Annotated in this window: 55 protein-coding genes, 1 tRNA gene and 1 CRISPR repeat array (1 of these 57 running past the window's edge); of the genes, 27 read left to right on the top strand and 29 right to left on the bottom strand. The window is 70.9% G+C overall.

Features of this window, described 5'->3' with window-relative positions; translation table 11 throughout:
• Positions 1-247 precede the first annotated feature (247 nt).
• The gene (locus FXF68_RS08090; protein WP_148758344.1) at positions 248-1,483 is read left to right on the top strand and encodes an APC family permease; all 1,236 of its coding nucleotides are present in this window, start codon (positions 248-250) and stop codon (positions 1,481-1,483) included.
• A gap of 66 nt (positions 1,484-1,549) precedes the next feature.
• Here FXF68_RS08090 and FXF68_RS08085 read toward each other — a convergent pair whose 3' ends face one another.
• Positions 1,550-3,295, bottom strand: a complete 1,746-nt coding sequence (locus FXF68_RS08085; RefSeq protein WP_222869867.1) for an alpha/beta hydrolase — start codon at positions 3,293-3,295, stop codon at positions 1,550-1,552.
• Between the two features lie 230 nt (positions 3,296-3,525).
• A complete protein-coding gene (locus FXF68_RS08080) occupies positions 3,526-4,467 on the bottom strand; it encodes a hypothetical protein (RefSeq protein WP_187437805.1) in 942 nt (313 codons plus the stop codon).
• A gap of 229 nt (positions 4,468-4,696) precedes the next feature.
• On the opposite strand from FXF68_RS08080, the gene FXF68_RS08075 reads away from it, so the two are divergent.
• Positions 4,697-5,455: a hypothetical protein gene (locus FXF68_RS08075; RefSeq protein ID WP_148758341.1), complete on the top strand. Its 759-nt coding sequence runs from the start codon at positions 4,697-4,699 to the stop codon at positions 5,453-5,455.
• A 104-nt stretch (positions 5,456-5,559) separates the two neighbouring features.
• On the opposite strand, the gene FXF68_RS42185 is transcribed toward FXF68_RS08075, so the two are convergent.
• On the bottom strand, positions 5,560-5,697 hold the full coding sequence (locus FXF68_RS42185; RefSeq protein ID WP_187437804.1) for a hypothetical protein: 138 nt from the start codon (positions 5,695-5,697) through the stop codon (positions 5,560-5,562).
• A 141-nt stretch (positions 5,698-5,838) separates the two neighbouring features.
• On the opposite strand from FXF68_RS42185, the gene FXF68_RS08070 reads away from it, so the two are divergent.
• The gene (locus FXF68_RS08070) at positions 5,839-7,584 is read left to right on the top strand and encodes a DEDDh family exonuclease (protein WP_148758340.1); all 1,746 of its coding nucleotides are present in this window, start codon (positions 5,839-5,841) and stop codon (positions 7,582-7,584) included.
• Positions 7,585-8,038: 454 nt separating this feature from the next.
• On the opposite strand, the gene FXF68_RS08065 is transcribed toward FXF68_RS08070, so the two are convergent.
• A tRNA-Leu gene (locus tag FXF68_RS08065) sits at positions 8,039-8,121 on the bottom strand.
• A 127-nt stretch (positions 8,122-8,248) separates the two neighbouring features.
• On the opposite strand from FXF68_RS08065, the gene FXF68_RS08060 reads away from it, so the two are divergent.
• From FXF68_RS08060 to pknB, 7 genes are read left to right on the top strand one after another with little or no spacing between them, the layout of a single operon-like run.
• Positions 8,249-9,004: an FHA domain-containing protein gene (locus FXF68_RS08060; protein WP_067905231.1), complete on the top strand. Its 756-nt coding sequence runs from the start codon at positions 8,249-8,251 to the stop codon at positions 9,002-9,004.
• Positions 9,005-9,015: 11 nt separating this feature from the next.
• Positions 9,016-9,516, top strand: a complete 501-nt coding sequence (locus FXF68_RS08055; RefSeq protein WP_148758339.1) for an FHA domain-containing protein FhaB/FipA — start codon at positions 9,016-9,018, stop codon at positions 9,514-9,516.
• Entirely contained in the window at positions 9,513-11,090 is a 1,578-nt protein-coding gene (locus FXF68_RS08050; protein ID WP_148758338.1) for a Stp1/IreP family PP2C-type Ser/Thr phosphatase, read from the top strand. Before FXF68_RS08055 ends, FXF68_RS08050 begins: the two co-directional genes overlap by 4 nt.
• On the top strand, positions 11,091-12,680 hold the full coding sequence (locus tag FXF68_RS08045) for an FtsW/RodA/SpoVE family cell cycle protein (protein WP_148758337.1): 1,590 nt from the start codon (positions 11,091-11,093) through the stop codon (positions 12,678-12,680).
• A 10-nt stretch (positions 12,681-12,690) separates the two neighbouring features.
• On the top strand, positions 12,691-14,190 hold the full coding sequence (locus FXF68_RS08040) for a peptidoglycan D,D-transpeptidase FtsI family protein (RefSeq protein ID WP_148758336.1): 1,500 nt from the start codon (positions 12,691-12,693) through the stop codon (positions 14,188-14,190).
• Entirely contained in the window at positions 14,187-15,614 is a 1,428-nt protein-coding gene (locus tag FXF68_RS08035) for a serine/threonine-protein kinase (protein ID WP_148758335.1), read from the top strand. The genes FXF68_RS08040 and FXF68_RS08035 overlap by 4 nt, the downstream gene beginning before the upstream one ends.
• Positions 15,615-15,636: 22 nt before the next feature.
• Positions 15,637-17,454: a Stk1 family PASTA domain-containing Ser/Thr kinase gene (gene pknB / locus FXF68_RS08030; protein WP_148758334.1), complete on the top strand. Its 1,818-nt coding sequence runs from the start codon at positions 15,637-15,639 to the stop codon at positions 17,452-17,454.
• Between the two features lie 230 nt (positions 17,455-17,684).
• Here the strand turns inward: pknB and FXF68_RS08025 are convergent, their stop codons facing one another.
• The 4 genes from FXF68_RS08025 to FXF68_RS08010 are packed head-to-tail and all read right to left on the bottom strand — an operon-like array spanning position 17,685 to position 19,860.
• Positions 17,685-18,266 carry an anthranilate synthase component II gene (locus FXF68_RS08025; RefSeq protein ID WP_148758333.1) on the bottom strand — a complete coding sequence of 194 codons (582 nt, stop codon included), beginning with the start codon at positions 18,264-18,266 and terminating at the stop codon, positions 17,685-17,687.
• Entirely contained in the window at positions 18,266-18,451 is a 186-nt protein-coding gene (locus FXF68_RS08020; protein WP_148758332.1) for a hypothetical protein, read from the bottom strand. Before FXF68_RS08020 ends, FXF68_RS08025 begins: the two co-directional genes overlap by 1 nt.
• Positions 18,452-18,459: 8 nt before the next feature.
• Positions 18,460-19,089, bottom strand: a complete 630-nt coding sequence (locus tag FXF68_RS08015; RefSeq protein ID WP_246178490.1) for a class E sortase — start codon at positions 19,087-19,089, stop codon at positions 18,460-18,462.
• A 12-nt stretch (positions 19,090-19,101) separates the two neighbouring features.
• Complete coding sequence (locus FXF68_RS08010; RefSeq protein WP_148758331.1) at positions 19,102-19,860, bottom strand: DUF881 domain-containing protein; 759 nt, start codon at positions 19,858-19,860, stop codon at positions 19,102-19,104.
• A gap of 79 nt (positions 19,861-19,939) precedes the next feature.
• Here FXF68_RS08010 and FXF68_RS08005 point away from each other — a divergent pair, with 79 nt between their 5' ends.
• Positions 19,940-20,197 (top strand): cell division protein CrgA, encoded by a 258-nt coding sequence (locus FXF68_RS08005; RefSeq protein ID WP_148758330.1) that lies wholly within the window; start codon positions 19,940-19,942, stop codon positions 20,195-20,197.
• Positions 20,198-20,365: 168 nt separating this feature from the next.
• Here FXF68_RS08005 and FXF68_RS08000 read toward each other — a convergent pair whose 3' ends face one another.
• Positions 20,366-21,262, bottom strand: coding sequence for a rhomboid family intramembrane serine protease (locus FXF68_RS08000; RefSeq protein ID WP_148758329.1), 897 nt, complete (start codon positions 21,260-21,262; stop codon positions 20,366-20,368).
• 79 nt (positions 21,263-21,341) lie between these two features.
• Positions 21,342-21,866 (bottom strand): peptidylprolyl isomerase, encoded by a 525-nt coding sequence (locus FXF68_RS07995; RefSeq protein WP_148758328.1) that lies wholly within the window; start codon positions 21,864-21,866, stop codon positions 21,342-21,344.
• A 230-nt stretch (positions 21,867-22,096) separates the two neighbouring features.
• On the opposite strand from FXF68_RS07995, the gene FXF68_RS07990 reads away from it, so the two are divergent.
• Both FXF68_RS07990 and FXF68_RS07985 read left to right on the top strand, forming a co-directional pair.
• Complete coding sequence (locus FXF68_RS07990; RefSeq protein ID WP_148758327.1) at positions 22,097-22,570, top strand: hypothetical protein; 474 nt, start codon at positions 22,097-22,099, stop codon at positions 22,568-22,570.
• A 118-nt stretch (positions 22,571-22,688) separates the two neighbouring features.
• On the top strand, positions 22,689-23,531 hold the full coding sequence (locus FXF68_RS07985; RefSeq protein WP_148758326.1) for an acyltransferase: 843 nt from the start codon (positions 22,689-22,691) through the stop codon (positions 23,529-23,531).
• Between the two features lie 7 nt (positions 23,532-23,538).
• Here FXF68_RS07985 and FXF68_RS07980 read toward each other — a convergent pair whose 3' ends face one another.
• On the bottom strand, positions 23,539-24,618 hold the full coding sequence (locus FXF68_RS07980; RefSeq protein ID WP_187437803.1) for an amidohydrolase family protein: 1,080 nt from the start codon (positions 24,616-24,618) through the stop codon (positions 23,539-23,541).
• A 97-nt stretch (positions 24,619-24,715) separates the two neighbouring features.
• Here FXF68_RS07980 and FXF68_RS07975 point away from each other — a divergent pair, with 97 nt between their 5' ends.
• A complete protein-coding gene (locus tag FXF68_RS07975; protein WP_148758324.1) occupies positions 24,716-25,183 on the top strand; it encodes a MarR family winged helix-turn-helix transcriptional regulator in 468 nt (155 codons plus the stop codon).
• Between the two features lie 28 nt (positions 25,184-25,211).
• On the opposite strand, the gene FXF68_RS07970 is transcribed toward FXF68_RS07975, so the two are convergent.
• The 4 genes from FXF68_RS07970 to FXF68_RS07955 form a co-directional block, all read right to left on the bottom strand.
• The gene (locus FXF68_RS07970) at positions 25,212-25,628 is read right to left on the bottom strand and encodes a hypothetical protein (protein WP_148758323.1); all 417 of its coding nucleotides are present in this window, start codon (positions 25,626-25,628) and stop codon (positions 25,212-25,214) included.
• 164 nt (positions 25,629-25,792) lie between these two features.
• The gene (locus FXF68_RS07965; RefSeq protein WP_148759306.1) at positions 25,793-27,325 is read right to left on the bottom strand and encodes a DEAD/DEAH box helicase; all 1,533 of its coding nucleotides are present in this window, start codon (positions 27,323-27,325) and stop codon (positions 25,793-25,795) included.
• Between the two features lie 220 nt (positions 27,326-27,545).
• A complete protein-coding gene (locus tag FXF68_RS07960; protein ID WP_222869866.1) occupies positions 27,546-28,067 on the bottom strand; it encodes a protein-tyrosine phosphatase family protein in 522 nt (173 codons plus the stop codon).
• A 6-nt stretch (positions 28,068-28,073) separates the two neighbouring features.
• Positions 28,074-28,331, bottom strand: coding sequence for a hypothetical protein (locus FXF68_RS07955; RefSeq protein ID WP_148758322.1), 258 nt, complete (start codon positions 28,329-28,331; stop codon positions 28,074-28,076).
• A 183-nt stretch (positions 28,332-28,514) separates the two neighbouring features.
• Between FXF68_RS07955 and FXF68_RS07950 the strand changes: the two genes are divergently transcribed.
• On the top strand, positions 28,515-29,375 hold the full coding sequence (locus FXF68_RS07950) for a S1 family peptidase (protein WP_148758321.1): 861 nt from the start codon (positions 28,515-28,517) through the stop codon (positions 29,373-29,375).
• A 194-nt stretch (positions 29,376-29,569) separates the two neighbouring features.
• Here FXF68_RS07950 and FXF68_RS07945 read toward each other — a convergent pair whose 3' ends face one another.
• The 4 genes from FXF68_RS07945 to FXF68_RS07930 form a co-directional block, all read right to left on the bottom strand.
• Positions 29,570-29,860 (bottom strand): hypothetical protein, encoded by a 291-nt coding sequence (locus FXF68_RS07945; protein ID WP_148758320.1) that lies wholly within the window; start codon positions 29,858-29,860, stop codon positions 29,570-29,572.
• The gene (locus FXF68_RS07940) at positions 29,857-30,255 is read right to left on the bottom strand and encodes a glycine-rich domain-containing protein (protein ID WP_222869865.1); all 399 of its coding nucleotides are present in this window, start codon (positions 30,253-30,255) and stop codon (positions 29,857-29,859) included. The genes FXF68_RS07945 and FXF68_RS07940 overlap by 4 nt, the downstream gene beginning before the upstream one ends.
• A gap of 173 nt (positions 30,256-30,428) precedes the next feature.
• Positions 30,429-31,277 carry a helix-turn-helix domain-containing protein gene (locus tag FXF68_RS07935; RefSeq protein ID WP_148758318.1) on the bottom strand — a complete coding sequence of 283 codons (849 nt, stop codon included), beginning with the start codon at positions 31,275-31,277 and terminating at the stop codon, positions 30,429-30,431.
• A 10-nt stretch (positions 31,278-31,287) separates the two neighbouring features.
• Positions 31,288-31,833, bottom strand: a complete 546-nt coding sequence (locus FXF68_RS07930) for a DUF6879 family protein (protein WP_246178486.1) — start codon at positions 31,831-31,833, stop codon at positions 31,288-31,290.
• 454 nt (positions 31,834-32,287) lie between these two features.
• On the opposite strand from FXF68_RS07930, the gene FXF68_RS07925 reads away from it, so the two are divergent.
• Positions 32,288-32,944 carry a DUF4232 domain-containing protein gene (locus FXF68_RS07925; protein WP_148758317.1) on the top strand — a complete coding sequence of 219 codons (657 nt, stop codon included), beginning with the start codon at positions 32,288-32,290 and terminating at the stop codon, positions 32,942-32,944.
• 57 nt (positions 32,945-33,001) lie between these two features.
• Here the strand turns inward: FXF68_RS07925 and FXF68_RS07920 are convergent, their stop codons facing one another.
• Positions 33,002-33,586 carry a Uma2 family endonuclease gene (locus tag FXF68_RS07920; RefSeq protein ID WP_148758316.1) on the bottom strand — a complete coding sequence of 195 codons (585 nt, stop codon included), beginning with the start codon at positions 33,584-33,586 and terminating at the stop codon, positions 33,002-33,004.
• 164 nt (positions 33,587-33,750) lie between these two features.
• Here FXF68_RS07920 and FXF68_RS07915 point away from each other — a divergent pair, with 164 nt between their 5' ends.
• From FXF68_RS07915 to cydC, 4 genes are read left to right on the top strand one after another with little or no spacing between them, the layout of a single operon-like run.
• Entirely contained in the window at positions 33,751-35,169 is a 1,419-nt protein-coding gene (locus tag FXF68_RS07915; protein ID WP_148758315.1) for a cytochrome ubiquinol oxidase subunit I, read from the top strand.
• Positions 35,170-35,181: 12 nt separating this feature from the next.
• Positions 35,182-36,207: a cytochrome d ubiquinol oxidase subunit II gene (gene cydB, locus FXF68_RS07910; protein ID WP_148758314.1), complete on the top strand. Its 1,026-nt coding sequence runs from the start codon at positions 35,182-35,184 to the stop codon at positions 36,205-36,207.
• Entirely contained in the window at positions 36,204-37,859 is a 1,656-nt protein-coding gene (gene cydD / locus FXF68_RS43005; RefSeq protein ID WP_148758313.1) for a thiol reductant ABC exporter subunit CydD, read from the top strand. The genes cydB and cydD overlap by 4 nt, the downstream gene beginning before the upstream one ends.
• A complete protein-coding gene (gene cydC, locus FXF68_RS43000; RefSeq protein WP_148758312.1) occupies positions 37,856-39,649 on the top strand; it encodes a thiol reductant ABC exporter subunit CydC in 1,794 nt (597 codons plus the stop codon). Before cydD ends, cydC begins: the two co-directional genes overlap by 4 nt.
• On the opposite strand, the gene FXF68_RS07895 is transcribed toward cydC, so the two are convergent.
• Positions 39,568-40,002, bottom strand: coding sequence for a hypothetical protein (locus FXF68_RS07895; RefSeq protein WP_148758311.1), 435 nt, complete (start codon positions 40,000-40,002; stop codon positions 39,568-39,570). The two genes, cydC and FXF68_RS07895, sit on opposite strands and share 82 nt — an antisense overlap.
• Positions 40,003-40,180: 178 nt before the next feature.
• A complete protein-coding gene (locus tag FXF68_RS07890; RefSeq protein ID WP_187437802.1) occupies positions 40,181-40,660 on the bottom strand; it encodes a YdcF family protein in 480 nt (159 codons plus the stop codon).
• 267 nt (positions 40,661-40,927) lie between these two features.
• On the opposite strand from FXF68_RS07890, the gene FXF68_RS07885 reads away from it, so the two are divergent.
• The 4 genes from FXF68_RS07885 (at position 40,928) to FXF68_RS07870 (ending at position 43,205) form a co-directional block, all read left to right on the top strand.
• Positions 40,928-41,449: a GntR family transcriptional regulator gene (locus FXF68_RS07885; protein ID WP_246178484.1), complete on the top strand. Its 522-nt coding sequence runs from the start codon at positions 40,928-40,930 to the stop codon at positions 41,447-41,449.
• Positions 41,450-41,454: 5 nt separating this feature from the next.
• A complete protein-coding gene (locus FXF68_RS07880) occupies positions 41,455-42,165 on the top strand; it encodes a GntR family transcriptional regulator (protein WP_148758308.1) in 711 nt (236 codons plus the stop codon).
• A gap of 147 nt (positions 42,166-42,312) precedes the next feature.
• Entirely contained in the window at positions 42,313-42,765 is a 453-nt protein-coding gene (locus FXF68_RS07875; protein ID WP_148758307.1) for an ATP-binding protein, read from the top strand.
• 131 nt (positions 42,766-42,896) lie between these two features.
• Positions 42,897-43,205 carry a hypothetical protein gene (locus FXF68_RS07870; RefSeq protein ID WP_148758306.1) on the top strand — a complete coding sequence of 103 codons (309 nt, stop codon included), beginning with the start codon at positions 42,897-42,899 and terminating at the stop codon, positions 43,203-43,205.
• On the opposite strand, the gene FXF68_RS07865 is transcribed toward FXF68_RS07870, so the two are convergent.
• The 3 genes from FXF68_RS07865 to FXF68_RS07855 all read right to left on the bottom strand — a co-directional run bounded on the left by FXF68_RS07865 (position 43,202) and on the right by FXF68_RS07855 (position 45,810).
• The gene (locus FXF68_RS07865) at positions 43,202-44,548 is read right to left on the bottom strand and encodes a sensor histidine kinase (RefSeq protein ID WP_148758305.1); all 1,347 of its coding nucleotides are present in this window, start codon (positions 44,546-44,548) and stop codon (positions 43,202-43,204) included. The two genes, FXF68_RS07870 and FXF68_RS07865, sit on opposite strands and share 4 nt — an antisense overlap.
• On the bottom strand, positions 44,545-45,231 hold the full coding sequence (locus FXF68_RS07860) for a response regulator transcription factor (protein WP_148758304.1): 687 nt from the start codon (positions 45,229-45,231) through the stop codon (positions 44,545-44,547). The genes FXF68_RS07865 and FXF68_RS07860 overlap by 4 nt, the downstream gene beginning before the upstream one ends.
• Before the next feature lie 63 nt (positions 45,232-45,294).
• Positions 45,295-45,810 carry a DUF5666 domain-containing protein gene (locus tag FXF68_RS07855; protein WP_148758303.1) on the bottom strand — a complete coding sequence of 172 codons (516 nt, stop codon included), beginning with the start codon at positions 45,808-45,810 and terminating at the stop codon, positions 45,295-45,297.
• Between the two features lie 344 nt (positions 45,811-46,154).
• On the opposite strand from FXF68_RS07855, the gene FXF68_RS07850 reads away from it, so the two are divergent.
• On the top strand, positions 46,155-46,643 hold the full coding sequence (locus tag FXF68_RS07850; RefSeq protein WP_148758302.1) for a hypothetical protein: 489 nt from the start codon (positions 46,155-46,157) through the stop codon (positions 46,641-46,643).
• Between the two features lie 88 nt (positions 46,644-46,731).
• Positions 46,732-47,168: a CRISPR direct-repeat array (repeat unit 30 nt; unit sequence GTTGCGAACCCTTGTAGGGGCGATGAGGAC).
• 174 nt (positions 47,169-47,342) lie between these two features.
• Here the strand turns inward: FXF68_RS07850 and recQ are convergent.
• Both recQ and FXF68_RS07840 read right to left on the bottom strand, forming a co-directional pair.
• A complete protein-coding gene (gene recQ, locus FXF68_RS07845; protein WP_148758301.1) occupies positions 47,343-49,175 on the bottom strand; it encodes a DNA helicase RecQ in 1,833 nt (610 codons plus the stop codon).
• A 43-nt stretch (positions 49,176-49,218) separates the two neighbouring features.
• Positions 49,219-49,878, bottom strand: coding sequence for an HAD family hydrolase (locus FXF68_RS07840; protein ID WP_148758300.1), 660 nt, complete (start codon positions 49,876-49,878; stop codon positions 49,219-49,221).
• Between the two features lie 209 nt (positions 49,879-50,087).
• Between FXF68_RS07840 and FXF68_RS07835 the strand changes: the two genes are divergently transcribed.
• Together FXF68_RS07835 and FXF68_RS07830 are read left to right on the top strand one after the other, a co-directional pair.
• Complete coding sequence (locus FXF68_RS07835) at positions 50,088-50,564, top strand: hypothetical protein (RefSeq protein ID WP_187437801.1); 477 nt, start codon at positions 50,088-50,090, stop codon at positions 50,562-50,564.
• A 148-nt stretch (positions 50,565-50,712) separates the two neighbouring features.
• Positions 50,713-51,111, top strand: coding sequence for a phage holin family protein (locus FXF68_RS07830; protein WP_148758299.1), 399 nt, complete (start codon positions 50,713-50,715; stop codon positions 51,109-51,111).
• A 6-nt stretch (positions 51,112-51,117) separates the two neighbouring features.
• On the opposite strand, the gene FXF68_RS07825 is transcribed toward FXF68_RS07830, so the two are convergent.
• Positions 51,118-53,493, bottom strand: a complete 2,376-nt coding sequence (locus FXF68_RS07825; RefSeq protein ID WP_148758298.1) for a hypothetical protein — start codon at positions 53,491-53,493, stop codon at positions 51,118-51,120.
• 946 nt (positions 53,494-54,439) lie between these two features.
• On the bottom strand, positions 54,440-54,757 hold the final stretch of the coding sequence (locus FXF68_RS07820; protein WP_246178483.1) for a cation diffusion facilitator family transporter. 600 nt of this gene lie beyond the right edge of the window; the window shows 318 of its 918 coding nt (coding positions 601-918); its start codon lies beyond the right edge, outside the window; it ends in the stop codon at positions 54,440-54,442.

The raw sequence follows: 54,757 nt of genomic DNA, 5'->3' as shown, positions 1-54,757 counted from the left end.
TGGGAGCGGCGGCCTTCTCGGGGGTCATGGCGGGTGCGCACGACGCCTGGTGGTGAGGCGCCGTGCGTGGCGACAACGTACGCCGCCCCCCAATCGCTCACCAGTTTTCGGCGCCAACAGAATTTCACCCACCCCCTGAATAAAGGCGCCCCCGTTCCGCCGAACTGCGCGAGTTCGGCTACGGGGTGTTCATCTAGGTGGGAAATGCTGTTCTCTTGGTTCCGGGTGGGGTGGAGGGCGGTGGGGGATGACCGTGCTGGCGCGGCGGCTCGGGGTGTCCGACGCGGTGGTGGTCGGGCTCGGGGCGATGATCGGGGCGGGGGTGTTCGCCGCGTTCGCGCCGGCGGCGCGGGCGGCCGGATCCGGACTGCTCCTCGGGCTCGGGACGGCCGCGATCGTCGCCTACTGCAACGCGACGTCGTCGGCGCGGCTCGCCGCCCGGTATCCCGAGTCCGGCGGCACATATGTCTATGGCCGTGAACGGCTGGGTCCGTTCTGGGGCTACCTCGCCGGGTGGGCGTTCGTGGTCGGCAAGACGGCGTCGTGCGCCGCGATGGCGCTGACCGTCGGGTCGTACGTGTGGCCCGGCCATCCACATGTGGTCGCGGTCGTCGCGGTGGTGCTGCTGACCGGTGTGAACTACGCGGGGGTTGAGAAGTCGGCCTGGCTCACGCGGGTGATCGTCGCGGTGGTGCTGGCCGCGCTCGCCGCCGTGGTGGTCGGCTGCCTCACCTCGTCCGCCGCCGACGCCGGACGCCTGGACGTCGGCTCGGGCACGTCGCTCGGCGGCGTCCTCGAAGCGGCGGGCCTGCTGTTCTTCGCGTTCGCGGGCTACGCGCGCATCGCGACGCTCGGCGAGGAGGTGCGCGACCCGTCCCGGACGATCCCGCGCGCCATCCCGCTCGCCCTCGGCATCGCGCTGGCCGTGTACGCCGCCGTGGCGGTCGCGGTGCTGTCCGTGCTGGGCGCCGGACGGCTGGCCGCCGCGACGGCGCCGCTGGCGGACGCCGTCGGCGCGGCCGGGCTGCCGTCGCTGGGGTCCGCCGTCCGGGGCGCCGCCGCGGTCGCCGCGCTCGGCTCACTGCTCGCGCTGATCCTCGGCGTCTCCCGCACCACGCTCGCCATGGCCCGCGACCGGCGGCTGCCGGGCGCGCTCGCGGCCGTCCACCCGCGGCGCCGGGTGCCGCACCGCGCGGAACTCGCGGTCGGACTGGTCGTGGCCGTCCTCGCGGCGACGGTCGACCTGCGCGGCGCGATCGGTTTCTCGTCGTTCGGCGTGCTGGCCTACTACGCGATCGCCAACGCCTCCGCCTGGACGCTCGGCCCGGACGAGGGCCGTCCGCCCCGCGTGATCCCGGCGGTGGGCGCGACGGGCTGCCTGGTCCTGGCGTTCGCCCTCCCCCTCACCTCCGTGCTGACCGGCGCGGCCGTCCTCGCCGTGGGCGCCGTCCTCTACTTCGGCCGCCGACGCGAACCTTCGTGAGGACGCGCAAAGCGAAACGCCGGGCGGACCCTCCAACGGGCCCGCCCGGCGTCACGTTCGGTCGGCTCAGCGCGTCCCGAGCAGGATGGACTTCGGCACCCGGACCGCCACCGGGGGCAGCTTCGGACCGCGCGCGGCGGTGCCCGCCTGGGCGGCCATCGCGCTCGCGTCCGCCGGTCCCCGGGTCGCGACGGCCGGACCGCCGTCGCCCTTGAACGGCTGGACGTCGCCGACGCACACCTTGCCCGCGGGCGGCAGCTTCCCGCTGACGAGGTAGCCCTCGACCGCGTTGGTCACGCACGCCGACGTGCCGTAGGCGGTGTGCCCCCAGCTGTCGCTGGTCAGCAACCGGCTGTTGGGCAGCAGCTTGCTGGACGAGACGGCGTCGTCGTAGTTCGTGGCCGGGTCGTAGTAGTCGCCGACGAACAGGACGGGGGCGTTCGTCTTCCGGTTGAACGGCCCGGTGTAGGCGTCCTCGTCGCGGACCTTCCAGGCGTCACCGGCGCACTGGACGCTGCCCCAGCCCCACGCGCGCCCGAAGTAGGGCGCCCGCTTGTCGGACGCGGCGACGGCCGCCGGCCAGCCCCCCGCCTTCTTCGGGTGCAGGCCGTCGGTGCAGACGACGCTGCTGAAGGCGTCGATCCCGTTGTCGTAGGGGAAGTCCTTGGCCGTGACCTGCTCGGCGGCCTTCTTCTGCCGCGCGACCTCGGCCCGGCGCTCCGCGATGCGCGCGGCGAGCGCCTTGCGCGCCGCCGTCGCCTGCGCGGCCGTCGAGGTGGACGACGTCGCCTTCCACAGGTCGGTGGACATGGCGTCGATGAACAGGTAGCCGCTCGGGTCGTACAGGTCGCCGAGCGTCGCGCCGACGAAGTCGGCGTAGGTGATCTTCTCACCCTCGATGTCGGCGGGCTTCGCCCTCAACCGCTGCGCCAGGATGTCGAAGTTCTTGACCGGATCCCCGAACTGCGCGAACTGGCACTTCTCCTTGCCCGCCTTCGCGCAGCGGACGAGGATCTCCTTCAGCGCCTTGTACGCGCCGTCGGCGGAGCGGAGCCGGTCGTCCAGGATCTGGCCCGCGGTCTTCGGGGTTCCGGCCCAGGAGACGGGGTTGAGGACGCCGTCCACGACCACGGCGCGCAGCCGGTCCGGGAACATGTTCGCGTAGTACTGCCCGAGCGCCGTGCCATAGCTGAAGCCCAGGTACGTCAGCTTCTTGTCGCCGACGGCCCGGCGCAGGACGTCCATGTCGCGCGCCGCCTCGGCGGTGGACATCGAACCCGCCAGCTTCTTCCCGGTCGTCGAGCAGCCCTTGGCGAGGGCCGTCGTCGACTTGATGTAAGCGGCCTCCTGCTTCGCGCCCACCGGGAACGCCACGTTCAGACCGTCCAGCGCGAGCGTCTGGTCCTTCGTGGACTTGAAGCACGCCACGTTGGAGCTGAACCCGATGCCGCGCGGGTCGAACCCGACGACGTCGAACCGGTCGAGCACGTCCGCGCCGAGGAACTGGCCCGCCTGGTAGGCGAGGGCGGTGCCCTGCCCGCCGGGCCCTCCCGGGTTGACGAACAGGCTGCCGACCCTCTTCTTCGCGTTCCGCGCCTTGACTCTCAGGACGGCGATCTCGGTGGTCGCGCCCTTCGGGTCGTCATAGTCCAGAGGCAGCCGGACGGTCGCGCATTCCGCGATCTCGTAGCACTTGTACCAGGCGAGCTTCGGGGTGGGCACACTGTCGACGCGCTTCTTCTCGACCGGGCTGGTCGTGTCGCCTGCCCGGACGCCGGGGTCGGCGAGGGCGGTGACCGCTAACGCGGGCACCAGCGCAACACCCGCAACGCCGGCCGCGAGGATCCTGTGTCTGAGGCGCATACGGTTCCCTTCGTGGGGATCGATGCCTTTTCCGCGCAAGGCACGGATTGGTCCCCCGATTCTCGTTCGCCCCACTGCTCCCCGTGATCCACCACCGGACCAGACCTCCTCTGCGCAAGATCACCCACAGGACCGATTGACGCCTCCCCCCGCCATGGCGTAGCGCGTTGCGCCTGAGATCAGGCGCAGGAGGGTTCGAGTTTTTCCTCCATCACATATCCGGAGATGTTTCGAGTGGGGACGGTGCCGTAGTAGCGGTAGCGGCGCGGATCGTGTTTCGCTGGCATCTCCCGGAAGAAGACGTCACCGCGGACCACTCGTCCGATCACGTCACCTGTTTCGTTGAGGACGTCGCCGACCTCCTTGACCTCGTATTGGTTCGGTCTGCAGTCGGCGGTCGGGGCGGGACGGTCGGGAGACGCCGGAGACCTCGGCCGCCGGCGCGGTGAGAAATTCGACGGCTCCTCTCCAGATCCATGAAGAGCGGGAATGGACGTCCGCGGCGGCGAAGGCGTGGGCGAAGGCCCACGGGAGGAAGTCGCGGAGGACGGGCTGGGGGCGCCGAGAGTGGTGGACGATTCGCGGTGGCCCGGCGCGGCGGTTCCCGGCGACGATCGAGCGCTGTGCAGGAACACCGCCGTGACGACCAATGCGGTGACCAGGGCCGCGATGATCGAGGCTAAGCCCACAAGGACGGCTCCCCGTCGCGTCTGAGCCTCCGGCGTCTTCGCAGGTTGCGACGTCCGAGGCGGGCGCGTGACGTCGGGCTCTTCACCTGGCCGGTTCGCGTCGGCGGCCTGATCCTGGTCGCGCACCTCGGGTTTCCCAGAGCTTGCGAGCGCCGGATCGTCGGATTCGGAAACGGTGTCGGGTGTGTCCTGATCGTTGTCCGCCGGTCCGCCCTGGTCCGTTGGGGTCCTCTCGTAGGCGGCGAGGAACTCGTCCCGCTCGCCCGGCCGCCAGAGCCCCTGCTCGTCGGCCGCGGCGACCATTGCCTCCAGGTTCGCCGCTGATATCGGCCGCCCCTGCAAATATCGCCCCAACGCGGACTTCGACACATGGAGCGCGTTCGCCTGCGTCACCAGGGTCCTTTTCCCGGTCCGCTCGACCAGTTGCCGCATCAACCTTTCGCGTCGCTCGCCATCGGCCGAGTCCGATGAGTGTGTCCCCGTCATTTCTCGTCATCCCCTCTGCATCGGGTTCGGTGGGAAACAGCAGGTCAGAGAGGTGGCCTCTGGGATGGGAATTCCCACTCCCGGTAAGGCGCGTACCGCCTCCGCGCTTCTGCCAATCTTTGCTCACCGGGCGCCGGTGAGGGCGCCGGAACACCGAACAGAGGATTTCTTCACAATGATCATTGCCCCTGTGCGCCTCGGCCGTTTCGCGGTCAAGGCCGGAACCGGACTCATGCTCGCGCTCGCACTCGCGATGGGCGGGGCCGCCGCGGCGTCGGCGTCCCCGGCGGCGCCGACGCCCGCCGCCGCGGCGGCCAAGCCCAAGGTCCACTACACCAACAGCACCCTGGTCAAGAGGGACTGCAAGGTCTTCTTCAACCACCCCAGCAAGCACCGCAAGGACGCGAGCTGGCCCGCCGGTCCCTCAACGTCCTCCAAGGAGGTCGGAGTCCGCTACACGGCGGCCGGCTACGCCATGGTCCGCGACCCGCAGCGGCAGAAGGCGGGCGCCGCGCCGTGGTGGGGCTGGATCAACACCAAGTGCCTCGTCGACCCGGTCGCGCGCAAGTTCCCACGGGTACAGTCGCCGCGTGACCTGACCGACCGTCCCGACCCGAACGGCTACGCCCCCGCGCTGCCCGACCGACACGCCACTCGCGGCAACAACAGCGTCACCGTCGTGGACATCACGCCCCCCGCCAAGCCGCTGCGCGGGCACGTGACGGTCACGACCCCGGGCACCCTGCGCAACGGAGCCAACAAGTACGCGATCGGCGGCGTCGACGCAGGCTGGACCTTCCGCATCACCCGCAAGCACTGCCGCCGCCAGGACGGCCGACCCTACGGCCCCAAGCAGTGGGTCTACGGCTACTCCTCCAACGCAGGCCGCTTCGGATGGGTGCAGGCGTACCACATGCCGGCCTGCACCCACTGACCCAGCCGGACGTATCGCCAGCAGAGGCCGCCGCCCCCCAGCGGCGGCCTCGCCCTGATCAGGAGCCGTCGCCATGGAAACGGCAACGCTCCAGCCGCGACCGCTCACGGCGTCGTCAGGCTCCCGGCGACGGCGAAGGACAACGGCACCCGCAGGTACTCGCACAACGCCCCGGCACAGCGACCGGCCACCGCACCCTGACCGCCGTCCACGACCGAGCCGCCCCAATCGGACCCGCCCACGCCGTCCCTCCCCGCCACCCTGGAAAACCGCAGGATCGATGGCCAGAAGGGGCAACTCTGCGATCTGGCTGCGGGCCGAATCACATGGTTAGCATTCGGTGCTCAGACACACGCCAGTGACCGTTTGGACACACGCCTTCCATGCTGGGTTACCCCTCCGACTGGGCCTTGGTCGATGTGGAGACCTCCGGTTTCCGGCCTTCCGAGCACCGCATACTGTCCATCGCCCTGATGACGATCAACGCCGACGGACGGGTGACAGGCCAGTTCTCCTCCCTGCTGAACCCCGGCTGTGACCCCGGCCCCGTTCACGTCCACGGGCTGACCAGGGAACGTCTCGTCGGCTCACCCAGCTTCGAGCAGGTCGGCCCTCAGGTCGCCGCCCTGCTCCAAGGCCGCGTGATGGTCGCCCACAACGCGCGCTTCGACTACGACTTCCTGGCGCACGAGTTCGCCCGTGCCGGACTGCACCTGCCGGTCGACCAGCGGTTGTGCACCCTCGCCCTCAACCGCCGCCTGTCCCCGCCCACACCCAACATGCGGTTGGGGACGCTGGCGGCGCACTACGGCGTCGTCCAGACCAAGGCGCACGACGCGGTGGACGACACCCGCGTCCTGGCGGGAGTGCTGCACGGCTCGCTGACAGCCGCGGCCCGGCTCGGCCTCAGCCTGCCGTTAGTGCCGTGCCCGCCCAGGCAGACCGCCGTCCGCCCCCGCCGCCCGGCCCGTGCCCCCAAGATCCCCTGCGCCTACCGCAACCCCGGCCGCCTCGCCGCCGGCGGCCCACTCGTCCAGGGAATGAAGGTCGCGATCACCGGCGACACCCGAACACCCCGCACCGACCTGACAGCCAAGGCGGCGGCGACCGGGCTGAACATGATGTCCACGGTCAGCCGCCACACCAGCGCGCTGGTGACCAACGACCCAGACGCTCCCACCGCCAAGGCCGAACGTGCCACCGCCGAGGGCATCCCCATCATCGACGAGCCCACGTTCCTGCGCTTACTCCAGAACGTACGCCCCGGCACGCCACACAATTCCCCAACCCCCACCCCGCCAGCGGAATCCCGAGCACACCACTTCGCACCACCCGTCAAAGGCTTGACCGGACGGCGCGTACTCGTCCTGGGCGGCGCACATCACCACGCCGCAGCCACACGAGTCCGCGTCACCGAACTCGGCGGCTCCGCCGCGGTCAACCTCTCCGGCAGCGTCACCGACGTCGTCGTCCTCCCAGGCGGAGAGACCGACCGGCGCATGAGCCGGGTCCACTCCCTCGGCCTGCCCGTCCACGACGAGAATTGGCTGCGGACGCTGAGCACATCCCCACCCCCTGGCGGCATCAGAGTGGAACCGAAGCAGCCCGCAATCCCCGTCCTGCCACGCGGCGGCGCGACCGACCTCGCCACCTCCCACACAACCCCGTGGACCGTAGCCGCGACGTGGGCCTACCAGACGACCTGCGAGATCGACGTCGTAGCCTTCGCCCTGGACGCAGACGAACAGGTCTCCTGTGACGACGACTTCGTGTTCTACGGCGCGCCCGAAACACCCGACGGAACCATCACCCTGTCCGCGGACGGCCCAGCCGAACAGTCGATCATCATCGACGCGGCGAACCTCTCCCCAGCGGTGCACAAGGTGGTCATCGCCGCCGCCATCGACGGCACCATGACCTTCGGCGCGGTAGGCGCGATCGAGATCACCATCGCCAGCGAGGCGCCGCTGGCACAGGCGACCCTCGACGCGGGCACCACCGAACGCACCATGCTCCTGGCCGAGATCTACCGCCGAGGCCCGTCCTGGCGCCTACGCGCGATCGGCCAAGGCTACGACCACGACCTGGCCGAACTGGCCCGCAACTACGGCGTAGACATCACCGACTGACCGTCCACCCGCGAACCGCTCCCAAGCCTGGGCCCGCGAATCCGAGCAAAACGCCTGCCCACACGATTAAGACGACCGCAACCCCAGGCAAGCACCAACCGCAACCACCAGGAACGCAAGAACCGCACCCGCTGGGGAAGCACCACCCGCACTGTCAGCGACACACCACCCACAACCAGGAGGACGCACACCCGCAATCATCAGCGGACGCAACAAGCGCACCACCCACGACCGGAAGAGGCGCACGAACCGCACCCGCACGGAGGAACTGACCGCACCGGCAGGAACGCAGAGAAGCACCGATGACCCGCAGATGAGCAGGAACCGCAACCGGCAGGGGGGCGTGGGGGGCGGAGCCCCCCACATCGGGGGTCTGGGGGTCGCCCCCCAGACAAACAGAAAGAGGGAGTGGCCACCCGCGCTCTCCGCGGGTATACCACTCCCAACTCCATCGTGGGCGAGGAGGGATTTGAACCCTCACATCCTTTCGGACACACGGACCTGAACCGTGCGCGTCTGCCGTTCCGCCACCCGCCCGTGGGTGTCGACCCGTTTCGGGTCGCTGAAAAGGCTAGCACGGTCCTAGCAGTGGTTAGGTATCCAGATACTCCGAGCGAACCTTCGCACCGATACGATCGTCTACCAGTGGGGAAGGGAGGTGCCCGTGGGCGTCATTCAGCGCTTCGAGCGACGGCTGGAGGGCATGGTCGAAGGAGCCTTCGCCCGTGCCTTCAAGTCGGAGCTGCAGCCGGTCGAGGTGGCCAGTGCTGTGCAGCGCGAGATGGACGATCGGGCGGCGATCGTGGCACAGGGCCGCACGCTCGTTCCGAACGACTTCGTCGTCGAGATCTCTCAGCAGGACGGGCAGCGGCTGCAGGTGTACGCCGACAGCCTGAGCCAGGAGCTGGCGAACCTGGCGCGCGAGTACGCGAAGGAACAGGGGTACTCCTTCGTCGGTCCGGTGCGCGTTCGGTTCGAGAACGCAGGCGATCTCGCCACGGGCATGTTCCGCATCCGGTCCGGGGTGATCCGGGGTTCGACCGTCGAGGGCGGGGAGATCCGGCAGCCGGTGAGCGACGTTCCGCGGGGGGGCCGCGGGGGCGTGTTCGGCGGGCATCCGCGGCTGCTGGTGACCACGGCGGTGGAGGGGGCGGACGCGACCCAGCGCACCTATGAGATCAATACGCCGGTGACCCTGCTCGGTCGCGGCACGGACTGCGACCTGCGACTGGTCGATCCTGGCGTGTCCCGGCACCATGCCGAGATCCGCGTAGAAGGTCCCGAAATCGCTCTCGTGGATCTAGGGTCGACCAACGGCTCGTTCGTGAACGGGCAGCCGATCAGGCGGGTCACGCTGGTCGACGGCTCCCGCGTCACGATGGGCCGGACCACCCTTGTGTTCCGCCGCGATAGGGAGTAACCCCGACTCCGATGTCCGAATTCACCCTCACGCTGATCAAGCTGGCGTTCCTCGCGGTCCTCTGGCTGTTCGTCATCGCGGCCGTCGGAGTGATCAGGGCCGACCTGTTCGGTTCCAAGGCCGCGACGAGGGCGGCCAACCGGGCGTCCCAGCCCCGTCCCCCGAAGCCGCGGCAGCAGCAGCCGAAGCCGCAGCGGCAGCCCCGCAGCGCCCAACACGGCGCCCCGACGAAGCTGGTGGTGGTGCAGGGCGAACGGGCCGGCACCGTCATAGATCTCACCGGCGTCCCTATCACCATCGGTCGGGCGAATGACGCCACGCTCGTGGTGACCGACGACTACGCTTCGAGCCGGCATGCCCGAATTTACGCGCAGGACGGTCAGTGGATCGTGGAAGATCTCGGCTCGACCAATGGGACGTATCTCGGCCGCACGAAGGTGAGCCAGCCGATGCCGGTGCCGCCGGGGGTCCCGGTCCGTATCGGCAAGACCGTGATCGAGCTGCGCAAATGACCCTGGGAATCCGCTACGCCGCGCGCTCCGACGTCGGCATGCTGCGCGAGGGCAACGAGGACTCGGCGTACGCGGGCGCGCACCTGCTCGCGGTGGCCGACGGGATGGGCGGGCACGTCGGCGGCGAGATCGCCAGCGCGGCGGCCATAGAGGCGCTCCGCGCCCTCGACAAGGACCTTCCCGCGACGGAGCTGCTGGCCGCGCTGGAGCACACGGTCAAGGCGGCGAACGACAACCTGCACCGCATCGTCGAGTCCGATCCCGCCCTCCAGGGCATGGGGACGACCCTCACCGCGATGCTGTGGGCGGGCAACCAGGTCGCGCTCGTCCACATCGGCGACTCGCGCGCCTATCTCCTGCGCGACGGCAGCCTCTTCCAGATCACGCACGACCACACGCTGGTGCAGTCGCTCGTCGACGAGGGCCGGATCAGCCCCGACGAGGCGGCGTCGCACCCCCAGCGTTCCCTGCTGCTGCGCGCGCTCGACGGCCGCGGCGAGGTCGACCCCGACCTGTCGCTGCGCGAGGCGCAGGTCGGCGACCGGTACCTGCTGTGCTCGGACGGCCTGTCCGGCGTCGTCACCGCCGAGACGATCTTCCAGGTGCTGACCGACGTGGACGAGCCCGACCAGGCCGTGCGGCAGCTCATCGACCTCGCGAACCGCGGCGGCGGGCCGGACAACATCACCTGCGTCGTCGCCGACGTGATCGACATGGAGCGGCAGCCGCCGACGGGCGGGCCCGGCCAGGCGGTCGGCGCGGCGGCGAACTCGGCGCCGCCGGACCCGCCGGGCGGCGGGCCCGGCGCGAACACGACGGTCGCCGACACGCCCGCCGGACGCGCCGCGCAACTCCGCGACACGATGCCGCAGCCGCCGGTCGCCGTGGACGAGATGCCGCCGCCGCCCGCCCCCGCCCCGCTGAGCGATCCGCGGGGCGGTCCGCCGCCGGCGGGCGCGATGCAGGGGGCTCCGATGGGCGGGCCGCGCCGCGGCGGCCGCCGCTGGACTTGGCTCGTCGTCGTCGCCGGGGTGGTCGTCGTCGGCCTCGTCGCGGGCGGGGTCGTGCTGGTGCAGAACGTCCGGAACGGCTACTACATCGGCGCGGAGAACAAGCAGGCGGTGCTCTTCCGCGGGTCGCCGAAGGGCGTCCTCGGCATCAACCTGTCCCGCAAGGCCGACGCCAAGGGCCTCCAGCCGATCATGGTCGACGACCTTCCCGAGAACCTCCAGCGGCAGGTCGAGGCGACGTACACCGTCGACGGCCCCCGTGACTGGAACCTCCTGGTCGAGCGGGTCTGCAAGTACAGCCTGGTCGACGAGTCCGGCAAGGTCGCCATCGTGCGCGGCCGGAGCCAGCAGAACTGCGTGGAGGGCAAGCCCGTCGGCACCCCCCTCCCGGTCGCCGAACTCCCCGTCTCGGACGCCACGGCGATCCGGAAGGGCGAGCTGGCGAACATCATCGGGCGCACGGCGGCCGACGACCGCCTCCGGCAGCTGACGCAGCGGCGCGACCAGTGCAAGCGGCGCGACCCCGCGATCCGGGACTGCCCCTCCGAGGGAGGGAAGTCCTAGATGCAGTCGATCGGGGACCAGATCAGGGCGCACCTGCCCTACCAGCGGCGCAACTCCGCCTCGCTGGCCCTGCTGATCTTCGCGATGGTGCTGACGCTGTCGGCGTTCGCCGAGGTGGGGCTCGCGCGGGACGGCAAGATCCCCGGCGGGCTCTTCGTCTACGGCGGCGGGCTGGTCGTGCTGGCGTTCGCGGCGTTCTTCGTCCAGACGAAGTTCACGCCCTACGCCGACCCGCTGCTGCTGCCGCTCGCGGTCGCGCTGAACGGCATCGGGCTGGCCATGATCTACCGGCTCGACCTGGACACGAGCAAGGACCACAAGATCGCCGAGGCGGCCGGCAAAAAGCTGCTCAAGGACGCCGCCGACGCGCCCGGCCAGCTGATGTGGACGTTCGTCGGCATCGGCCTGTTCGTCATCGCCGTGCTGCTCATGCGGGACACCGACAAGACCGACGCCCCGCTGTCCTTCACGCCGAAGACCGCGCAGCGCTACACGTACCTGATCGGCCTCACCGGCGTGATCCTGCTGCTGCTGCCGATCGTCCCCGGCATCGGGATGGAGATCAACGGCGCCCGCGTGTGGATCCACCTCGGTCCGCTGTCCGTCCAGCCGGGCGAGTTCACCAAGCTGCTGCTGGTCGTGTTCTTCGCGGGCTACCTGGTCAACAAGCGGCAGGCGATGTCGCTGATCGGGAAGAAGGTCGGGCCGATCAGCCTGCCCCGGGCCCGCGACCTCGGCCCGATCATGGTGATCTGGTTCCTCTGCCTGGGCGTGCTGTTCATGCAGAAGGACCTCGGCACCGCGCTGCTGTTCTTCGGCCTGTTCGTGTCGATGCTCTACATCGCGACGCAGCGCGTGTCGTGGGTCTTCATCGGCATCGGGCTGCTCGCGGTCGGGGTGTTCATCGCGACGCTGCTGCCCTTCATGGGGCACGTCAACCAGCGCATCGACATCTGGCAGAACCCGAAGCCGTACTTCGACGGCGGCTGCCTGATGGACGACGGCAAGGTCATCCCGGTCAACCCCGACACCGCCATCTACAAGAAGTACAAGGCGCAGGGCGACGGGTCGCCGGGCTTCACCGCCTGCGTCAGCGAGCTCGGCGGCGAGTACTCCGACAGCGCGCAGCTCATGAAGGGGCTGTTCTCGCTCGGGGAGGGCGGCGTCCTCGGCACCGGCCTCGGCCAGGGCGAACCCTGGCGGACGCCGCTGTCCTTCAGCGACTTCATCTTCGACTCGCTGGGTGAGGAACTCGGCCTGACCGGGTTGATGGTGCTGCTGCTGACCTACGCGTTGATCGTCCAACGGGGGATGAAGACCGCCATCGCGGCGCGAGATCCGTTCCTCAAGCTGTTCGCGGGCGGTGTGTCGTTCGTCCTCGCCCTCCAGGTCTTCGTGATCGTCGGGGGCGTCACGCGGCTCATCCCGCTCACCGGCCTGACGACGCCGTTCCTGTCCCAGGGCGGTTCGTCGCTGATGGCCAACTGGATTCTGATCGCGATCCTGGTGCGGATGAGCCATGACGCGCGCAAGCCCGCCCCGCAGGCGATCCAGGACGAAGGCATGACCCAGATCGTGAGCACGAGGTGAGCTGCCCTTCATGAACATGGACAAGCCGGTCCGGCGGGTGGCGATCTTCGCGATGCTGCTGTTCTTCGGGCTGATGGCACAGGTCAACTACGTCCAGGGAAGCCAGGCGGAGGACCTCCGCACCGACGCGCGCAACGCCCGGCAGTACGCGGACGTCTTCAACTCGCCGCGCGGCCAGATCTCCGCGGGCGGCGAGGTGCTGGTCGAGTCGAAGGAGACCCACAAGCCCAACCCGAAGTACGGCCGGACGTACGGGTCGAAGCCCGGCGACGGGCCGATCTTCGCGCCGATCACGGGGTACTTCAACGGGAACGCCACGCAGGTCGAGCGGGCCTACAACTCGCTGCTCGGCGGCAAGGACAAGCGGATCACCCAGCAGCGCTGGTTCGACACGTTCATCGGCAAGAAGGCCGAGGGCGCGAACCTGGAGCTGACGGTCGACCCGGAGGCGCAGCGCACCGCCTACCGGGCGTTGAAGGAGAAGACCCAGCCGGGCCGGCGCGGCGGCGCCGTGGTGATCGACATCAAGACCGGGGCGATCAAGGTGGCGGCGTCGTGGCCGTCGTTCGACCCGAACGAGGTCGCGCCGCAGACCGGTGAGAAGGGCGCGAAGCGGCTGGAGGAGCTGGACAAGGGCAGCGGCGTGATCAGGCCGCTGGTCGACAACGCGCTCAGCCAGACGTTCCCGCCCGGCTCGTCGTTCAAGACGGTCACCTCGGCGGTGGCGATGGAGCGGCTCGGGCTGAACATCTCCAGCCAGGTCAACACGGGTCAGCTCATCCTGCCGGAGTCGGGGCGGCCGCTGCCGAACTCGCACGACAGCGGGAGCTGCGCGGGCTCGGCGCCGCTGAAGGGCGCGTTCGCCGAGTCGTGCAACACCTCGTTCGCGAAGATGGCGCTCGACATGGGCATCCAGCAGTTGCACGACGGCTCGGCGAAGTTCGGGTTCGGCGAGCGGATCAAGATGGAGCCGGACATGTACGCCGCCGCGAGCGCCGTCCCGGTGTCGGTGACGGACGCGAAGGGCAACAAGATCGAGACCGGCAAGGACGGGACGGCCCGGTCCGGCATCGGGCAGGAGAACGTCCGCGCCACGCCGCTGCAGATGGCGATGGTCGCCTGCGCGGTCGCCAACGACGGCAAGATCATGAGCCCGTACGTCGTGCAGACGGTCCGCGCGAAGGACCAGAGCGAGCTGTACAGCGCGTCGCCGAAGCAGTTCGCGCAGGCGATGAGCGGCGACCACGCCGAGCAGATGCAGGAGATGATGCGCGCGGTGGTCTCCGAGGGCACCGCGAAGAACCTCCAGGGCAGGCAGATCGCGGGCAAGACCGGCACCGCCGAGCAGGACCCGGCGTCCGGCATCCCGAACTCCCGCTGGTTCGTCGGGTTCAGCCCGGTGCAGAACCCGCGGTACGCCTTCGCCGTCGTCACCGAGGGTTCGGGCGACGGGGCGACCAACGCGGGCCCGGTCGCGGCGACGATCATGGCCGAGGTCTTGAAGAAGTGAGCCCGGGCCTCGTCCTGAACGACCGGTACCGGCTGCTGGAGCGGCTGGCGATCGGCGGGATGGGCGAGGTCTGGCGGGCGTCCGACGAGGCGGCCGGGTACGAGGTCGCGGTGAAGCTGCTGCGCCGCGAGCTCGGCGGCGACCAGTCGGCGCGGGGCCGGTTCGCGGCGGAGGCGCGGTTCGCGGCCGAGCTGCGGCATCCGGGGATCGCGCGGGCGTACGACTTCGGCGAGCAGGACGGCCGGACGTTCTTCGTCATGGAGCTCGTCCCCGGCGAGCCGCTGGACGAGATCCTCGCGCGCGGCGGCGGGCTGCCGGTGGAGGCCGTCCTCGACCTGATGGTGCAGGCCGGGCGGGCGCTGACGGTGGCGCACGAGGCGGGCGTCGTGCACCGGGACGTGAAGCCCGCGAACCTGATGGTGTCCCCGGACGGCACCCTCAAGATCACCGACTTCGGGATCGCGCGGCGGCTGGCGGCGGCGTCGCAGACCGCGACGGGCATGGTCATGGGGACGGCCCACTACATCTCGCCGGAGCAGGCGCAGGGGCACGACCTGTCCCCGGCGGCCGACCTCTACTCGCTGGGCGTGGTGGCGTACGAGTGCCTGACGGGCGCGCCGCCGTTCGACGGGTCCACGCCGGTGGAGGTGGCGCTCAAGCACGTCCGGGACGCGCCCGCCGAGCTGCCCCGTCGGGTGCCGCGCGCCGCCCGCGAGCTGGTCATGCAGATGCTGGCGAAGCATCCGGCGGGACGTCCGGCGGACGCGGGCGAGGTGGTCCGCCGGGCGCTCGGGATCCGCGCGGCGCTGAGCACCGGGCGGCAGGCGCGGGTGGACGCCGCGAACGGCGGACGGCAGCGCCGATCAGGTGACACCATCGTTACCCGATCGTCCTCTCTGTCGGGATTTGACGACTCCGGCGCGGCGGATAGCCTCACCAAGGGGCCGGCGCGCGGGCAACGGCGCAGCGCGCTCGCCTACACGTCGGTCGCCGCCGTCCTGCTGGTGGCCTGCGCCATCGTCATCGGGACGCTGTGGCGCGGGTTCGCGTTCGCGGGCCTCGGCGCCGACGAGCGCGACCCGCCGGCCGGCCCGCCCGCCACGCGGCCGGTCGGTGACCAGCACGTCGGCGACCCGGCCGTCCACCCGGACGGGCTCCCACGGCACCGGGCGCGCACACCCTGGCCGACTGTCAAGCCACGGCACCGGACGCATAGGATCCGTCCGTCAACGCGGGGGGCCCGGAGGACGTCCCCAACAGGAGAGACATCAACGATTCCGCCCCGGGCGACCCCCACCGCCCCAGAGCCACCTGCCCCAGAGCCAACACCCGCACCGACGGAGACCTCCACGACTCCGTCAACTCCGAGCCCGGATCCCTCTTCCGCACAGGACGGGAAGCTAGGTTCGGAGGACAAGGTGTAGACGTACGAGGGAAAGTGCACATATGAGTCAACCTCGGCTGCTCGGCGGCCGCTACGAGCTCGATACGGTGATCGGGCGAGGCGGCATGGCCGAGGTCTACCGCGCCCGGGACCTGCGGTTGGACCGCGTCGTCGCGGTCAAGACGCTCAGGTCCGACCTGGCCCGCGACCCGACGTTCCAGGCCCGGTTCCGGCGCGAGGCGCAGTCCGCCGCGTCGTTGAACCACCCCTCGGTCATCGCCGTGTACGACACCGGCGAGGACATGATCGGCGACACCTCGATCCCGTACATCGTCATGGAGTACGTGGACGGGAGCACGCTGCGCGACCTCCTCCGCGAGAACCGCGCGCTGCTGCCCGAGAAGGCCCTGGAGATCACCGACGGGATCCTGCGCGCCCTCGACTACAGCCACCGCGGCGGCATCGTCCACCGCGACATCAAGCCCGCCAACGTGATGCTGACCCGGCAGCACGAGGTCAAGGTCATGGACTTCGGCATCGCCCGGGCCATGGCCGACACCGCCGCCACCATGACGCAGACCGCGCAGGTCATCGGCACCGCGCAGTACCTGTCGCCGGAGCAGGCGCGGGGCGAGCGGGTCGACGCCCGCAGCGACATCTACTCAGCCGGCTGCGTGCTGTACGAGCTGCTCACCGGCAAGCCGCCGTTCACCGGCGACTCCCCGGTCGCGATCGCCTACCAGCACGTCCGGGAGGAGCCCGTCCCGCCGTCGCAGGTCGATCCGCAGATCCCGCAGTGGGCGGACGCGATCGTCCTGAAGGCGATGGCCAAGGAGGCCGACAACCGCTACCAGAACGCGACGGAGTTCCGGCAGGAGATCCAGCGCGTGCTGCAGGGGCAGCCGGTGGCGTCGACGGCCGCGTCCACGATGATGATGGGCGCGCCGCCGCAGGGCACGCAGGTCATGGGCGCCTATCCCGGCGGCGGACCGGCCCGCACCCAGGTGCACCGGCCGGACGACGGGTACGGGCTGCCGCCCGTCCGGTACGACGACGATCCCGAGCGCCGCGGCGGCGCCGGGAAGAAGGCCGCGCTGTGGGTGGGGCTCGCCATCCTGTTCATCGGCGGCGCGGCGCTCATCGGCTGGAAGATGAGCGGCACCGGCGGGAGCGGCACCGACGAGGTCGCCATCCCGCAGAGCATCGTCAACGTGTCGCAGACCGACGCGTCCGGGCAGCTCACCAAGCTCGGCTTCAAGCTCGGCGAGCCGAAGACCGACTACAGCGACGACGTGCGCCGGGGCTACGTGATCAGCTCCGACCCGCGTCCCGGCACGAACGCCGCGAAGGGCGCGACGGTCACGCTGCTCGTCTCGAAGGGCAAGAAGCCGCCGACGCAGGTCGAGGTGCCGGACGTGACCGGCAAGCCGTACACCGCGGCCAAGGCCATGCTGGAGGAACGCGGCTTCGAGGTCGAGAAGCGGGTCGAGTCGAGCGACAGCGTCCCCCGGCTCAGCGTGATCAACACCGACCCGGCCGGCGGGACGAAGGCCGACAAGGGCGCCAGCGTCACGGTCGTCGTGTCGAACGGCCCGGCCAACCTCAAGGTGCCGGACCTGTTCAACAACAGCCAGCGCGCCGCCTGCGGCAAGCTCCAGCGCCTCGGCCTGCGCTGCGAGGTGAAGAAGGGCGTCGCGCCGCCGGACCGCCAGGTCGCGCCCGGCTTCGTGTTCAACCAGGAGCCGACCCCGGACGCCACGGTCGCCCCCGGCGACACCGTGACGATCTACGTGGCGCAGCAGGCGCCGGCCCCGCCCACCGGCCCGACGGGCCCGCCGGAGACGCCCGGCCTCCCCGGGTTCCCGAACGGCAACGGCTGACCGACGGACGACGAAGGGCCCCGGCCTCCCGCGAGGGAGATCCGGGGCCCTTTCGGTTCCGCAGGCGGTCCCCTGACCTGCGAGTTCCCAAATCAGCCGAGATCTTCAGAAATTTTCGGTTGAAATCCGTAACGACACGGAGGGTCGTGACGAAGACCATATCGAGGGCTTCCGCCATTGCCCCCGAGTGGCGGAAGCCCTCTTCTGTTGTCTTGAGACGCCTCCGACCGCTAGGTGGTTCGGACGGATGTGAGCCAGTTCTTCAGGAGCCGGTGGCCGTGCGCGGAGAGGACCGACTCAGGGTGGAACTGGACGCCCTCGATCGGGCGGGTCCGGTGGCGTAGGCCCATGATCACGCCGGTGGGGGTGCGGGCCGTCACCTCCAGCGGAGGCTGGACGGTCCCCGGGTCCACCGCCAGGGAGTGGTAGCGGGTCGCGGGGAAGCTCGCGGGCAGGCCGCGGAAGACGCCCTCGTCGTCGTGGACGATCTCGCTCGTGGAGCCGTGGACGATCTCCGGCGCGCGGGTCACGGTGGCGCCGTAGGCGTGGGCGATCACCTGGTGGCCCAGGCAGACGCCGAGGAGGGGCGTGCTGCGGCGGTCGGCGTCCCGGACCAGGTCCAGGCAGACGCCCGCGTCGGCGGGGTGGCCGGGGCCGGGGCTCAGCAGCACGCCGCCGGTCGTCTCGGCGTCCTGGACGGTGACGTCCGAGCGGTCCTTCACCAGGCAGTCGGCGCCGAGCTCCAGCAGGTACTGGACGATGTTGTAAACGAAGCTGTCGTGGTTGTCCACGACCAGGACGCGCACGGTCATCAGGGCTTCGCCGACTGGGTGGGGGTCGGGCCGTCCACCACGCCGTGGTCGAACTGGACCTTGGGCTCCACCCACGGGAACACCAGGTACCAGAGGACGACCGCGACCGCGACGACCAGGCCGAGCGCGGTCGCCGCCTTGGTCTGCCACGTGCCCGGCAGGCGGCGCCAGATCCACAGGTACACGGGGCCTCCTAAGTCGGTTTCTGCACGCGCCGCACCGCGGACGCCAGCTCACCGAAGATGATCATCCGTTCGGCGGCGGAGTACTTCGGGTGGCAGGTGGTCAGCGTGATCATGCGCTTGGTGGGCCTGCGGTTCGGGTGCAGCGGGACGGGCGACGTCACCTCCACGGCGGACGGCTTCACGATCCTGCGGTCGGTGACGGTGTAGGTGTACTGCTCGTCCCGCGTGTCGATGAGGATCTTGTCGCCGCGCTGGAGTTCGCCGAGGCGGTTGAACGGGGCGGAGTAGGTCGTCCGGTGGCCGGAGACGACGAAGTTGCCGACCTGGCCGGGCAGCGCCGTGCCGGGATAGTGGCCGGGGCCCTTGCGCAGGTCCTTCCGCTCGACGCCCTCGATGACGACGTAGTGGTAGTCCTTGCCGAAGCGGGGGATGCGGATCATCGCGAGGCCCTTGCCGAGCTTCACCCGCTCGGTGGTGACCTTGGACGCGCGCCAGTCCTTCATGAGCTCGTCGCCGAGGCGGTTCTGCTGGCCTTCGGTGTAGCGGCCGGTGCCCCACAGCTCGTACGTCACGAAGAGCATGACGATCAGGCCGGCGGTGATGCACAGCTCGCCCATGCCACGGATGACCGTCCGCAACGCGCGTCCTCTCTACTCGGGGGTCTGCTCGGGGGCCCGCCCGGGGGGCACCGTGGCGTGCTTCATCGTCACGTTGCCGGTGTAGGGCGGCAGGGTGGCGCGCTCCACGGTCCGCACCGCGTAGCCGAGCCCGTACGCGCGGACGTACTTCCGGTAGACGGCGATCTCGTGGGACGCGCCGAGCGCCGCGCGCAGCCGCCCCGGGTCGCCGACCGCGGTGATCCGGAACGGCGGTGAGTACACGACGCCCTGGAGGATCAGCGTATTGCCCACGCAGCGGACCGCGCTCGTCGAGATGACCCGCTGGTCCATGATCTGGAGGCCGCGGGCGCCGCCCGCCCACAGCGCGTTGACGACGGCCTGCACGTCCGCCTGGTGGACGACGAGGTCGTCCGGACGGGCCCCGCGGGGCGGGTCGCCGTGCTGGGGCGCGTCGTCCAGCGAGACGCGGACGCCGGGCCCGGCGAGCGGGGTGAACCCGGCGCGGGCGGCGAGCGCGTCCGCTTCGGCCTGGGCCCGCTTCACGCGGGCGTCGTGACGTCCGGCCGCGCGCGATATACCGTCGACCTCGTGGCGGAGCCGCCGGTACTCGGCGCGCTCCTGGCGGCTGCGGCGCTGCTCGGCGGCGATGAGCTCGGTCATCCGGGTGCGGCCCTGCTCGCGCAGGCTCGTGCCGCGGGCCGTGCTCGCGCTCGCCGCGAACAGGGTTCCCGCGAGGAGCGTGAGAACTGGGATGATGCTTCGCCACGCTGGACGCCGTACGCTGCACATCGGCGACTACGCTAACCGACAAACCACCCATGCGCGGACCGGCGCTCCGGCCGCCGGCCGTCCGAGGAGACCGACCACCGTGGCCAAGTCCAAAGTGCGCAAGAAGGCCGTTTACACGCCCCCGCAGAAGTCGAAGACCCCGGAGGTCAGCCCGCGCTGGCTGGTGCCGACCATGGTGGGGCTGTGGCTGATCGGCCTGATCTGGATCGCCGTCTTCTACGTGACGGCGAGCACCGGCACCGACGTGCCGTTCATGTCCGACCTGCACAACTGGAACCTGGGGATCGGCTTCGCCGCCATCATCCTCGGCGTGGTGCTCTCGACCCGCTGGCGCTGACGCCGGGGTTATCCACAGGCTGGGAGGCTCCCGGGCGGGTTTTCCCCAGGTTTTCCACAGGCCGCGGCGGGCAGGCGAGGACGCCGCCGCGGTGACCCCGGAGGGGGTGTGCGCGCGGCGGCGTCCGCGTGTCGCTTGACGTGGTGCTGGACGGTGCCTGCACGGCGCCTACACGGACGGGCTCAGCTCCGCCGTCCTGACGAGCACGAGCGCGGCGAGCAGCGCGAGCGTGACCAGTGGCGCGCCCACGTGGAACAGCGTCCGCCGCGCGGCCGGCGCGTACGCGTAGGCGGCGGCGAGCGCCGTGCCCACGACGAGCCCGCCGACGTGCCCCTGCCAGGAGATGTTCGGCACCGAGAAGGTGATCACCAGGTTGATCACCAGCAGCACCACGATCGGCCCGACCGACCCGCCGAACTTGCGGCCGATCACGAAGAACGCGCCGAACAGCCCGAAGATCGCGCCGGACGCGCCGACCGCCGAGTCGGCCGGGGAGCCGACCAGGTACAGCAGCACCGAGCCGCCGAGGCCGGACAGCAGGTACAGGGCGAGGAAGCGCCACCGTCCGAGCACCTGCTCCAGCGCGGGCCCGATCGCCCACAGCGCCCACATGTTGAACAGGATGTGGGTGACGCCGAAGCTGCCGCCGCGCTGGTGCAGGAACATCGTGGTGACCAGCCGGTACCACTCGCCCTCGGCGACGCCGCCGACCTCGCCGTCCGGCAGGACACCGCGGCCCAGCATCATGAACTCCCAGACGACCCGCCACGACGACAGCTCGGCGAGGTAGGCCAGCACGCACGCGCCGATCAGCGTGTACGTGACGACCGGCACGGCGGACGCCGAGCCCCGCGCGCCGAGCACCGTCCGGGGCACGGCCCGGCGGACGCCCTGGTTGCCCGCCCGGACGCACTCCACGCACTGGTGGCCGACCGCCGCGTCCCGCATGCACTCCGGGCAGATGAAGCGGTCGCACCGCGTGCAGCGCACGTACGTCTCCCGCCCCGGGTGCCGGTAGCAGGTCGGTACCGACGTCTCGGGGGCGGGACCGTGTTCTGTGGTCATCTGGAACTCCGTTGTGCCGTGCGGCGGTTCGCCGTCGCGGGCTTGTGTCACCCGTCTGGGCTTACACCGTATGCAACGACTAGCGGCGTTCGATCGTCACCGACTGGAGGACCACGTCGTCCTTCGGGCGGTCGCCGCGTCCGGTCTCGACCTTGCCGATCCGGTCGACGACGTCCGTGCCCTCGATGACCTTGCCGAAGATGGTGTGGCGGCCGGTGAGGTGCTGGGTCTGCCCGACGCTCAGCGTGATGAAGAACTGGGAGCCGTTCGTCCCGGGCCCGGCGTTGGCCATCGCCAGCAGGTAGGGCTTGTTGAACTTCAGGTCGGGGTGGAACTCGTCCTTGAACTCGTAGCCGGGGCCGCCGGTGCCGGTGCCGAGCGGGTCGCCGCCCTGGATCATGAACTTGTCGATCACGCGGTGGAAGATCGTCCCGCTGTAGAGCGGCTCGTTGGACTTCTGGCCGGTCCGCGGATCGTGCCAGGTCCGGGTGCCCTCCGCCAGTTCGACGAAGTTCGCCACCGTCTCCGGCGCCTGCTCCGGGTAGAGCTGGGCGACGATCTTGCCCTGGGACGTGTTCAGGGTCGCGAAGATCTCGTTGGCCACGCTGGCCGCCTCCTCGTGAGTCTGCGTGCTCTCTGGTGCGTACTCGCTGTGTCGTACTCGCTTGCCCTACTCGCCTTGCCGTACTCGCTTTGCCCTGCTCGGCGGGGTCGCGGTCATGCCCGAACCCGTCACGCTGTGCGGTCGGACGGTCGCGCACGAAGGTTTACCTCCCGGTCCGTGGGAAGGCTGCATGACAGGACCTCGCAAACAGGGAGGTTAGCGTGTCCCTAATGATCAGTTTCCGCGGTAAGCCGCAGGAGGAGGTTCGGAGCGGGCTCGGCCGCGCCCAGGAGGCGGCCCGGGTCGGCGTCGAACGGTGCCGTCAGGGCGCGTCCTCGGCGGCGGAGCGGATCGGGCCCGCCGCGGGTGAGCGGGTGATGATGGTCCGCGGCTGGAGCGCGCCGCGCCTCCGGCAGGCGGCCCGGTACGTCGAGACCGGGCTCGCCCCCCGGGTGAGCACGTTCCTGAGCGGTGTCGCGCACCGGGTCGAGCCGCCGAAGCGGTCCGGTCCCGGACGTGGCGCGATCATGGCCATGCTGGGGACGGTCGCCGCCGTCGGCGTGGCCGGCGCGGTCGCGACCCGGCGCGGTGTGCTCCGCGACCTGGCCGGCGGCTCCGGCGACCGGTCGGGCGACGCCACCTCGGCGGACGCCATGACGGTCTCCGGCTCCGACGTCGACGGCCAGGTGCACTCGCCGCACTGAGCCCCGCCCTCGGACGGATCGAAGCCCCGTCTTCGGACGGATCGCCGGAGGGCCCGGTCGGAAAGGCCGGGCCCTCCGGCGTGTCCAGGGCTTGCTACCTACCGGTACGGTGAGGGCCATGTCGCCGAACGGGCCGTCCCGGCCGCTCGGCCGGTCGGACGGCCGGCCGCTCGCGGCCCGCGCCAGGCTGCGGGCCCGCCAGGGCGTGCACGGGGCCGTCCACCGCGCCTGGGAGTGGATCCAGCGGCACGGGGAGATCACCCCGGAGACGCCCGGCCGCCGCAGGTTCGCCTACCTCGGCGAGGGCGCGTGCATCGCGTTCCCGGTCGGCGCGATCTACGGCGAGCCGTGGATCTCGATCGGCGACCACACCCTGGTCGGGACGCACGTCACGATCTCGGCCGGGTTCGTCCCCGGCCTCGACCTCGGCCCGGACGTCATCGTCCGGATCGGCGGGAGTTGCTCGCTCGGCCGCGGCACGCACATCGTCGGGCACCAGTCGATCGAGATCGGCGACGACGTGTTCACCGGCCCGAACGTCTACATCACCGACCAGAACCACACTTATGGCGACCTCGACGTCCCCATCGGACGGCAGTGGCCGGAGAACAACCCGGTCGTGATCGGCGACGGCTGCTGGATCGGCACCGGCGCGATCATCCTGCCCGGCACCCGGCTCGGCCGGAACGTCGCGGTCGCGGGCGGGGCCGTGGTGCGCGGCGAGTTCCCCGACCACGCGGTGATCGGCGGCGTCCCGGCGAAGGTGCTGCGCAGCCACGACGCGGAGCACGGCTGGCGGCCGCCGCTGCGCGCCGACCCGCTGATGTCCCTGGACGAGCTGGCCGCCCTCTCCGTGGACGGCCTGGAGGGCCTGCAGATCCTCCAGGACAAGCTGCGCGAGCAGCGGAGACCGGCGGCGCCCGCGCGGGACGAGGGCGTCCTCAGCGAAGAGGCGGGCTGACCCGGGCTCATCCGGTGAGGCGCTTCGCGAGGCGGGGCAGGAGTCGCAGCGCGTTGTCGCGGACGATCGCGCGGTGCGCGCGTCCGTTCACGCCGGGGTCGCGGTCGAACCCGGCGGTGTTGATCCCGACCTCCTTCGCCGAGTTGGCGGGCCAGTCCGTGCCGAACAGCACGCGGTCGGCGCCCGCGGCGGCGAGCAGGGTCGGCGTCGCGTAGGGCGACGTCGGCAGCGCCGTGTCGTAGTGGAAGCGGCGCAGCGCCGGACGGATCTTCGCCGGGTCGGGCCCGCCGTCCTCGCGTCCCCAGCGCTCGGCGCGTCCGGCCATGTAGGGCAGGAACCCGCCGCCGTGGGACAGGATGATCGACACGTTCGGGTAGCGGTCGAGTGCGCCGGTGGAGATGAGGCTGAGGGCCGTGCGGGTCGTGTCGAGCAGGAAGTCGCCGAGCCAGTCGCCGACCTCCGGCACCTCGACGATGCCCTTCGGCGTAACCGGATGGGTGAACACGACGGCGCGGCGCCGGTTCAGCTCGGCGAAGAGGGGCGCGAACATCCGGTGTCCGAGGTAGTGCCCGGCGGCGGAGGTGTTGAGCAGGACGCCGTCCGCGCCGAGGACGTCGAAGGCGTGCGCGGCCTGCTTCACGGCCAGGTCGGGGTGCAGCATCGCGACGTTGGCGAAGAAACCGAACCGGGTGGGGTGGTCGCGCACCAGCTCCGCCAGCGACTCGTTGCAGACCTGGACGCCGGACACGGCGGCCTTGCGGTCCATGAACGCCTCGGCCGGGACGGGCGCTGACGCGACGCCCACGGCGATGCCGTTGGCGTCCATGGTGTGGAGGGTGTCCCGAAGGGTCCACTGGGCCCAGGCCGGTCCGCCGGTCGGCGGGAGCAGGCCCTGCGCGACGGCCCACTCCCGCATCCTGGGCGGGACGGCGTGGTGGTGCGTGTCGATCCGGCCGCGCGCCGGGCGCCGCCGGGGCTCGCTCGCGGCGGCCCCGCTCGACGGGACGGCCGCCAGCGGGACGGCGGCCGCGGCGGCGGCGGCGAGTCCGGACACCTTCAAGGCGCGGCGGCGGGTCATTTCGGACATGCTCGTCTCTCCTAGCTCGGTCGAGGGTGCCGCCCACCTTTGGACCTCGCGAGAAAGTCTCATCTGAGAGTATATCAAACGGTCCTACCATGGAGGCATGCTCGACGATCTGCTCGAACGCCTCCTGTCCGGGGACGGCGACGCCCGGCACGTGGGGCTCGGCATGCTGCTCGCCGCCGCGCACCAGCGCAGCCGGGCGCGCGTCAACGACGAGCTGCGGCCGCTGGGGATCGACGTCCGCGAGTTCACGATGCTGTTCGCCCTGGAGCTGTACGGGCCGTCCAGCCAGCGGCGCCTCATCGACCTCACGGGCATCGACAAGTCGACGATGGTGCGCGCCATCGACGACCTGGAGGAGGCGGGGTTCGTCACCCGCGAGCGCTCCGCCCACGACCGCCGCGCCTACTCGGTCACGCTGACCGCCCACGGCCGCCGGACGCTCGCCACGGCCCGCCGCACGGCCACCGACGTGGGAGACCGCCTCTTCGGCGGCTTCACCGAGACCGAACGCGACCAGCTCATAGCCCTACTCCGCCGCCTCGCCGAACCGACGGACACCGACTGACGCGCCGCCGAGCGGCCGACGTTCGGTGTCAGCGGAGGAGCAGGAAGGCGATGACGGCCGCCAGCAGGCCGATGAGCGGGACCAGTGTGTAGATGAGGGCGAGGGTCTCCCCGCCGGGGCGTTCGACCGGCTCGTAGCCGAGGACGCCCTGGTTGTAGATCGTGCGCGGTGTCGTGTAGTAGAGCAGGATCGGGCGTCCCGGCCGCGTGTCGACCGTGATCTCGGCCCGTCCCGACTTGACGCCGCAGTACGAGAGCCAGATGCGGATCGGCCATTCGCCGGGCGGCAGGGTGATCGGGTTGTCGCCGACGCGCAGGTCGGTGCGGGTGTCGCCGATGCTCGCCCGGACCGGCAGGTCCCGGGGTCCGCGACCGTCCGGCGGCGGCGCGAACGGCGGCTGGACGCGGATCACCACCGGCACCGACGAGCCGTATCCGTGAGACATCGACGCCGACCCCCCTCAGCGGCGCCGCGTTCGGGCGCCCACCGGCCGGTCCGTCCGGCCGCTACACGCTTCGACGTCGTCCAACACCGACCGGGTTTGCAAAGAAAAGAAGCCCCGCCCGTACGGGCGGGGCTTCCTATGCGTGTCGGTCAGTCGCGGGTGGGTCAGTTGTAGCGGGCCGCGCGGCGCTCGGGGTTGTAGCCGCCCCGGCGGTTGCCGTGCGAGCCGCCCCCGGTGCGGGGGCCGCCGCCGCGGCGCTCACCGCGCCGCTCGCCGCCGCCGCCACCGCCGGCGCGCTCGCCGTCCGGACGCGGGTAGGACGCGCGGTGCTCGCCGTCGCGGGACTCGTACGGGCCGCGGCGGCGTCCGTCCTGGCGGTCGCGGTCGAACGAGCGCGGGCCGCGCCCGCCGCGGCGTCCGCCCGGACGGCCCCGGCCGCCCCCTTCGCGGCGCGGCCGCTCCGGGATGATCGGCCCCTCGATCGGGATGCCGGACGGCGTCCGGGCCCCGGTCAGCTTGACCAGCTCCGAGTCGCCCGTGGTGACCCGGACGCGCGGCGCGTCGATCCCGGCCCGCCGCGTCATCGCGGACGTGGACCGCACCTGGTGCGGCAGGACGAGCGTCACGACCGTGCCGCGCTCGCCCGCCCGCGCGGTGCGCCCGGCGCGGTGCATGTAGTCCTTGTGGTCGGCGGGCGGGTCGACGTGCATGACGAGCGACACGTCGTCCACGTGGATGCCGCGGGCGGCGACGTCGGTGGCGACGAGCACGCTGATCGAGCCCTCGCGGAACTCGGCGAGCGTGCGGGTGCGGAGGCCCTGGCTCTTGCCGCCGTGCAGGCCCGCCGCGCGGACGCCCGCCTGGGTGAGCTGCTTGGCGAGCCGGTCGACGCCGTGCTTGGTGCGGGCGAACAGGATCGTCCGGCCCTCGCGGTTGGCGATCTCGGCGGTGATGGCGGCCTTTTCCTTGGGCGCGACCAGGAGGAGGTGGTGCTCCATCGTGTCGACGGACTCGTCGACCGGGCCGATGGCGTGGGTCACCGGGTCGTCCAGGTAGCGCTTGACAAGGACGTCCACGTCGCGGTCGAGGGTGGCGGAGAACAGCAGCCGCTGCCCGCCGCGGCGCGCGCCGTCGAGGATGTCGGTGACGTCGGGCAGGAAGCCCATGTCGGCCATGTGGTCGGCCTCGTCCAGCACGACGATCTCGACGTCGGACAGGTCGCAGGCGCCCTGGCCCATCAGGTCCTTGAGGCGTCCGGGGGTGGCGACGACGATCTCGACGCCCCGGCGCAGGGCGTCGATCTGCTTGAACATGGAGGTCTGGCCGATGACGGTCTTGAACCGGAGGCCGAGGCCGCGGCCGAGCGGCTCCAGGTTGGTCTGCACCTGCTGGGCGAGTTCGCGCGTCGGGACGAGCACCATCGCGAGCGGGCGCTTCGGCGCGGCCTTGCGGCCGGACAGCCGGGTGAGCATGGGGAGGCCGAAGGCCAGGGTCTTGCCGGAACCGGTCTTGCCGCGGCCGAGGACGTCGCGTCCGGCCATCACGTCGGGGATCGCGGCGGCCTGGATCGGGAACGGGTTCTCGATGCCCTGCCGGCCGAGGGCGTTCACCAGCGACGGCGGGAGGCCGAGCTCGGCGAACGTCGGAACCCGCTCCTCGCTCGTCGCCTCGTTGTCGGTGGAGGCGTCGCCGGGCATGGTCGGGTTCTGTGCAGCGTCAGCTGTGGTCACGCATTACCTTCCGAGAGGGGGCACGTCTCGGGAGGCTCCACGGTGAGCGCGGCCTGCAAGGACGAGCCTGGCGCCGTCGGGGCGCCGAAGAATGATTCGTTGAGTCTAACGTCGCCGGGGTACCGCGTTATGCCCCGTCCCGGGAGGAACGTTGCGGCCCGCCTTTACCGGGGGCCCACGAACGGGCTCAGACGTCGTCGCCTTGGGGGAGTTCGTCGAGCCCGGTCAGCAGCCGCGCGACGTCCAGCCCGGTGGTGAGGTAGTCGACGAAGAGGCCGTTGTTCAGCGCCCATTTCGACCGTCGATAGCGGACGAGGAACACCGCGTCGTCCGCCGGATAGCCCATGCTCACGAGGCTCTGCGCGACGACGAGCCCCGACCGGTTGTACCCGGAGTGGCAGCGGACGAGCACCCGCCGCCCGTCGCGGAGCGCGTCCACGGCCGTGGCGGCGAGCGCGCACACCGCCTCGATCTGGTCGGCGGTCAGCGGCCCGTCGGGGAGGTCGGTGAAATGGTGCTCGACGTTCCCGGGCGGCCCGTGCCCCTCCCGCAGGTAAAGGCTGATGACCAGGTCGAACTCGTCGGTCACGACGGCGGGGACGCGCCCGCCCGACGAGTCCGCGTAGTGGTGGCCGCCCATCCACAGCCCCGGGACGATCTCGTTCCAGGGCTGCGCGGCGTCCGGCGCTCCCCTGCCCGCGGTGCGCACCGGCCGCTACCAGATCGGCGCTTGCCGGTCGATCTCCCGCCCGAGGACGAGGACCATCTCCTCGAACGCGGCGGAGCCGTAGCGGGCGTGGAGGGCGGGGTAGACGTTCTTGCGCGCGGCCTCGCCGAGCATCCAGCTCAGCTCGGTGTGCCGCACCTCCCCGCCGCGGGCCAGTTCGTCGTGCGTCCGGCGGCTCACCCGGAGCAGCTCCGGATGCGGCGCCGACTCGGAGAGGATCATGCGCGTGGCGTCCCTGAGGTCCATGCCGGAAGTGTAGGCATGCGGGCGATCAAGGTCGATCGGTCCGGACGACTTTGCAATGCCTGCCGAATTCGGCGTGTTCGCCCAGTTCGGCCATGCCGCCCGCGACGGGGAACTCGACGCCTTAGTTAACCCTCGTTAACATCGCGCTGCTCCCTCCTTATCACACCGAGAGGACCCCCCGCCATGCCAAGACGCATTCTCGGCGTGCTCGCCGCGGCCGTCCTAGGAACCGCGGCCGTGACCGCCGGGGCGTCCGCCGCGCACGCCGCTCCCGCCGCGCCCCAGGCGCCGGTCAAGCGCGCGGTCGACTTCACCGGGATCGTCGCCCTCAGCAACTGTTCCGGCTCCCTCGTGCGCGTGCCCGGCGCCGCCGACTCCGACCCGGCGCTCGTGCTCTCCAACGGCCACTGCCTGGACGGCGGCATGCCGTCCGCCGGACAGGTCATCAAGAACCAGCCGTCCAGCCGGACGTTCAGCCTGCTCAACCCCAGCGGCACGGGCTCCCTCGGCACGCTGCGCGCGACGACGATGCTGTACGGGACGATGACCGACACGGACGTCTCCCTCTACAAGCTCAGCAGCACCTACGCCCAGATCAAGCAGAGCTACAACACGCCCGCGCTTGAGCTGCAGACGACGCACCCGACCACTGGCGCCGACCTGCGCGTCGTGTCCGGCTACTGGAAGCGCATCTACTCCTGCAAGCTGGACGGCTTCGCCTACCGCGTCCGCGAGTCCGAGTGGACGTGGAAGGACTCGCTCCGCTACACGAGCCAGTGCGACATCATCGGCGGGACGTCCGGCTCCCCGGTCATCGACGCCTCCACCGGCAAGGTCATCGGCGCGAACAACACCATCAACGAGAGCGGCCAGCGCTGCACGCTCAACAACCCCTGCGAGGTGGACGAGTCCGGCCAGGTCACGGTCCGCCCGAACATCGGCTACGGCCAGCAGACCTACACCCTGGCCCCCTGCATCGCCCCCGGCACGGTCCTCGACCTGAACCGCCCCGGCTGCACCGTCCCCAAGGGCCTGCGCCACTAACCCACACCCCCCCAGAACGCCTCGCATCTCTCCCACGAGAAATGCGAGGCGTTCTAGCTCCCCTCAATGGCAGTGTTCGGGAGTCCCGACAACCGACATGAAGACGATCACACCACCGACGAGCCACTGGCTGTAGGACGGCCAGCACCCCGTCTCGATAGCCTTCAACGCCCGCACCGCACGCCCGTGGCCGTTCACCCAGTCGGGGACGCATACATCGCCCTACGACACTCCCGATCCCATTCGGCGATCAGCCAGTCCCGCGCGTCCACCGGGACAATGTGGACGGCCGCGATGAACCGGGGCGACTTGACCAGCCAGTCCACGGTCCGCACGGGTGGGTGGTCCGGGCTGTCCAGGTCGAGCGTGTCGGTCTTCCCGAGGCGCTCCCACTCCCGTCCGGCGCCTGACCACCGGTAGCAGTGGAAATGCGTGGGCGCGCGACCTGCTGGTTTGGTGGTGTCGGGCGCGATCGGACAGCTCATCGGTTGGCCTCTGGCGGGACGCACTCAGGCGGGCAGCAGGGTTTGCGCTCGCCCTCCCAGAACTCTAGGTCGACCTGGTAACCGGTGGCTCTCAGTGCCGGGATGGTGACTTCGAGTGTGTCGCCCGACAGGATCGCCTCGTCCTGGAACGGCACGTGGTGGATGTACCGCCCAGCGTGCTCGTCGCAGAATGCGGCATACGCCTGCGACCGAAGAATAAACGCATGCCAGGCCGGGTCCACCGGAACAGTCGGCACGATCCGCACCCACGGCTTCCCCTCTTCTCGGGCACGGACGATGTTCGCCTGCGCCTTGAGGAAGACGAGGGCTTGTCCGAGCATCCGCTCGGCGTAGCCATGAGTCACGTGGTGGTACCTGCGGATGTCCTCTGTCAACAGCTCGAACGTCTCGGACAGGACGAGCTCGCGCGGATCCCTGGCCAGCCGGTGGGCTCTTCGGTGGCGAGGGCCATGTGAGCGTCGATCGGCATGGGAGCCTTCCCCTTGGTGGTCATGTCGCTTGACTTTGAGCGTCCACCAGGCGGAGCGTGCGGGGCCAGGAACTTGCTTCAGCTTGCTTCAAGTGTCCGGATCGCACCATTGATCAGGTCCCGGGCGGCGGGACCGTAGACGGCGGACGACGCCAGCCAGTCGAACTCCTGGACGTACACCGCGATCTCCCGCGGCTGCGTGATCGCCAGCTCCGCCGCCGCGGTCTCGACGAGGACCAGGCGCTCGTCCAACACCCAGAAACCGTGATGCGGGGCCCGCCGGTGGCGGACGCGCGTCGGGATGACGCCGAGGCTGAGGCGCGGCATGATCGACAACGTCAGCAGCCGCTCCAACTGCCCGACCAGCACATCGGCGTCGGCGAGGCCGATCGTCAGCGCGACCTCGCACACCACCATGTGGAACCGGCGGTCCCGGTTACCGCGGCGCAGGATGTCCTGGCGGTCCATGCGGGCCTGGACGGCGGTCTCGACGTCACCGCCGGTCCCGTGAAAGGCGATGTTGTCCCGGAAACGCTGCGCGGCGTACTCGCGGGTCTGGAGCAGGCCGGGGATGACGATCGGCTCGAAGATCCGGAACAGCCGGGTCTCGGCCTCCTGCGCGGCGAAGGCCCGCTGCCGACGGTGCGCGCCGGCCCGCCACTCGCGCCGCCACTCCCGGTACGCGCTGGTAATGTTCCGGACGGTGGCGATCAGGTCGGGGAGGTGGTCCTCGGCACCGACGAGGCGGCACCACGCGCGGATGTCGTCCTCGGACGGCGTCTGCCTGCCATGCTCGATCTTGGAGACCTTCGACTCGTGCCAGTCGGCCAGGTCGGCGAGCCGCCGTTGCGTGAGCCGCGAGTCCTGACGCAACTCGCGCAACCGCACTCCGAGCGCCTCGCGGGCCTCCTGATGTGACGTGGCCATGAGCGCCGGTTCACAGACCCCGCAGGAACTCGTCCCGGCTCACGGACGCTTTCCAGGCGGTGTCCCGCCAGGCCCGGTGCCGCCCGACAGCGGCCGGGTCATCGAGAAGCTCGGCGCCGAGCAGCCGGTCCTCGCCGTCGAAGTGGAGGACGGCGACCCGCTCGTCGTCGAGCAACCAGGCGTCATGCGGCGGCCGAACGGGCAGGCCCAGTGAGTCGGCCCGGTCCCGGTCCAGATACCGGATCTCCTCGCCCGCCCTGAGGTTGCCCTGCGCCGACCACACGGCGTATCGGGAGTAGTCGCCGAGCGGTACCGTCACCACCCGGACGCGGCGGAACGGCCGCCCAGCGGCCGCCGCCGCGCGCGTCATCGCTCCCCAGTCGTGCGCGGCGCGCAGATAGTCCTCGTCCGGGTCCCCGGCGAGGAACCGACGCACCCTCTCCCGCTCGGACGGCACGTTGTAGCGGTCCCTCGTCTCCAGCCGAAACGCCGAGCGGCGGGCGGTGCGGAAGATCGAGCCGAACGCGCCGCCGGTCAGCAGATCGACCACGGTCATCCCTTCGCGTGATGGTCGGCGTAGTGCGCGATCAGATGCCGGACGAGCGCGGGCTCGATCTCCACGACGGTTTCGTCGGCGGCCAGGTCACGGACGTCGTTCAGCGCCGTGGCATCCGTGACGATCTTCAGGCCCCTGCACCGCAGATGTCCATGACCGCGAACGCCACCAGACCCTCGCTATGTCCAGGGGACAACCAGGCGAGGGATGCTGACCGCCATCCGCCACAGTGGCCAAGCTGTGGTCGTGGAGGGGCTTGAGGTTGATGTCGAGGGCGAACGGCGAGGTCGTGGAGATGCGCTGTTCGGGTCTGGCTTGATGTGTCCGAAGTGATCTCGAACAACGACGTGGGTGCGGGCATCCCAGCAGTTGAGGCACTGCCCTTCACCAGGACGGCATGTGCGGTGTGGCCCCGGTGCTCCGCGATGCGGTGCGCTACCTCTAAGGAGTGCGAATGTCGTTCGTCAAGCCGGCCGCCGTGGCGCTGACCGTCGCTGCTGTGATGACCACCGCGGGCTGTGGGGACGGCAAGTCCGGATCCACCGGCGCCATGCCGTCGTCATCACCCTCCGTGAGTGAGAGCGCGGGTGGCGGCGCCGGGGGCACGACAGTCGGTGCGAGCACCGCGCCGAGCCGCACTGCCACCAGCGGTCCGGGCGGATCCGGGAGCGGCGCCGGGGTTACGCCGGCCGCCACGCCCCGCTGCCACAGCGCCGGACTGAGCGCCGTCGTCACCGGCTACGACGCTGGTGCGGGGCAACGGTACGCACGCCTGGTCCTCACCAACACCTCGGGGCATTCCTGCCGGATGTACGGGTGGCCGGGGCTCGGGCTCGGCAACCAGAGCGAGGGATTCGGCACGACGGTGGTTCGCGCGGGCACCGCCTCCACGATCGTCCTCGCGGTCGGCGGCAAGGCGTACACGCGGTTGCACTGGACGGCCGTTCCGGCCGACGACGAGACCGGTCCGCAGTGCGAGCCGACCGCCACCGTCCTCCAGATGATCCCGCCGGACGAGACCGCGCCGGTCGTCGCGACGTGGGGTGGCGGTCCGGTCTGCCAGCACAACCGGCTCGAGACCACCGCCGTCCAGACGGGCACCGGCGCCTGACCCGGCCCCGCAGCCACGGCCCCGGCGGCCAACGCCCAGCCGAGGCGCGGCGGGAGGTCAGTGTTCGTGGAGGGGCTTGAGTTCTATGTCGAGGGCGAACGGCGAGGTCACGGAGATGCGGTCGTGGTGGACGCCGGTCGCGACGTACCGTCCCGTGGCGTCGTCGATCTCGTAGGTGTAGATCGCGAACGCCGGTGCGGTCTGTTCGGTCTCGACGCGCCAGAAGTGACGGATTCCCGCCTCCGCGTAGAGCTCCGGGTGCGCCCGCCGGTCCTTGCGCTTGGTGGACGGTGACACCACCTCGACGACGAGGGTGACCAGTTCGGCGCGGATCGGACGCTCGTAGGGGTCGTGGTCGGCGGAGTACACGACGATGTCGGGAGCGATCTCGACCGGCTCGGTCTCGTCGTCGTCCAGGAGAACGTCCACGTCGGTGTCGACCTGCTGGGTCAGAGGAGCGGCGTCTTCGAGCCGGGTCGCCAGCCGTCGCGCGATGCGCTGGTGGATCGGGCGTCGCCGGGGGCCGACGACGAGATCCCCGTGGACGAGGCTGACGCGCACGGGGAGGTCTTCCGGCAGCGCCTCGAACTCTGCCCGGGTCCACGTGTCGCCGGAGGGCAACGGGAGAGTCAGCGCGTGCATGGCCGGTGGGGCCTCCGGTCCAGTGGGTGCGGGCCCCGGCCAGGGTACCGGGCGTCCCCGGAGTGTTGTGAGGGAGTTAACGACGTCTTGTAGTACTACAGCTTGTAGTATTTCTTACGGGTCGTAGTACTACGAGCTGTAGTAGATGGCGAAGGGGCGCGGGTATGGACTCGCTCGACATCGCGCGGTGGCAGTTCGGGATCACCACCGTGTACCACTTCCTGTTCGTCCCGCTGACGATCGGGCTGTCCGCGCTCGTCGCGATCCTGGAGACGGCCTGGGTGCGGACCGGGCGGCCCCCGTACATGCGCGCCGCGCGGTTCTGGGGGAAGCTCTTCCTGATCAACTTCGCGATGGGGATCGTCACGGGGATCGTGCAGGAGTTCCAGTTCGGGATGAACTGGAGCGACTACTCGCGGTTCGTCGGCGACATCTTCGGCGCGCCGCTCGCCATCGAGGGGCTCCTCGCGTTCTTCGTCGAGTCCACGTTCCTCGGGCTGTGGATCTTCGGACGGGACCGGCTGCCGAAGCGCGTGCACCTCGCGTGCATCTGGATCGTCCACGTCGGGACGCTGCTGTCGGCCTACTTCATCCTCGCCGCGAACTCCTGGATGCAGCATCCCGTCGGGTACCGGGTCGACCAGGAGACGGGACGCGCGGTCCTCACCGACTTCTGGGCCGTCCTCACGAACTCGACGCAACTCGTCTCGTTCCCGCACACGATCACGGCCGCGTTCGTCACCGGCGGGATGTTCATGGCCGGGGTCAGCGCGTGGCACCTGGCGCGGAAGAAGGACGTCGAGGTGTTCCGGCCGTCGCTCAAGCTCGCGCTGGCGGTGACGGCGATCGCGTCCATCGGCGTGGCCGTCACCGGCGACGTGCAGGGCAAGGTCATGACCGAGCAGCAGCCGATGAAGATGGCCGCCGCCGAGGCGCTGTACGAGACGGAGCAGCCCGCGTCGTTCTCGGTGTTCACGGTCGGGACGCCGGACGGCGAGAAGGAGGTCTTCGGGATCAAGGTCCCGCGGGTGCTGTCGTTCCTCGCCACCGGCACCTTCGACGGCGAGGTGAAGGGGATCAACGACGTCCAGGCGGCGGAGGTCGCGAAGTACGGGCCCGGCGACTACCGGCCGTTCGTCCCGGTCGCGTACTGGAACTTCCGGATCATGGTCGGGGTCGGGATGCTCACCGCGCTCGTCTCGCTGGCCGGGCTGTGGCTGCTGCGGCGCGGACGGCTGCCGTCCAACCCCTGGGTGTACCGGGTCGGCATGGTGTCGCTGACGCTCCCGTTCATCGGCAACTCCGCCGGATGGATCTTCACGGAGATGGGACGCCAGCCCTGGTCGGTGTTCGGCGTGCTCAAGACGTCGGCGAGCGTGTCCCCGGGTGTGTCGGCGTCGTCGATGCTCATCTCCGTCGTGTCGCTGACCGTGCTCTACGCCGTCCTCGCGGTGATCGAGGCGGGGCTGCTGATCAAGTACGCGAAGGCCGGGCCGCCGTCCGAGGAGGAAGTCCTGCCTCCGGATGACGGCGACGACGGCGATGCCGACGACGCCGAGCGCCCGCTCGCGTTCGCCTACTAAGGGATGCCGGTCATGGAACTCACCACGGTCTGGTTCATCATCATCGCCTTCCTGTGGACGAGCTACTTCTTCCTGGAGGGCTTCGACTTCGGCGTCGGCATGCTGCTGCCCGTCCTCGGCCGGGACGACACCGAGCGCCGCGTCGTCATCAACACCATCGGCCCTGTCTGGGACGGCAACGAGGTCTGGTTCATCGTCGCGGGCGCCGCGATGTTCGCCGCGTTCCCCGAGTGGTACGCGACGCTGTTCAGCGGGTTCTACCTGCCGCTGCTGGCGATCCTGCTCGCGCTGATCGTGCGCGGCGTCGCGTTCGAGTACCGGGGCAAGCGGGACGATCCGCGCTGGCGCGCCCGCTGGGACAGGACGATCTTCGTCGGCAGCCTGGTCCCCGCGTTCGTGTGGGGCGTGGCGTTCGCGAACATCGTCCGGGGCGTGCCGCTGGACGCCCGGCACGAGTACGCCGGGACGCTCGCCGACCTCCTCGGCCCGTACGCGCTGCTCGGCGGGCTGACGACGACGGCGCTGTTCGTCCTGCACGGGGCGGTGTTCCTGGCGCTGAAGACGTCCGGCGGGATCCGGTTCCGGGCGCGGCGCGTCGCGGGCGTCGCGGCGGTCGCGGCCATCGCGTCCGGCGGGACGTTCCTGCTGATCACCCAGTTCCAGCACGGCAAGCCGGTCACCTGGCTGACGGTCGCGGGCGCGGCGGGCGGGCTGGTGCTCGCCGCCGTCGCGAACCGGCGCGGGCGCGAGGGCTGGGCGTTCATCGGGACGGGCGCCGCCATCGTGCTCGCCGTCGCGACCCTGTTCATCGCGCTGTTCCCGGACGTGATGCCGTCCACGACCGTCGCCGCGCACAGCCTGACCACGGAGAACGCCTCGTCCTCCCCCTACACGCTCAAGATCATGACGTGGGTCGCGGCGGTGTTCACCCCGATCGTGATGATCTACCAGGGCTGGACGTACTGGGTGTTCCGGAAGCGGATCGGGACGGCGCAGATCCCGGCCCGCCCGGCCCGTAAGGCGGAGCCAGTCCGATGAAGCCGCTCGACCCCCGGCTGCTCAAGCACGCGCGGACGACGCGGGTCTTCCTTGTTGCGTCCGTTGCGCTCGGCACCGCCACCGCCGGGCTGATCATCGCGCAGGCGACGCTGCTCGCGGACATGCTCACCCGCGCCTTCCTCGGCGGCGCGTCCCTCTCCGACCTGCGGGTCCCGCTTTTCCTGCTGCTCGCGGTCGTCCTCGGCCGGTCGCTCGTCGCCTGGTTGCAGGAGGTCGCGGCGCACCGGTCGTCCGCCGCCGTGAAGTCGCAGCTCCGCGGGCGGCTGCTCGCGCACGCGCTGCGGCTCGGGCCGCGCTGGCTGTCCGGCGAGCGCAGCGGCGAGCTGGCCACCCTCGCCACCCGCGGGATCGACGCGCTGGACGACTACTTCTCCCGCTACCTGCCCCAGCTCGTCCTCGCGGTGATCGTCCCGGTGGCGGTGGGCGCGCGGATCCTGCTGGGCGACTGGCTGTCCGCCGTGACGATCGCGGCGACGCTGCCGCTCATCCCCGTCTTCGCGATCCTGGTCGGGCTCACCACGCAGCGGAAGATGGACCGGCAGTGGCGGGTCCTGTCGGTGCTCGCCGCCCACTTCCTGGACGTCGTCGCCGGTCTCCCCACCCTGAAGGTCTTCGGCCGCGCGCGGGCGCAGGCGGACCGGATCCGCGAGATCACCGACCGGCACCGGCGGGCGACGATGTCGACGCTGCGGATCGCGTTCCTGTCGGCGCTGGTCCTGGAACTGCTGTCGACGCTGTCGGTGGCGCTCGTCGCCGTGTCCATCGGTCTGCGGCTGGTGGACGGCGGGCTCGGGTTCGAGACGGCGCTGCTCGTCCTGATCCTGGCGCCGGAGGCGTACCTGCCGCTGCGCCAGGTCGGCGCGCAGTACCACGCGAGCGTCGAGGGCCTCACCGCCGCCGCCCGGATCTTCGAGGTCGTCGAGACCCCGGCGCCGGACACGGGCACGCGGACCGACGTCCCCGACCTGGCGCACGCCACGCTCCGCTTGGAGGGCGTGACGGTCGCCTACGAGGGCCGCGACGCGCCCGCGCTCGACGGCTTCTCGCTGACCGTCCATTCGGGGGAGACGGTCGCGCTGACCGGGCCGAGCGGGGCCGGGAAGTCGACCGCGCTCGCCGTGCTGATGGGGTTCGTCCGTCCTGATGCGGGACGTGTCCTGGTCGAATGGGACGCGCTCGACTCCTTCGACCCGGACGCCTGGCGGGCGCGGATCGCCTGGGTGCCGCAGCGTCCGCACCTGTTCGCCGGGACGGTCGCCGCGAACATCCGGCTCGGCCGTCCGGACGCGTCCGACGCCGACGTGCGCGAGGCGGCGCGAGCGGCGAACGCGCTGGAGTTCGTCGACGCGCTCCCGGCGGGCTTCGACACGGTGCTCGGCGAAGGCGGCCACGGCCTCTCGGCCGGACAACGCCAGCGCGTCGCCCTGGCCCGCGCGTTCCTCCGCGACGCGCCGCTCCTGCTGCTGGACGAGCCGACCTCGAACCTCGACGCGGCGAGCGAGGCGGCCGTGATCGACGCGGTGCGGCGGCTGGCCCGCGGGCGGACGGTCGTCCTGGCGGCGCACCGTCCGACGCTCATGGGCCTGGCGGATCGGGTCGTCGAGATCGAACCGGCGGGGGTGCTGACATGATTCTCCGGCTGATCAGGTTCGCGCGTCCGGCGCGGTGGCGGCTGGCGCTTGCGGTCGTGTTCGGCGCGCTGGCGCTGGGCAGCGGCGTCGGGCTGATGGCGACGTCCGCTTGGCTGATCTCGCGGGCGGCGCAGCATCCGCCGGTGCTGATGCTGATGGTGGCGATCGTGGCCGTCCGCGCCTTCGGCCTGGGACGCGGCGTGTTCCGCTACGTGGAGCGTCTCACCGGGCACGACGCGACGTTCCGCATCCTGGCCGACCTGCGGGCCCGCGTGTACGAACGGCTGGAACGGCTGGCGCCCGGCGGCCTGCCCGCCTTCCGCAGCGGCGACCTGCTGAACCGTCTCGTCGCTGATGTGGACGCCGTCCAGGACCTCTTCCTTCGCGTCCTGCTCCCGTGCACGGTCGCGGCCGTGGTGGGCGGCGCATCGGTCGGAGTGGCCTGGGCGTTGCTGCCGTCCGCTGGGGTCGTTCTCCTGTTGGCCTTGCTGGTCGCGGGTGTCGTGGCCCCTTGGCTGTCGGCGGTGATGGCGCGCCGTACCGAACGCCGAACGACCGAACTCCGCGCGGAATTGACGGCCCACGTGGTCGACACCCTCCAAGGCGCACCCGAACTGATCGCCTATGGCGCCGCCCCTGCACACCTCGCCGAAGCAACCCGAATAGACAGGGATTTCACCCGCGCGTCCGCCCGTTCCGCCACGACCGCCGGAATAGGCGCGGCCATTTCGGCTCTCGCCGGTGGTCTGGCCGTGTGGGGCAGCCTCGCCGTGGGCGTCCCGGCCGTCCGCGCGGGGACGCTGGACGGCGTGCTGCTGGCAGTGGTCGTCCTACTGCCACTGGCCGCGTTCGAGGTCGTGGCCGGGTTGCCCTTGGCCGCGCAGTACTTGGAACGGGTTCGACACTCCGCAGCCCGCGTGTTCGCTGTCCTGGACACCCCCGAGCCAGTCAGCGACCCAATAGACCCAGCGGCACCACCCTCAGCCCCATACACGCTCAAGGTGGAGCACCTGCGCGCCCGTTGGACGACCGACGCGCCCTACGCACTCGACGACGTTTCCCTCGACCTGACCCCAGGACGCCGTTGCGCAATCGTCGGCCCGAGTGGTTCGGGCAAGACGACGTTGACCGCCGTCCTCCTCCGCTTCCTGGAGTCGTCCGGCGGCGCGGTAACGCTGAACGGCATCGACCTCCGCGCGCTATCCGGCGACGACGTACGCCGCGTCATCGGGCTCTGCGCCCAAGACGCCCACCTTTTCGACTCGACCATCGGGGAGAACGTCCGGTTGGCCCGTCCGTCCGCCACCGACGAGGAACTCCGCGACGCCCTCCGCCGCGCCCGCCTGCTCGACTGGATCGACTCCCTGCCCCAGGGCCTGGACACCCGGGTCGGAGAACACGGCGCGCAGGTCTCCGGCGGCCAACGCCAACGCATAGCCCTGGCCCGCGCCCTCCTGGCGGACTTCCCGATCCTCCTCCTGGACGAGCCCGCCGAACACCTGGACCTGCCGACCGCCGACGCCCTGACGGCCGACCTGCTGACCGCCACCGAAGGCCGCACGACCCTGCTGGTCACCCACCGCCTGACCGGCCTGGACGCCGTGGACGAAATCATCGTCCTGGACGAGGGCCATGTCGCTGACCGAGGCACCCACGCCGACCTGATCGCCCGCCCCGGCCTCTACCAATCCCTCTGGCACTGCGAGCCTTACGCGCTTGTCAGAATGACGATGAAGAAGAGCAGGAGGAAGAGCAGCACCAGACCCAGGCAGCCGAGCAGCACGGACTGAATCGCCAGCCCGCGCTGCCGCACGGTGCCGGGCAGTCCGAGTTCACCGGCCATCGCCAGGTGGGCCGGGCCGCGATACTCCAACTCGGGCGGCGCTCCGGGCGCCAGCACCGTCGTGGCAAGCCCCGCCTGGCGGCCCCGCAGACTCTGAAAGACCGCCACCGCGACCGGCCGGTCTCCCGGTATCTCGAATGCCGCCCGGCCCCAGCGCTGCGGATAGTCGTTACCGTCGATGTTGACGGTGACCGAGGGCCCCGAGACCAGCCCGCGACGCAGGTTCAGGACGAGGACCCGCCTTGGCCCGGCGTGGTACCCCGCATAAGGAATCGGAGGCGTACCCGTCGGCGGCTGCATGTCCCCAAAACCTAGCGGACCACATCAATGCGGCCGTAGACAGCGCATTCAATCCGCCCTCTGCTCGCGAAAAGCCTCACGGTCCGCCGAACGGCAGGCGAAATGGGACAGGAGCCGAATCGTGACCTCGAAGGCTTCCGCCGCGAAGCCCGCCCTGGATGTGCCGGGCGCGCGGTGGTCAGCGCCAAACACCGCCGGACCGCTCGGCGGTGGCGAAGCTCCCGTCCCCGACCCGGCGGGTGACCTCGTCCCACTCACGGACCACCCGCCGCCGCGCGGCAGGGACATCCGGCCAGTTGTGCCGGGTGATCACCTCGCCGGAGTAAACGGGATCCCAGCCGATCGCGTGGAAGGGCCCGATCTCGGGCGCGACGGTCTTCAAAACATGAACCGCCCGGCGGTGATACCACTTGGTCACGGCCGTGACCGCCAGCCCGGCCGCGAGCGCCTCGCGCAGGAACGGCAACGCCCGTTCCACGTTCTCCCATGTGTTGGCCGACTGATCCTCGACGCGAATCACGCCGGCAGGCACGCCGCGCTCGACGAGCAGATCGCGGAACACCCGTCCCTCGATGATCTGGTTGTGCCGGTTGACGCCCCCGGTCGCAATGATCAACGGAGCGAGCCCCCGGCGATACCGCTCAGCGGCGATCTCCACCTGCGGCACCTGATTGGTCCCAATAGAGGAAGCACGCACTCGGCTCCCCATCAGCCGGCGCCGCCTGAACGTCCACAAACCGAGTGATCTCGTAAACCTGCTCAGACCTAACGTCGTCGATCATCCAGCATCCTCCTCGATGACTGAGCTGGACCTGCCCGATTAACTTCCCCTGAGCCTCCGGTACGGGCGACTGGAGCCAGACAGCAGCCATAATGGTTTTCGCGATAAGTAGAGGGCGTTGAAGGGGCGAGTGTCGTGTGGGTCGTGAGTTCGCTGCCGTACCTGTCTCCCAGGCAAGAAGGCCAGGTCGATGCGTGGACCGAAGAGGCTGCGCAGGCTGGACGGGTCGGCGCGCAGCGGTTGCGGGACGTGTCGACAGAGGTTCCGCCCCCGGACGTGGCCACGGCCTTGGGGCTGGCGCCTGGACGTCCAGCCGTGGTGCGGCGCAGAACGATGCTCCTCGATGGACGGCCCGTCGAGCTCACCGACTCGTGGTATCCGGTCGAGGTCGCTGATGGCACCGCCCTCGCCGCCATGGGGAAGATCAAGGGTGGGGCCGTGACCCTGCTTGCGAATATGGGCTATTCGGTGCACGAGGCCCGGGAGGACATCGCCTTCCGGGACGCCACGGCCGACGAGGCCGCCGAATTGAACCTGCCCGCAGGGACGCCGGTGATCGTCCTGTCGCGTACTTGCCTGGACGCCGAAGGCGTGGTCTTCGAGGCGTCTGTCATGGTGATGGTCGCTGAGGGGCGCCATCTGCGGTACCGGCTGGTTGCGGGTTGAGTGCGATGACGCGACGAGCGGATGACCGTCCCCCGTACGAGCAGATGGCGGCGGAACTACGGGCCCGGATCATGGCCGGAGACCTCCTGCCGGGAACTCAACTGCCTTCCACGGCACTGCTGGTCACAGAGTTCGGCGTCTCCAACACGACCGTGCAGAAGGCTCTGGCGGTGCTCAAAGCCGAGGGTTATCTGATGAGCCGTCAAGGCAAGGGCGTGTACGTCCGCGACCGCCAGCCGTTCAGGGTGGAGGTCGGGGCCTATTTCTCACCCTCTCCTGGCGGTTATTCCTACGAGCTGCTGCACGTCGGAGAGGTCCCGGCGCCGAACGAGGTCGCTGGGGCGCTCAACCTCGACGCGGGCGGGCCTGTGTTGCTGCGTCGGCGGTTGCTACGCCACGGCGGACGACCCGTCGAGGTCGAATGGTCGTACTACCCGCTGGAACTGGCGAGCGGTACCGCGCTCGCCGGATCGAAGAGGATCCCCGGCGGGGCGCACCGCGTTCTGGCCGCCCTCGGATACGAACTCCAGCACTTCGTGGACGCCGTGTCCGCGCGGATGCCGACGAGCGATGAGATCGACCTCCTGGCGCTGCCGGATGTCCCCGTGATCCGCCAGTTCCGGGTCGCCTTCTCCCACGACGACCGTCCCGTAGAGGTCTCGGTCCTGGTCAAAGGCTCGCATCTGTACGAGCTGACCTACCGCCAGCCCGTCTGACCGCCCTCCCGGCACGCTGACCACACTCTGCGATCACTAGTTCACGCGTAGCACTTGAATGCTTATCGCGATATCCATTAAAGTTGCCACCGCGCGAGGCGACCGGAGGTGATCGCAGTGGGTTCGTTCGACGCAACAGGGGGTCCGGTGAGGGCCGACGTGGTGGCCGCCGGACCCCTGGATGAGACATTCCTGGCGGCGCGGACGGCTCCGGCGCAGGTGCGGATGTTGGTGGAGTTGCGGCTTTCCGCGTGGGGGCTGGCGGGAATGCGGGACGACGTCACGTTGATCGCCAGTGAGCTGGTCTCGAACGCGGTCGTGCACACGCCGGACGGTGGCGTGATCCGGGTGCGGTTCACGCGGGTGGCGTGCGGGGTGCTGCTCGCGGTGTGGGACTCCTCGGACGGCAGGCCGACGATCAAGCGTCCGCTGGAGGCGGTGGCCGGGGACGCGGCTCCTGATGCGGCGGCCTTGGACCGGGGCCATGACGACGGGACGGGTGGGCGCGGGCTGCCGATCGTGGAGGCGTTGGCGTCCGCGTGCGGCGTGACCCCGACCGAGCCCAGCGGGAAGTGGGTCTGGGCGCAGTGTGCGGTGTGACCCGTTCGCGTAGGACGAAGGCTGCTCGATGGATCAGAGGGAAGGGTGTGGGCGGGTTGGGTTTACGTGGCGTGGTTGGGCGGTGGCGGGTCGTCCTGGACCGTCGGACGTGCCTGGGCCATGACGGGGCGGTGCGCAGGTTGGAAGCGCTGCGGGTTGCGCTCTTGCCGATGGGGTGGCGGTGCGTCGGCCTGTACGACCGGGAGGAGTTCCGGTTTCCCGTGCCGCTGCTGTGGGTGTGCTGGGACGGGGCCGTGGACAAGGTCGGGGCCGTCGTGACCGTGCGGGCTGTGCCGGGGCGGGCGTGGGCCTACTTCGAGGCGGGAGATGGGCGCGGCGGGTTCGTCTCCCCCTGCGGGGATGCCAGGTCGGCGGCCACCGCGCTGGACCTCATCTTGCGGCACCGGATGACCCCGTCCGAGGCTACCAACGGCGGTTAGTGGGGAAGGCTAGGTGGGCCGAGGGTGATGCGGACGGTCGTTCCTCTGGAGGGTTCGGAGAACAGTTCGGCGTGGCCGCCGTGGGCGGCGGCTATGGCGGCGACTATCGGGAGGCCCAGGCCCGCGCCCGTCGCGCCCTGTTCGGCTCGGTGGAAACGCTCGAACGCGCGGGCGGCGTCCTCCGCGGACATGCCCGGGCCCTCGTCGGTCACCTCTATGACGCCCGGCGCTAGGCGGATCGTCGCGGGTGTGCCGGGTGGAGTGTGCGCGCGGACGTTCGCCAGTAGGTTCGCCAGGACTTGCCGGATGCGCGCCTCGTCCACGTCTGCGACCAGCGTCTCCGGGGCGTCCAGGATGAGGGGGCGTGCGGGTTCTGCGGCGGCGGCGTCGGACATCGCGTCGCGGGCCAGGGCGACCAGGTCGGTCGGTGCGGGGCGCAGTGATGCCTCGCGGTCCAGGCGGGCCAGTTCCAGCAGGTCGCTGACCAGCTTGTTCATCCGGGCGGCCTCGTCCTCGATGCGGCGCATGGCGTCGGGGAGCTCGTCTGGTCCGAGCGCGCCGTGCCGGTACAGCTCGGCGTAGCCCTGGATCGTCGTCAGCGGGGTGCGCAGCTCGTGCGAGGCGTCGGCGGCGAACTCGCGGACGCGGGCCTCCGAGCGGCTGCGCGCCCAGAACGCCTGCTCGATCCGCTCCAGCATCACGTTGATCGCGGCGGCGAGGCGGGCCGTCTCGGTGCGCGGTCCCGGGTCCGGCATGCGGGCGCGCAGGTCGCCGCCGACCGTGATCGCGTGCGCGGTCGCGGCCATCCGGCCGAGCGGCAGCAGGCCGCGGCCGATCAGCCACCGGCCGAGCACGATCAGCGCGGCGAGCAGCAGCGCGGCCGTCGCGACCTCTGTGAGGACGAGGTTCCGCACCGCCGAATGGATCTCGCTCAGCGGCGCGGCCACGACCACGACGCCGTTCCGCCAGGGGCGCGCCACCGCCCGCAGCCCCGGCAGGGAGAACGGTTCGAGGGTGCGGGCGCGGGCGGCGAGCTCGTCCCGGCCGAGGCGCTCGACCTCGGCGACGGCCCGTTCGGGGGACGGCAGGTCGCCGCTGAGCACGCGCGCCTGCCCGCCCGGCCCGACCGCCAGCACCACGAACCGCGCCGGGGCGACGCCCTGCTCCGGCAGGCCGGGGCGCAGCAGCCGGGACACCGCGCGGTCCCGGGTGGCCCGGAGCTGCTCGTCCACCCGGTTCATCAGGTAGCCGCGCAGGACGAGCGCGCTGACCAGGCCCATGATCGCCAGCCCGGCGAAGGTGACGCCGAGCAGGCCCGCGAGCAGCCGGGCGTTGAGCGTCATGGCCGCAGCGCGTAGCCGACGCCGCGCTGGGTGTGGATGAGCGGGGTGCCGAGCGGGTCGAGCTTGCGCCGCAGGTAGCTGATGTACGTCTCGACGACCTGCGGATTCCCCTGGTCCCAGCCCCACACGCCGTCGAGGAGCTGGGACCGCGACAGCACCATCCCGGCGTGCCGCATCAGGTACGCGAGCAGGCGGAACTCGGTGGGCGAGAGGTCGACGTCCACGCCCCCGCGGCGGACGCGCCAGTGCGCCTCGTCCAGTTCGAGGTCGGCGACGCGCAGCACCTCGCCGTCCGTTTCGGCGGACGGCGGGGCCGTCCGGCGCAGCACCGCCCGCACCCGCGCGACCAGCGCCTCGATCGAGAACGGCTTGGTGACATAGTCATCGCCGCCGAGCGTGAGACCTATGACGGTGTCGGACGGCGTGTCCCGCGCGGTCAGGAAGATCACCGGGACCTGGTCGCCGTCCGCGCGCAGCCTCCGGCACACCTCGAAGCCGTCCAGGTCGGGGAGCATGACGTCCAGCAGGACGAGGTCGGGACGCTCCGTCCGGACGGCGCGCAGGGCGTCCGCCCCCGTCGCCGCCGTGCTGGTCGCGAAGCCATGGAAGCGCAGCGCGACCTCGATCAGGTCGCGGATGTTGGCCTCGTCGTCCACGACGAGGACCCGCCGGTTCTCGCTCATCGGCTCCCGCTGATCGTGACGTCCGCCCAGGTCGTGGCTCCGAAGGTACCCGCCGTACCCGACCTACCGGGCCTTCGGGACGCGGACCACGCGCGCCGTGCGGGTCTCGCCGGACCGCTCGCCCGCGACCATCACCTGGTCGCCGTTCGCGAGGGACTTGAGCTCCGCCTTGTCGCCGTTCTTACGGACGAACGTCTTGTCGTTCGTCGTCCACGTCCAGGACACGCCGTCGTCGCTCCGCACGGTCAGCGTCGTCCCCGACACGGCGGTGATCTTGCCGCGCTGCCAGACGGCGAGGTGGAAGCCGTCCTTGCGCCGGACTGTCGCCTCACCGTGCACGCCGCCGAGCCCGCCGCCGCCCCGGAACCCGCCGCGTCCCCACCGGTGCGGCTGACCCGGACGTCCATTCTCCGGACGGCCCTGCTCAGGGTGGCCCTTGTCCCAATGGTGCGGCCGCGCCGACGGGGAGGACGACGGCGACGGGTCGTCCGCGGCCGCCGGAACGGCCAGGTACAGCCCGAGCCCGAGCAGCCCGGCCGCGCCGACCCCGGCGGCGATCGTCTTACGGTCGATTCGCATGGCGATCAGGTAACCGGGCGCGCCTGGCAGAAGTCCAGGCGGTTTCCTGAGAGATCCCTGAGAGTCGCCACGGCTACGGGCTCGGACGCCGCGGTTAGAGCTCGGTCGCCGTGCGGCCTCAGCCGTCCGGCGGACCGGCCGCCGCGCGGGCCTCAGCCGTCCAAGCGGTGGCGTTCGGCCTGGGACTCCGAATGAAATGGGCCCTGGCGGCTGTCCGTCCATATTTCGACGGGCGTGGAGATATCCGCGATCTAGCTTGAGGCCGGAAGCACTGTCGGCTTCCCCTGGGCGATGGCCAATGGCCGCGTTCGCCCAGTTCTGAATCTCCAAGCTGGAGGCCGTGGATGTCCGATGAGGTGCCGATCACCGATGACCGCGAACCGGCGTTGCTTGTGACGTCGATGGTCGACCATGTGCTCGACCTGGCGGCGACCTGGACGGCGTGGGACGGTCGTCCGGTGCCCGAGGGAGAACGCGTCTACACCCCGCACAAGGCGATCCGCCGGGTCGCCGACCACCTCGTCGACCATCTGGCCGAGGTGGAGGCGCGGCTGGCCGGGCGTCCGACCATTCCCGACGACTGGCATGCGTCGGCGATCACGACTCCCGCCGACCTGGCGCCCTTTACCGACCAGGACTTGGACGAGGCCGTCAGCCGGCTCACCCGGCTCGGACAGATCTGGTCCGACCGGCTGACCGCGCTCACCGCGGACCAGCTTGACCGGTCACCCGGCGAGGGATGGAACTTCCGGCAGATCGCCTTCCACGTGGCCGAGTCGACGTACTACGCCGACTCCGTCGGAAAACTGTCGGCGCCCGAGCCCGGTCACTGACCTTTGTCCGGGGGCGTCAGGGTTCCAGGACTTGGTCGCCGTATTGGGCGAACTCGTCTCCTCACCTTCTATGGGATTCGCCGAGGTCGTTGCGAACCCTCGTAGGGGCGATGAGGACGAGCGCGTCGGCCTGGTCGTGATCGTGGGTTGCAGTGTTGCGAACCCTCGTAGGGGCGATGAGGACCTCAAGATCCGCGAATTCCCGCGATGGAGAATCGTTGCGAACCCTTGTAGGGGCGATGAGGACCCATGAGGTCCCGGCACGACTGCCACTCCTCATAGTTGCGAACCTTTGTAGGGGCGATGAGGACATGGCGAAGCCGGGATTTTGGCGTCCGCGCTGGTCGGAGTGTTGCGAACCCTTGTAGGGGCGATGAGGACTGGTGGAAGGGCGCCCACGTCTCCATCGGCGGCGTCAGTTGCGAACCCTTGTAGGGGCGATGAGGACGTGTGGGCGTCGCAGCACGGCGGGTTCCTCGTCGGGATCGACGTCCGGTTGCGAACCCTTGTAGGGGCGATGAGGACGCCACGGTAAAGCTGCAGGTGCGCGGAGGGAAGAGGAGTCCGTTGGAGGCCGGTGTTTCAGCGATCCGTCGGTTGTGCTGGCGACCCCGGCGTGTCGCTGAACACTGCTTGATCAACTTTGGTCGTGGTCCGGATGTTGAAGGGGCTCCCATCGGCATTTTCGGGCTTGGTGAGTTAGGGGGTTTCGTCCGAAAGTGTCAGGGTTTCCAGGACTTGGTCGCCGTATTTGGCGAGCTTGTTCTCGCCCACGCCGTTGACGTGGCCCAGTTCGGCGAGGGTCGTGGGAAGGACGGTGGCGATCTCCCGGAGGGTGGCGTCGTGGAAGATGACGTAGGCGGGAACGCCCTGCTCCTTCGCGGTGGCGGCGCGCCAGGCGCGGAGGCGTTCGAAGATCGGCTGGGCCTCGGCCGGGAGGTCGGCGGCGGGGGCCTTGCGGTCCTTCGCGGCCTTGGCGGGCTTCGTGGCGGGACGGTCGGGCTCGCGCCGCATCATCACCTTGCGCTCGCCCCGCAGGACGCTGCCGCTCGCGTCGGTCTGGAGGAGGGTGCCGTGGTTGCTCTCGACGGCGATCAGACCCTGCGCGAGGAGCTGGCGGACGACGCCCCGCCATTCGGTCTCGCGTAGCTCGGTGCCGACGCCGAACGATTTCAGCGAGTCGTGGTCGAACTGGATGACCTTGGCGCTCTTCTTGCCGAGCAGGATGTCGATGATGTGCCCGGCGCCGAACTTCTGGCGGCGCTCGCGTTCGAGCCGGACGATCACCGACAGCACCTTCTGCGCGGGGACGGTCGCGTCCCACGACTCGGGCGGGGTCAGGCACGTGTCGCAGTTGCCGCACGGCTCCCCGGACTGGCCGAAGTAGTTCAGCAACTGGACGCGGCGGCACTCGACCGTCTCGCAGAGGGCGAGCATGGAGTCGAGGTGGGCGGCCTGGCGGCGGCGGAACGCGGGATCGCCCTCGCCGCCGTCGATCATCTTGCGCAGGTTGACGACGTCCTGGAGGCCGTAGGCGAGCCAGGCGGTGGACGGCAGCCCGTCGCGTCCGGCGCGGCCCGTCTCCTGGTAGTAGCCCTCGACGGACTTCGGCAGGTCGAGGTGGGCGACGAAGCGGACGTCGGGCTTGTCGATGCCCATGCCGAACGCGATGGTCGCGACGACGACGAGACCGTCCTCGCGGAGGAAGCGGGCCTGGTTGGACGCGCGGGTCTCCGCGTCGAGGCCCGCGTGGTAGGGGAGGGCCTCGATGCCGTTCTCGGTGAGGAACGCGGCGTGCTTCTCGACCGAGTTGCGGGACAGGCAGTAGACGATCCCGGCGTCGCCCTTGTGCTCGGTCTGGAGGAGGCGCAGGAGCTGGCGTTTCGCGTCGGTCTTCGGCTCGATGCGGTACTGGATGTTGGGACGGTCGAAGCTCGCGACGAAGTGGTGCGCGTCCTCCAGTCGGAGGCGGGACGCGATCTCGCGGCGGGTCGCGTCGGTCGCGGTGGCGGTGAGCGCGATGCGCGGCACGTCCGGCCAGCGTTCGTGCAGGCCGGACAGCATCAGGTAGTCGGGACGGAAGTCGTGCCCCCACTGCGACACGCAGTGCGCCTCGTCGATCGCGAACAGCGCGACGTCGGCGCGGTCGAGCAGCTCGACCGTGGCGGGCAGCCGGAGCCGCTCGGGTGCGAGGTAGAGCAGGTCGAGCTCGCCCGCGACGAGCTGCGCCTCGGTGACGCGGCGCTCCTCGAAATCCTGGGTGGAGTTGAGGAAGCCCGCGCGGACGCCGAGCGCGCGCAGTGCGTCGACCTGGTCCTGCATGAGGGCGATGAGCGGCGAGATGACGATCCCGGTGCCCTTCCGGACGAGCGACGGGATCTGGTAGCACAGCGACTTCCCGCCGCCGGTCGGCATCAGGACCAGCGCGTCCCCGCCGCCGACCACGTGGTCGACGATCTCGCGCTGGCCGTCGCGGAACGCGTCGTAGCCGAACACGCGCCGCAGGACATCGAGGCTCTCGGGGGAGGTCACCGGTTCATACTATGAGCGGCCGCGGACACCGTCCGGGCATTCGTCACCTGTGGATAACCTCGACCAGCTGGGGCGTGATCTCGTCCAGGCCGGTGGCGACGTGGGCGGCCAGGTCGAGCGCGTCGGACGCGGGCGGATGCGCCTGACGCGGCACCGCGATCACCGTCATCCCGGCGGCGTGCGCCGAGCGGAGGCCGTTCGAGGAGTCCTCGATGGCGACGCAATCCTGGCTCGGCACTTCCAGTTGGGCGGCCACGGTCAGATATCCGTCCGGGGCGGGTTTTCCACGGTCGACCTCTTCGGTCGACACCGTCGCGCGGAACAAAGCGTCCAGTCCCAGTTGGGCGAGCACCAGTTCGATGAGCGCGCGGGGAGACGAACTGGAAAGGCCCAGGGGACGGTACTCCGCCATGCGGCGGACGGTCTCCTTAGCTCCGGGCAGTACGGGGAGGTTCTCCTCGTACTTGACCGACATCCTGTCGACCACCTGGTAGGCGACCTCTTCGGCGGTGACACCGTCCACCAGGTCGGTGGCGATGTAGGCGGCCCATTCGACGGTGCTCATTCCCATGAGCCGTTCCTGGGTGTCGGGCAGCCAGCGTCCGCCGCGCTCGGCGACGTAGCCGCGCCGTACGTCCTCCCACACCGGTTCGGAGTCGATGAGGACGCCGTCCAGGTCGAACACGACGGCCTGTACGGGCATGGCGTCCCTCCACGGGTCTCGGCGGCGGCGTCCGGGATGCTCCAGCAAAGATCATTACCCGGGGCGACCGGGATGGAACCTTATGCATTGGATCGGACTAAAAGCCTCTGACCTGGATTTATCCGACAAAACTACATGATCCAGTTTTCGTCTGGCATGGTGGGGGCCCTCCGCACCCCCTCCGGAGTCACAGCAGAGGAGAGCTGCCCATGGTGTTCCTCGGTTTCCTGCTGGTAGCGGCGGCGGTCGTCGCCGGCGCCGGCGTCGTGCTCGACAACACCGGATCCGCCCACCTCCTCGTCTTCGAGCGGACCGTGCCAGGCGTCAGCGAGGAATGGCAGGTCTTCGCCGTGGGCGCGGGCATCGGGGCCCTCTTCGTCATCGGCATGATGATGACCTTCATGGGGGCCGCTCGCCGCTTGCGCGACCGCCGGGACCTGCGCGACCTGCGCGAAGAGCACGAGGAGTCGCTGACGACGCTGGAGATGGAGAAGCGCCGCCTCCAGCGGGAACTGGCCCGCGTCCGGCAGCAGCCCCGCCCGGCACCGGTTCCGGGCGCGCCCGCGCCGACGGTGCCGCCCCAGGGCCGGCGCGAGCCCGCCGCCGCACCCGCCGCACCCGCCGCACCCGCCGCGCCGCGCTCCCAGGTCAAAGCCCGCTCCCCGTTCTTCGACCGCGCCGACTGAACGTCCGCGCGGCCCGCCGGTGGGGGACGGCCCCCACGTGCTGACGAACTGGCCCGTTCCGGCTCGTTCTGGATGATGACGGGCTTGTTCGGACGAATCGCCGCGTAGAGGGATGACGAACGGCGGTCGTCCCCCGCATGATCGTGGTGTGCGGATTCTTCTCAAGGTGGGCATCACCGCGGTCGCCCTGTGGGTCGCCACGGTGCTGATCAACGGCATCACGGTGGAAGGCGACACCGCCGGTCGGCGCGCCCTCACCCTGATCGCCGTCGCCGTCATCTTCGGTCTCGTCAACGCGATCATCAAACCGGTCATCAAGACGCTCGGCTGCGCGTTCTACGTGCTCACGCTCGGGCTGATCGGGCTCGTGGTGAACGCGCTGCTGCTCTGGCTCACCAGCGAACTGGCCGAGGAGCTGTCGCTGCCGTTCCACGTCGGCGGGTTCTGGGCCGCGTTCTGGGGCGCGATCGTCGTCGGCCTCGTCGGCTGGGTGCTGCACGTGATCGTCCCGGACGAGAAGCGGAAGGACGACGACGACCGCGACTGACGCGCCCTAGCGCTCCTCGACCAGGCCGGGCGCGGCGGCCTCGGCCCGGCCGAACGGGCTGGTCGCCTGCCTGCCGGACGGCGCGTCCGCGTACTCCCGGTACTCCGCCGGGGACAGGCCGGACGCGCTCACCAGGACCCAGCGGCGGGCCCGGACGGCGCCGATCAGGAACTCCGCGTCCGTGACGGCGCCCGCGTCCGCGACGATCAGCGTGTCGAACGCCTCCTCGCCGACCGCGAGGCCGACGCCGACCGGGGTTCCGGCGACCAGGTCGGCGGTGCGGAGGAGGACGTCGCCCTCCGCCGTCCGCTCGCCGTTCAGGTAGCCCGTGAGCTGCTCGATCCGGGCCATCGCGCGGCGCTGGTGGCCGGGGACCGCCGCCGGGTCGTCGGCCGGGTCGGCGCCGCAGGTCGCGACGACGTTCTCCCGCGACCGGGCCTCCGTCCGCGCCGCCGTCTCCAGTTCGGCCTCGCGGGCCGACATCTCCTCCGCGGCCTCGGCGGTGCGCCGTTCCAGCTCGGCGACCTTCTCCGCGGCGCGTCTGGCGGCGACCTCCGCGTCCGCCCGCGCCTGGCGGGACGTCGCGAGGGCCTCGTTCCGGGACGTCCGCGCCGCGTTCACCCGCTCCTGGATCGCGTGCGCGGCCTGCTGCGCGGCACGGGCCCGCAGACCGTCCTCGGTGGCCTTCTCGACGGCCTGCGACGCCGCCCGCGCGTGTTCCCGGTGCTCCGCCGTCGCGGTCTCCCGCTCGGTCGCGAGCCAGGTCAGCTCCGTCCCGAGCCGCTCCTGCGCCTCCTGCGCCGCGCGCAGCTTCGCCCCGCCCTCGGACACGAACGACGCCAGCCCGCGCCGGACGCGCTCCGCGTGCTCCGCCGCCTCCTTCGCCTCGCGCGCCCGCTTCGCGGCCTCGTCCGCCTCCCGCGTCCGGGCCTTGACCTCGGCGCGCAGGCCGCTCAGCTCCTCCGGCGGCGACGACACGTGCAGCCGCTGCCCGAGCGTCATCTTCCGCCGCACCCCGGACAGCGCCGACTCCGCCGACACCAGCCGGTAGTACGCGGCGTGGCCCTCGGCGGCCGCGTCCGCGTCGGCGGCCGTGAGGCGGTGCGCCTCCTCCGCCGCGCCGGGCAGCGCCTCCTGCGCCCGCGCCAGCTCGTCCGTCAGGGACGCCTCCGCCTGCCGCGCCGCCTGCAACTCCGCCTGCGCGGTCTTCGCGCGCTCGTCGAGCTGGACGCACCGCGCGTAGGAGGCGTCGGCCGTCCGGGTCAGCGCGTTGGCCTCGGCGGCGGACTCGTCCGCGATCGCCTGGAGCCGCTCCGCCTCCGCGCGCGGACCCGCCAGCTCCGCCTCGGCCTCCTCCTGGACGGCCACGAGCCGCTCCGCCTCGGCCTCGGCCTCCTCCGCCACCCGCTCCGCGGTGGCCGCCGCGTTCCGCGACTCCTCGATCGCGCCGGTCAGCGCCGCGCGCTCGGCCTCCAGCGCCTCGGCACGGCGCAGGTTCTCGTCCTGGACGGCCTGCAGCGCGGCCGCGTCCCTGGGCCACTGTTCGAGCCACATGAGGCCGCGCCGGAGCAGGCGGGTCTCCGTGTCCCACGACTGCCGCCACGCCTGCCCGACCGGACGCAGCGCGGCCGTGCGTATCCGCGTCTCCGGGGCCGACGGACCTTCTTCGGGGACGGCGGGCTCGGTGACGGGCAGCGCGGGAAGCGGCTCGACCCGCGTCACGGCCGACGCGCTCTCGCCTTCGGCGGGCTGCGGTTCCGGCTCGGGCTGGGGCTGGGGCTGCGGTTCGGGCGTGGCGGGGAGGGGCTTGAACTCGACCGTCTCGCTGGAGCCGGGCCGCCGGGACGGCTGCGGCATGACGGCGGGCTCGTCCGGTCCGCCCGGCTCGTCTTCCAGCGGCGGGAGGGCCTGCGTCGCCACGGACGGGGACTCCGCCGTCTCCGGGTGCGTCTCGATCTTGAGGGAGAAGACCTCGGGGTCGTCCTCCAGGGAGAGCAGCAGCTCCGCCGCCCGCTCCGGCGTGGGCGCGATCAGCAGGGCGCGCTCGTCGGCCGTAGCCAGCGCCTTGACGAGCTCGCGGACCGCCTCGTCCGGCCGCTCGGCCCGGACGAGGCGCAGGCCGCCCGTCCCGGCGTCCAGCGTCGTCGGGGCGACGAGGAAGCGGGCCAGGGTCTCCCAGTCGCCCGCGACGTGCCCGCTGCGCAACGCCTGGAGCGCGGCGACGTGCGGCGCCCAACCGGCGGGCGGGACGTCCTCGGGCACTTCCTTGAGGCGCGCGTCGAGGCGCTCATAGAACTCGGCCAGCGGACGGTACACGTCCTCGACCAGCTCACGCCCACCCCACCCGTCCTGGACGACATGCGCCCCAAGCGGCGGCGTCACCGAAGGCTCGTCCTGCAAGGGAATGGTGCTGAACCCGGCCCGGGGATCAAACCCATCCTCCGGCTCCACCACGGCCGCGGGCTCTACTTCCGCATCCGAACCGACTTGGGGCTCGGGCTCGAGTTGTGTCTCGGGAACCAGCCCTGCCCCAACCTCGAATTCACTCGGGGCGACGGGCTCAGGCTCAGCTTGCGCTGCGGCAACGGGCTCGGCTTCCGGATCGGCCCACGCGGTGGGCTCCGATTCGGGTTCGAGTCGTTCCTCGGGAATGAGCTCTGCCGCAGCCTCGATATCGGCTTGAGTGGCGGACGCGGGTTCCGCCTCTGCCTCGACCTCCGGACCAGCCCAGGCGGTCGGCTCCGGCACGGGCTCGGGGTGTGCTTCGGGGGCGAGTTCTGCCGCAGTCTCGAGTTCGGCTTGCGCGGTGAGTTCGGGCTCGGGTTGCGTTGCAGAAGCGGGTGCCGCCCCAGCCTCGATCTGCGGCTCGTCCCAGGCGGTGGGCTCGGGTTCGGGTTGTGCCTCGGCCTCGAATTCGGCTTGGGCGGCGGATGCGGGTTCGGGTCGCGTCACGGAAGCGGGTGCTGCCTCGGCCTCGGCCTCGGGATCGGGATCGGCCCAGGCGACAGGCTCGGGTTGCGTTTCGGGGGTGGGCGCGGAGGCGACCGTCGGTTCGGGGTCCGGGGTGGGGACGTCGGGGACGGTCTCGCTTGCAGGGGCGTCCATGTTGGATATCGGAGGCTGTGCCACGGCGGGGTCGTCCTTATCGGGGAGGGGGACGGTGACCGTCGGTACCTCCGACTCGGGGACGTACACCGGCGCGGGTTCTCCGCTCCCCGTGGTCTCCTCGTCGGGGCCGTTGGTCTCTGATGGCTGCTTCACGCGCGTCATCCCGTCCCAGATCGTCCGCCCGGGGCCCTAATTTCCCCTTCTTCGCCGGACTAACGTCTCACACGTCCCGGGATCGGCGATGCCCGGCCAGGACCGCGTGATGATCTTCACCGTCGCGGGCCTCGGGATCCGGGTGGACGACGGCGCCGGAAAGCCGGGGCAGCGCGTGCAGCAGGCTGTGCTCCGCGTCCACGGCGACCTGGTGGGCGTGGACGACGGTCGAGCCCGGATCCACGACGACGTCGCACTCGGCGCGGAGGCGGTGCCCGATCCAGCGGAGCCGGACGTCCCCCACGCCGAGGACGCCGGGTGTGGCGCTCAGCGCGGCCTCGGCGCGGTCGACCAGGGCCGGGTCGACGGCGTCCATGAGGCGGCG

It is taken from the genome of Actinomadura decatromicini (genome assembly GCF_008121305.1).
Taxonomy (GTDB): Bacteria; Actinomycetota; Actinomycetes; order Streptosporangiales; family Streptosporangiaceae; genus Spirillospora; species Spirillospora syzygii.
This window is presented reverse-complemented; position numbering and strand designations above follow the sequence as displayed.

Bases quoted from the DNA above. Each gene is read 5' to 3' on its own strand.
- FXF68_RS07895 (WP_148758311.1), bottom strand. From the start codon at position 40,002: ATGCAGCCGCCGACGGGTACGCCTCCGATTCCTTATGCGGGGTACCAC.
- FXF68_RS07850 (WP_148758302.1), top strand. From the start codon at position 46,155: ATGTCCGATGAGGTGCCGATCACCGATGACCGCGAACCGGCGTTGCTT.
- FXF68_RS08090 (WP_148758344.1), top strand. From the start codon at position 248: ATGACCGTGCTGGCGCGGCGGCTCGGGGTGTCCGACGCGGTGGTGGTC.
- FXF68_RS07840 (WP_148758300.1), bottom strand. From the start codon at position 49,878: ATGCCCGTACAGGCCGTCGTGTTCGACCTGGACGGCGTCCTCATCGAC.
- FXF68_RS08045 (WP_148758337.1), top strand. From the start codon at position 11,091: ATGCAGTCGATCGGGGACCAGATCAGGGCGCACCTGCCCTACCAGCGG.
- FXF68_RS07945 (WP_148758320.1), bottom strand. From the start codon at position 29,860: ATGAGCTGTCCGATCGCGCCCGACACCACCAAACCAGCAGGTCGCGCG.
- FXF68_RS07835 (WP_187437801.1), top strand. From the start codon at position 50,088: ATGGTGTTCCTCGGTTTCCTGCTGGTAGCGGCGGCGGTCGTCGCCGGC.
- FXF68_RS07965 (WP_148759306.1), bottom strand. From the start codon at position 27,325: ATGCCCGGCGACGCCTCCACCGACAACGAGGCGACGAGCGAGGAGCGG.
- cydB (WP_148758314.1), top strand. From the start codon at position 35,182: ATGGAACTCACCACGGTCTGGTTCATCATCATCGCCTTCCTGTGGACG.
- FXF68_RS07930 (WP_246178486.1), bottom strand. From the start codon at position 31,833: ATGACCGTGGTCGATCTGCTGACCGGCGGCGCGTTCGGCTCGATCTTC.
- FXF68_RS08070 (WP_148758340.1), top strand. From the start codon at position 5,839: ATGCTGGGTTACCCCTCCGACTGGGCCTTGGTCGATGTGGAGACCTCC.
- FXF68_RS07950 (WP_148758321.1), top strand. From the start codon at position 28,515: ATGCCAAGACGCATTCTCGGCGTGCTCGCCGCGGCCGTCCTAGGAACC.
- FXF68_RS07865 (WP_148758305.1), bottom strand. From the start codon at position 44,548: ATGACGCTCAACGCCCGGCTGCTCGCGGGCCTGCTCGGCGTCACCTTC.
- FXF68_RS07855 (WP_148758303.1), bottom strand. From the start codon at position 45,810: ATGCGAATCGACCGTAAGACGATCGCCGCCGGGGTCGGCGCGGCCGGG.
- FXF68_RS08025 (WP_148758333.1), bottom strand. From the start codon at position 18,266: ATGACCGTGCGCGTCCTGGTCGTGGACAACCACGACAGCTTCGTTTAC.
- cydC (WP_148758312.1), top strand. From the start codon at position 37,856: ATGATTCTCCGGCTGATCAGGTTCGCGCGTCCGGCGCGGTGGCGGCTG.
- FXF68_RS07880 (WP_148758308.1), top strand. From the start codon at position 41,455: ATGACGCGACGAGCGGATGACCGTCCCCCGTACGAGCAGATGGCGGCG.
- FXF68_RS07860 (WP_148758304.1), bottom strand. From the start codon at position 45,231: ATGAGCGAGAACCGGCGGGTCCTCGTCGTGGACGACGAGGCCAACATC.
- pknB (WP_148758334.1), top strand. From the start codon at position 15,637: ATGAGTCAACCTCGGCTGCTCGGCGGCCGCTACGAGCTCGATACGGTG.
- FXF68_RS07980 (WP_187437803.1), bottom strand. From the start codon at position 24,618: ATGTCCGAAATGACCCGCCGCCGCGCCTTGAAGGTGTCCGGACTCGCC.
- FXF68_RS07925 (WP_148758317.1), top strand. From the start codon at position 32,288: ATGTCGTTCGTCAAGCCGGCCGCCGTGGCGCTGACCGTCGCTGCTGTG.
- FXF68_RS08000 (WP_148758329.1), bottom strand. From the start codon at position 21,262: ATGACCACAGAACACGGTCCCGCCCCCGAGACGTCGGTACCGACCTGC.
- FXF68_RS08080 (WP_187437805.1), bottom strand. From the start codon at position 4,467: ATGCGGCAACTGGTCGAGCGGACCGGGAAAAGGACCCTGGTGACGCAG.
- FXF68_RS08055 (WP_148758339.1), top strand. From the start codon at position 9,016: ATGTCCGAATTCACCCTCACGCTGATCAAGCTGGCGTTCCTCGCGGTC.
- cydD (WP_148758313.1), top strand. From the start codon at position 36,204: ATGAAGCCGCTCGACCCCCGGCTGCTCAAGCACGCGCGGACGACGCGG.
- FXF68_RS08050 (WP_148758338.1), top strand. From the start codon at position 9,513: ATGACCCTGGGAATCCGCTACGCCGCGCGCTCCGACGTCGGCATGCTG.
- FXF68_RS07970 (WP_148758323.1), bottom strand. From the start codon at position 25,628: ATGTCTCACGGATACGGCTCGTCGGTGCCGGTGGTGATCCGCGTCCAG.
- FXF68_RS07955 (WP_148758322.1), bottom strand. From the start codon at position 28,331: ATGGACCTCAGGGACGCCACGCGCATGATCCTCTCCGAGTCGGCGCCG.
- FXF68_RS07985 (WP_148758326.1), top strand. From the start codon at position 22,689: ATGTCGCCGAACGGGCCGTCCCGGCCGCTCGGCCGGTCGGACGGCCGG.
- FXF68_RS07915 (WP_148758315.1), top strand. From the start codon at position 33,751: ATGGACTCGCTCGACATCGCGCGGTGGCAGTTCGGGATCACCACCGTG.
- FXF68_RS08075 (WP_148758341.1), top strand. From the start codon at position 4,697: ATGATCATTGCCCCTGTGCGCCTCGGCCGTTTCGCGGTCAAGGCCGGA.
- FXF68_RS07975 (WP_148758324.1), top strand. From the start codon at position 24,716: ATGCTCGACGATCTGCTCGAACGCCTCCTGTCCGGGGACGGCGACGCC.
- FXF68_RS07920 (WP_148758316.1), bottom strand. From the start codon at position 33,586: ATGCACGCGCTGACTCTCCCGTTGCCCTCCGGCGACACGTGGACCCGG.
- FXF68_RS08040 (WP_148758336.1), top strand. From the start codon at position 12,691: ATGAACATGGACAAGCCGGTCCGGCGGGTGGCGATCTTCGCGATGCTG.
- FXF68_RS07990 (WP_148758327.1), top strand. From the start codon at position 22,097: ATGATCAGTTTCCGCGGTAAGCCGCAGGAGGAGGTTCGGAGCGGGCTC.
- FXF68_RS08010 (WP_148758331.1), bottom strand. From the start codon at position 19,860: ATGTGCAGCGTACGGCGTCCAGCGTGGCGAAGCATCATCCCAGTTCTC.
- FXF68_RS07935 (WP_148758318.1), bottom strand. From the start codon at position 31,277: ATGGCCACGTCACATCAGGAGGCCCGCGAGGCGCTCGGAGTGCGGTTG.